At 58.8% G+C, this 56594-nt stretch carries 55 protein-coding genes, 1 tRNA gene and 1 riboswitch (2 of these 57 running past the window's edge); of the genes, 26 read left to right on the forward strand and 30 right to left on the reverse strand.

The window, feature by feature from the left end; translation table 11 throughout:
• The 10 genes from recO to rpoZ all read right to left on the reverse strand — a co-directional run.
• On the reverse strand, nucleotides 1-654 hold the 5' portion of the coding sequence (gene recO, locus H7H48_RS03450) for a DNA repair protein RecO (protein ID WP_229447397.1). Its footprint begins 87 nt before the window's first position; 654 of the gene's 741 nt are visible here — the first part of the coding sequence; its start codon is at nucleotides 652-654; the stop codon falls past the left edge of the window.
• Between the two features lie 18 nt (nucleotides 655-672).
• Nucleotides 673-1599 (reverse strand): GTPase Era, encoded by a 927-nt coding sequence (gene era, locus H7H48_RS03455; RefSeq protein ID WP_229447398.1) that lies wholly within the window; start codon nucleotides 1597-1599, stop codon nucleotides 673-675.
• Entirely contained in the window at nucleotides 1599-2315 is a 717-nt protein-coding gene (gene rnc / locus H7H48_RS03460) for a ribonuclease III (protein WP_229447399.1), read from the reverse strand. The genes era and rnc overlap by 1 nt, the downstream gene beginning before the upstream one ends.
• 13 nt (nucleotides 2316-2328) lie before the next feature.
• Nucleotides 2329-3078 carry a signal peptidase I gene (lepB, locus tag H7H48_RS03465; protein WP_229447400.1) on the reverse strand — a complete coding sequence of 250 codons (750 nt, stop codon included), beginning with the start codon at nucleotides 3076-3078 and terminating at the stop codon, nucleotides 2329-2331.
• Nucleotides 3079-3169: 91 nt separating this feature from the next.
• A complete protein-coding gene (gene acpS, locus H7H48_RS03470) occupies nucleotides 3170-3577 on the reverse strand; it encodes a holo-ACP synthase (RefSeq protein WP_229447401.1) in 408 nt (135 codons plus the stop codon).
• Nucleotides 3574-4170, reverse strand: coding sequence for a DUF2062 domain-containing protein (locus tag H7H48_RS03475; protein ID WP_370633323.1), 597 nt, complete (start codon nucleotides 4168-4170; stop codon nucleotides 3574-3576). Before H7H48_RS03475 ends, acpS begins: the two co-directional genes overlap by 4 nt.
• Before the next feature lie 224 nt (nucleotides 4171-4394).
• Complete coding sequence (locus H7H48_RS03480) at nucleotides 4395-5252, reverse strand: methyltransferase, TIGR04325 family (protein WP_229447403.1); 858 nt, start codon at nucleotides 5250-5252, stop codon at nucleotides 4395-4397.
• Between the two features lie 107 nt (nucleotides 5253-5359).
• Nucleotides 5360-5773, reverse strand: a complete 414-nt coding sequence (locus H7H48_RS03485; RefSeq protein WP_229447404.1) for a hypothetical protein — start codon at nucleotides 5771-5773, stop codon at nucleotides 5360-5362.
• A gap of 130 nt (nucleotides 5774-5903) precedes the next feature.
• A complete protein-coding gene (locus H7H48_RS03490) occupies nucleotides 5904-8156 on the reverse strand; it encodes a bifunctional (p)ppGpp synthetase/guanosine-3',5'-bis(diphosphate) 3'-pyrophosphohydrolase (RefSeq protein WP_229447405.1) in 2253 nt (750 codons plus the stop codon).
• A gap of 133 nt (nucleotides 8157-8289) precedes the next feature.
• Nucleotides 8290-8688: a DNA-directed RNA polymerase subunit omega gene (gene rpoZ / locus H7H48_RS03495; protein WP_229447406.1), complete on the reverse strand. Its 399-nt coding sequence runs from the start codon at nucleotides 8686-8688 to the stop codon at nucleotides 8290-8292.
• Nucleotides 8689-8984: 296 nt separating this feature from the next.
• Here rpoZ and H7H48_RS03500 point away from each other — a divergent pair, with 296 nt between their 5' ends.
• Together H7H48_RS03500 and H7H48_RS03505 are read left to right on the forward strand one after the other, a co-directional pair.
• On the forward strand, nucleotides 8985-9575 hold the full coding sequence (locus tag H7H48_RS03500; protein WP_229447407.1) for an NYN domain-containing protein: 591 nt from the start codon (nucleotides 8985-8987) through the stop codon (nucleotides 9573-9575).
• Nucleotides 9572-10237: a uracil-DNA glycosylase gene (locus H7H48_RS03505; protein ID WP_229447408.1), complete on the forward strand. Its 666-nt coding sequence runs from the start codon at nucleotides 9572-9574 to the stop codon at nucleotides 10235-10237. The genes H7H48_RS03500 and H7H48_RS03505 overlap by 4 nt, the downstream gene beginning before the upstream one ends.
• Before the next feature lie 32 nt (nucleotides 10238-10269).
• Here the strand turns inward: H7H48_RS03505 and smpB are convergent, their stop codons facing one another.
• Nucleotides 10270-10743: an SsrA-binding protein SmpB gene (smpB, locus tag H7H48_RS03510; RefSeq protein ID WP_229447409.1), complete on the reverse strand. Its 474-nt coding sequence runs from the start codon at nucleotides 10741-10743 to the stop codon at nucleotides 10270-10272.
• 120 nt (nucleotides 10744-10863) lie between these two features.
• On the reverse strand, nucleotides 10864-11745 hold the full coding sequence (gene dapA, locus H7H48_RS03515) for a 4-hydroxy-tetrahydrodipicolinate synthase (RefSeq protein WP_229447410.1): 882 nt from the start codon (nucleotides 11743-11745) through the stop codon (nucleotides 10864-10866).
• A 233-nt stretch (nucleotides 11746-11978) separates the two neighbouring features.
• Here dapA and H7H48_RS03520 point away from each other — a divergent pair, with 233 nt between their 5' ends.
• On the forward strand, nucleotides 11979-14054 hold the full coding sequence (locus H7H48_RS03520; protein ID WP_229447411.1) for a lytic transglycosylase domain-containing protein: 2076 nt from the start codon (nucleotides 11979-11981) through the stop codon (nucleotides 14052-14054).
• Nucleotides 14055-14216: 162 nt separating this feature from the next.
• Complete coding sequence (locus tag H7H48_RS03525; RefSeq protein WP_370633324.1) at nucleotides 14217-15104, forward strand: alpha/beta fold hydrolase; 888 nt, start codon at nucleotides 14217-14219, stop codon at nucleotides 15102-15104.
• 72 nt (nucleotides 15105-15176) lie between these two features.
• On the opposite strand, the gene H7H48_RS03530 is transcribed toward H7H48_RS03525, so the two are convergent.
• The 3 genes from H7H48_RS03530 to H7H48_RS03540 all read right to left on the reverse strand — a co-directional run bounded on the left by H7H48_RS03530 (nucleotide 15177) and on the right by H7H48_RS03540 (nucleotide 17904).
• On the reverse strand, nucleotides 15177-16112 hold the full coding sequence (locus H7H48_RS03530) for a site-specific integrase (RefSeq protein WP_229447413.1): 936 nt from the start codon (nucleotides 16110-16112) through the stop codon (nucleotides 15177-15179).
• 400 nt (nucleotides 16113-16512) lie between these two features.
• Nucleotides 16513-17652, reverse strand: a complete 1140-nt coding sequence (locus tag H7H48_RS03535; RefSeq protein WP_229447414.1) for a porin — start codon at nucleotides 17650-17652, stop codon at nucleotides 16513-16515.
• 161 nt (nucleotides 17653-17813) lie between these two features.
• Nucleotides 17814-17904, reverse strand: a tRNA-Ser gene (locus tag H7H48_RS03540).
• 495 nt (nucleotides 17905-18399) lie between these two features.
• On the opposite strand from H7H48_RS03540, the gene H7H48_RS03545 reads away from it, so the two are divergent.
• The gene (locus H7H48_RS03545; protein WP_229447415.1) at nucleotides 18400-19548 is read left to right on the forward strand and encodes a porin; all 1149 of its coding nucleotides are present in this window, start codon (nucleotides 18400-18402) and stop codon (nucleotides 19546-19548) included.
• Between the two features lie 160 nt (nucleotides 19549-19708).
• Complete coding sequence (locus H7H48_RS03550; RefSeq protein WP_229447416.1) at nucleotides 19709-20821, forward strand: pyridoxal phosphate-dependent aminotransferase; 1113 nt, start codon at nucleotides 19709-19711, stop codon at nucleotides 20819-20821.
• Nucleotides 20822-20939: 118 nt separating this feature from the next.
• Here H7H48_RS03550 and H7H48_RS03555 read toward each other — a convergent pair whose 3' ends face one another.
• From H7H48_RS03555 to H7H48_RS03570, 4 genes are all read right to left on the reverse strand, one after another.
• Nucleotides 20940-21374: a 6,7-dimethyl-8-ribityllumazine synthase gene (locus H7H48_RS03555; protein ID WP_229447417.1), complete on the reverse strand. Its 435-nt coding sequence runs from the start codon at nucleotides 21372-21374 to the stop codon at nucleotides 20940-20942.
• Between the two features lie 83 nt (nucleotides 21375-21457).
• Nucleotides 21458-21610: riboswitch (FMN riboswitch) on the reverse strand.
• Nucleotides 21611-21670: 60 nt separating this feature from the next.
• Nucleotides 21671-22774, reverse strand: coding sequence for a DUF1513 domain-containing protein (locus tag H7H48_RS03560; protein WP_229447418.1), 1104 nt, complete (start codon nucleotides 22772-22774; stop codon nucleotides 21671-21673).
• The gene (locus H7H48_RS03565) at nucleotides 22755-23825 is read right to left on the reverse strand and encodes an imelysin family protein (RefSeq protein ID WP_229447419.1); all 1071 of its coding nucleotides are present in this window, start codon (nucleotides 23823-23825) and stop codon (nucleotides 22755-22757) included. Before H7H48_RS03565 ends, H7H48_RS03560 begins: the two co-directional genes overlap by 20 nt.
• Nucleotides 23826-23974: 149 nt before the next feature.
• Nucleotides 23975-25018, reverse strand: a complete 1044-nt coding sequence (locus H7H48_RS03570) for a P1 family peptidase (RefSeq protein WP_229447420.1) — start codon at nucleotides 25016-25018, stop codon at nucleotides 23975-23977.
• Nucleotides 25019-25207: 189 nt separating this feature from the next.
• Between H7H48_RS03570 and H7H48_RS03575 the strand changes: the two genes are divergently transcribed.
• From H7H48_RS03575 to H7H48_RS03600, 6 genes are all read left to right on the forward strand, one after another.
• Nucleotides 25208-26494: an MFS transporter gene (locus H7H48_RS03575; protein ID WP_229447421.1), complete on the forward strand. Its 1287-nt coding sequence runs from the start codon at nucleotides 25208-25210 to the stop codon at nucleotides 26492-26494.
• A 49-nt stretch (nucleotides 26495-26543) separates the two neighbouring features.
• Nucleotides 26544-27164, forward strand: a complete 621-nt coding sequence (locus tag H7H48_RS03580) for a LysE family translocator (protein WP_229447422.1) — start codon at nucleotides 26544-26546, stop codon at nucleotides 27162-27164.
• Nucleotides 27165-27182: 18 nt separating this feature from the next.
• Complete coding sequence (locus tag H7H48_RS03585; protein WP_229447423.1) at nucleotides 27183-27737, forward strand: cysteine hydrolase family protein; 555 nt, start codon at nucleotides 27183-27185, stop codon at nucleotides 27735-27737.
• A gap of 304 nt (nucleotides 27738-28041) precedes the next feature.
• Nucleotides 28042-28650 carry a TetR/AcrR family transcriptional regulator gene (locus H7H48_RS03590; protein WP_229447424.1) on the forward strand — a complete coding sequence of 203 codons (609 nt, stop codon included), beginning with the start codon at nucleotides 28042-28044 and terminating at the stop codon, nucleotides 28648-28650.
• A 13-nt stretch (nucleotides 28651-28663) separates the two neighbouring features.
• Nucleotides 28664-29824, forward strand: a complete 1161-nt coding sequence (locus H7H48_RS03595) for an isovaleryl-CoA dehydrogenase (protein ID WP_229447425.1) — start codon at nucleotides 28664-28666, stop codon at nucleotides 29822-29824.
• 157 nt (nucleotides 29825-29981) lie between these two features.
• A complete protein-coding gene (locus H7H48_RS03600) occupies nucleotides 29982-31589 on the forward strand; it encodes a carboxyl transferase domain-containing protein (protein ID WP_229447426.1) in 1608 nt (535 codons plus the stop codon).
• Between the two features lie 17 nt (nucleotides 31590-31606).
• On the opposite strand, the gene H7H48_RS03605 is transcribed toward H7H48_RS03600, so the two are convergent.
• Both H7H48_RS03605 and H7H48_RS03610 read right to left on the reverse strand, forming a co-directional pair.
• Nucleotides 31607-32218, reverse strand: coding sequence for a DUF922 domain-containing Zn-dependent protease (locus tag H7H48_RS03605; RefSeq protein WP_370633302.1), 612 nt, complete (start codon nucleotides 32216-32218; stop codon nucleotides 31607-31609).
• Nucleotides 32219-32424: 206 nt separating this feature from the next.
• Entirely contained in the window at nucleotides 32425-36114 is a 3690-nt protein-coding gene (locus H7H48_RS03610; protein ID WP_229447428.1) for a TonB-dependent receptor, read from the reverse strand.
• An 859-nt stretch (nucleotides 36115-36973) separates the two neighbouring features.
• On the opposite strand from H7H48_RS03610, the gene H7H48_RS03615 reads away from it, so the two are divergent.
• Nucleotides 36974-38929 (forward strand): acetyl/propionyl/methylcrotonyl-CoA carboxylase subunit alpha, encoded by a 1956-nt coding sequence (locus tag H7H48_RS03615; RefSeq protein WP_229447429.1) that lies wholly within the window; start codon nucleotides 36974-36976, stop codon nucleotides 38927-38929.
• Nucleotides 38930-39007: 78 nt separating this feature from the next.
• On the opposite strand, the gene H7H48_RS03620 is transcribed toward H7H48_RS03615, so the two are convergent.
• From H7H48_RS03620 to H7H48_RS03635, 4 genes are all read right to left on the reverse strand, one after another.
• A complete protein-coding gene (locus tag H7H48_RS03620) occupies nucleotides 39008-39274 on the reverse strand; it encodes a sel1 repeat family protein (protein ID WP_007008458.1) in 267 nt (88 codons plus the stop codon).
• A 288-nt stretch (nucleotides 39275-39562) separates the two neighbouring features.
• Nucleotides 39563-40390, reverse strand: a complete 828-nt coding sequence (locus H7H48_RS03625; RefSeq protein WP_229447430.1) for an ABC transporter ATP-binding protein — start codon at nucleotides 40388-40390, stop codon at nucleotides 39563-39565.
• A complete protein-coding gene (locus H7H48_RS03630) occupies nucleotides 40383-41357 on the reverse strand; it encodes an iron ABC transporter permease (protein WP_255663365.1) in 975 nt (324 codons plus the stop codon). The genes H7H48_RS03625 and H7H48_RS03630 overlap by 8 nt, the downstream gene beginning before the upstream one ends.
• Before the next feature lie 68 nt (nucleotides 41358-41425).
• Entirely contained in the window at nucleotides 41426-42427 is a 1002-nt protein-coding gene (locus H7H48_RS03635) for an iron ABC transporter permease (RefSeq protein WP_229447432.1), read from the reverse strand.
• A 120-nt stretch (nucleotides 42428-42547) separates the two neighbouring features.
• On the opposite strand from H7H48_RS03635, the gene H7H48_RS03640 reads away from it, so the two are divergent.
• Together H7H48_RS03640 and H7H48_RS03645 are read left to right on the forward strand one after the other, a co-directional pair.
• Entirely contained in the window at nucleotides 42548-43447 is a 900-nt protein-coding gene (locus H7H48_RS03640) for an ABC transporter substrate-binding protein (RefSeq protein ID WP_229447433.1), read from the forward strand.
• Between the two features lie 115 nt (nucleotides 43448-43562).
• Nucleotides 43563-43907 carry a DUF2147 domain-containing protein gene (locus H7H48_RS03645; RefSeq protein WP_229447434.1) on the forward strand — a complete coding sequence of 115 codons (345 nt, stop codon included), beginning with the start codon at nucleotides 43563-43565 and terminating at the stop codon, nucleotides 43905-43907.
• A gap of 91 nt (nucleotides 43908-43998) precedes the next feature.
• On the opposite strand, the gene H7H48_RS03650 is transcribed toward H7H48_RS03645, so the two are convergent.
• Entirely contained in the window at nucleotides 43999-44907 is a 909-nt protein-coding gene (locus tag H7H48_RS03650; protein WP_229447435.1) for a LysR family transcriptional regulator, read from the reverse strand.
• Nucleotides 44908-45006: 99 nt separating this feature from the next.
• Between H7H48_RS03650 and H7H48_RS03655 the strand changes: the two genes are divergently transcribed.
• Nucleotides 45007-45357, forward strand: a complete 351-nt coding sequence (locus H7H48_RS03655) for a multidrug efflux SMR transporter (protein ID WP_229447436.1) — start codon at nucleotides 45007-45009, stop codon at nucleotides 45355-45357.
• Nucleotides 45354-45599, forward strand: coding sequence for a multidrug transporter subunit MdtI (locus H7H48_RS03660; RefSeq protein WP_229447437.1), 246 nt, complete (start codon nucleotides 45354-45356; stop codon nucleotides 45597-45599). Before H7H48_RS03655 ends, H7H48_RS03660 begins: the two co-directional genes overlap by 4 nt.
• Nucleotides 45600-45660: 61 nt before the next feature.
• On the opposite strand, the gene H7H48_RS03665 is transcribed toward H7H48_RS03660, so the two are convergent.
• On the reverse strand, nucleotides 45661-46365 hold the full coding sequence (locus H7H48_RS03665) for a glutathione S-transferase family protein (RefSeq protein ID WP_229447438.1): 705 nt from the start codon (nucleotides 46363-46365) through the stop codon (nucleotides 45661-45663).
• A gap of 156 nt (nucleotides 46366-46521) precedes the next feature.
• On the opposite strand from H7H48_RS03665, the gene H7H48_RS03670 reads away from it, so the two are divergent.
• From H7H48_RS03670 to H7H48_RS03685, 4 genes are all read left to right on the forward strand, one after another.
• Complete coding sequence (locus H7H48_RS03670; protein ID WP_229448158.1) at nucleotides 46522-46761, forward strand: hypothetical protein; 240 nt, start codon at nucleotides 46522-46524, stop codon at nucleotides 46759-46761.
• A 25-nt stretch (nucleotides 46762-46786) separates the two neighbouring features.
• A complete protein-coding gene (locus H7H48_RS03675) occupies nucleotides 46787-46960 on the forward strand; it encodes a hypothetical protein (protein WP_157776520.1) in 174 nt (57 codons plus the stop codon).
• Nucleotides 46961-47002: 42 nt separating this feature from the next.
• Nucleotides 47003-48502 (forward strand): AMP nucleosidase, encoded by a 1500-nt coding sequence (locus H7H48_RS03680; RefSeq protein ID WP_229447439.1) that lies wholly within the window; start codon nucleotides 47003-47005, stop codon nucleotides 48500-48502.
• 80 nt (nucleotides 48503-48582) lie between these two features.
• Nucleotides 48583-49578: an endonuclease/exonuclease/phosphatase family protein gene (locus H7H48_RS03685; protein WP_229447440.1), complete on the forward strand. Its 996-nt coding sequence runs from the start codon at nucleotides 48583-48585 to the stop codon at nucleotides 49576-49578.
• Here the strand turns inward: H7H48_RS03685 and H7H48_RS03690 are convergent.
• Nucleotides 49575-50426: a methyltransferase domain-containing protein gene (locus tag H7H48_RS03690; RefSeq protein ID WP_229447441.1), complete on the reverse strand. Its 852-nt coding sequence runs from the start codon at nucleotides 50424-50426 to the stop codon at nucleotides 49575-49577. The genes H7H48_RS03685 and H7H48_RS03690 overlap by 4 nt on opposite strands.
• A gap of 5 nt (nucleotides 50427-50431) precedes the next feature.
• Nucleotides 50432-52114: an electron transfer flavoprotein-ubiquinone oxidoreductase gene (locus H7H48_RS03695; RefSeq protein WP_229447442.1), complete on the reverse strand. Its 1683-nt coding sequence runs from the start codon at nucleotides 52112-52114 to the stop codon at nucleotides 50432-50434.
• A 338-nt stretch (nucleotides 52115-52452) separates the two neighbouring features.
• Between H7H48_RS03695 and H7H48_RS03700 the strand changes: the two genes are divergently transcribed.
• From H7H48_RS03700 to H7H48_RS03715, 4 genes are all read left to right on the forward strand, one after another.
• Nucleotides 52453-52998: a DUF2585 family protein gene (locus tag H7H48_RS03700; RefSeq protein WP_229447443.1), complete on the forward strand. Its 546-nt coding sequence runs from the start codon at nucleotides 52453-52455 to the stop codon at nucleotides 52996-52998.
• A 78-nt stretch (nucleotides 52999-53076) separates the two neighbouring features.
• Nucleotides 53077-53655 carry a hypothetical protein gene (locus tag H7H48_RS03705; RefSeq protein ID WP_229447444.1) on the forward strand — a complete coding sequence of 193 codons (579 nt, stop codon included), beginning with the start codon at nucleotides 53077-53079 and terminating at the stop codon, nucleotides 53653-53655.
• A gap of 72 nt (nucleotides 53656-53727) precedes the next feature.
• The gene (locus tag H7H48_RS03710) at nucleotides 53728-54552 is read left to right on the forward strand and encodes a uracil-DNA glycosylase family protein (protein WP_229447445.1); all 825 of its coding nucleotides are present in this window, start codon (nucleotides 53728-53730) and stop codon (nucleotides 54550-54552) included.
• A gap of 172 nt (nucleotides 54553-54724) precedes the next feature.
• Nucleotides 54725-55519: a hypothetical protein gene (locus H7H48_RS03715; RefSeq protein ID WP_229447446.1), complete on the forward strand. Its 795-nt coding sequence runs from the start codon at nucleotides 54725-54727 to the stop codon at nucleotides 55517-55519.
• A 43-nt stretch (nucleotides 55520-55562) separates the two neighbouring features.
• On the opposite strand, the gene H7H48_RS03720 is transcribed toward H7H48_RS03715, so the two are convergent.
• Nucleotides 55563-55952: a hypothetical protein gene (locus tag H7H48_RS03720; RefSeq protein WP_229447447.1), complete on the reverse strand. Its 390-nt coding sequence runs from the start codon at nucleotides 55950-55952 to the stop codon at nucleotides 55563-55565.
• Nucleotides 55953-56108: 156 nt separating this feature from the next.
• Here H7H48_RS03720 and H7H48_RS03725 point away from each other — a divergent pair, with 156 nt between their 5' ends.
• Nucleotides 56109-56594, forward strand: the 5' portion of a protein-coding gene (locus H7H48_RS03725; protein WP_370633325.1) for a helix-turn-helix domain-containing protein. The gene runs 315 nt beyond the window's last position; 486 of the gene's 801 nt are visible here — the first part of the coding sequence; its start codon is at nucleotides 56109-56111; the stop codon falls past the right edge of the window.

Genomic DNA, 56594 nt, shown 5'->3' on the forward strand with positions numbered 1-56594 from the left:
GACATTCCGGTGAAGGAAAAAGCCCGTCAGGCGATAGGCATCCTTCAACGCATCCAGCGACGCCTCCGATCGCTTTTTTGCAGTAAGAAAGCCGGGCAAGGGTAAGAGCCTGTCACGCCAGGGAGCACCCGCTTCTTCAGTCACCGCACGACCGGACTTCGGTGAAACATAGGCGAGGCTATGTCGGTTCCCCGTCAGTGCGCATTTCGTAAGATCAAGCCCGAATCCCAATTCCTCAAGCATCGCCAGTTCGAAACGCACCATCAACGGGCCAGCGATCTCAGGTTCGTCCAAATGTTCGGTGATGACTTTCACCGCCTCATATAAACCCGCATGAGCGTCTCGCTCGGGCATGAGGCGCAGATGCGCGCCCAAAAGCTGAATTCCATGAACGGCCAGCGCCGAAGCAAGGAGACGTGCAGCGTTGAGTTCCAACGGTTCGACCTGAAACGCACCCAGATGCTCCTCAAGCCGGGCGCGCCATACAAGGTCAACACGATTTCCAGGCTGGAGAAGGGGCTGCATGCGCCGCGAACGGCCGCCTTTTACAAGGCCCAGATGACGGCCATGGGCAGCGGTCATCGTTTCCAGGACGACGCTCGTCTCGCCATGCTTTCTGGCGCCTAGAATGATCCCTTCATCGCGCCATTCCATGTGGTTGCAATCCTTCCCTCAACCGGGGAATTCAAGTCCCATTTCGCGGAAGCGCTCAGGATCGCTGCCCCAACCTTCCCGCACTTTTACGAACAGAAAGAGATGAACCTTCTGCTCGAGAATGCCTGCCAGTTCCTCGCGGGCCGCCTGCCCCACGGCACGTATGGCCGATCCCTTGTGGCCGAGCACGATTTTCTTCTGGCTGTCACGCTCCACATAAACCACCTGATCGATGCGCACGGAACCATCCTTGCGCTCTTCCCACTTCTCGGTTTCGACGTGGATCGCATAAGGCAATTCTTGGTGCAGACGCAGGAAGAGCTTCTCGCGTGTGATTTCCGCTGCGAGCTGACGCATGGGCAGATCGGATAGCTGGTCCTCGGGATAGTACCACGGGCCAACTGGAAGCGTTTCGGAGAGATAGGCGAGAAGATCGTCACAACCTGATCCTTGCAGCGCGGAGATCATGAAGGTGCGCTCGAAATCCACCGCTTCGTTGGCCCGGGCGGCGAGTTCCAAAAGGGTTTCGCGTTTTACCCGATCGATCTTGTTCAAAATCAGGATCTTCGGCTGGGCCACATCCTTTAGCTTCTCAAGAATCGCGGCGGCGTCGCCCTTGATCCCGCGCTCGGCATCGATAAGCAAGGCCACGATATCTGCATCCTTGGCGCCCCCCCAGGCGGTCGTCACCATCGCACGGTCGAGTGTGCGGCGAGGGTTGAAGATGCCGGGCGTATCGATGAACACAATCTGCGCGTTCTCGTGGGTGGCGATGCCGCGTACGATGGCGCGTGTCGTCTGCACCTTGTGCGTGACAATCGACACTTTGGCGCCCACCAGTTGATTGAGCAGTGTCGACTTGCCCGCATTGGGCGCGCCGATCAGTGCCACAAACCCGGACCGGGTCTCATTCGGTGCATCGGCTGTGGAAACGTCTTCACTCATCACGCACTCTCATTGCTCTGCCACACACCTTCACGTTCCAGCATGCCGATGGCGGCGGCTTGTTCGGCCTCGCGTTTGGAACGGCCCCTGCCATGCGCGGGCTCATATCCCTTGACCCTGACGGATACAGAGAAGACCGGGTCATGGTCTGGCCCCTGCCGGTCCTCCACCGTATAGGCTGGCGTAACCGCGGCAACCTGATGAGCCCATTCCTGCAGGGCTGTCTTGGGATCACGCCGATCAGCCCCTTCCGCCTGAGCACGGGCCTTCCAGTGATCGCGCACGAAGCCTCGGGCCGCCGCAATGCCACCCTCAAGATAAACCACCGCAATCAACGCTTCCATCACGTCCGCACGCAGGTTGATTTGTTTGCGGGTAGCGGCGCTGCGCAGATCACTGCCCATTCGAATGAGAGGACTAATCTTCAGATCATCCGCAACCTCGGCCAATGTCTCCGCGTTTACAAGCGCATTCAGCCGCACCGAAAGCTCACCTTCGGGTGCTGTGGGGAAGCTTTCGTATAGCAGTTCCGCAACGGCAAGACCCAAAACCCGATCGCCGAGAAACTCCAGTCGCTGGTAGTCGACACCCGAGCGACTGCGAGCGCTGGCATGGGTCATCGCTTCTTCGACCAGGGCAGCGTTCTTGAAATCAAATCCGGTGCACTCGGCTACCGCTTTGACAAGCTCAGGACCACGCGGGCGCTTGGCAGTCATGGTTTTCGCAACCCTAGTCGACCCAGTCGAGAATGCGCGATGGACGCACTTCTGCCGGCCAACGCCAGATTTCAAGGGGGCTTGCGCCACCCGCGATGGAGAAGAAGATGATGTTCGCGCGTCCGACAAGGTTTTCGGCAGGCACAAAACCGACCGAGAACCTGCTGTCGGCGGAGTTGTCGCGGTTGTCGCCCATCATGAAGTAATGGCCTTCAGGCACGATGAACTCGCGCGTGTTGTCGCCGATCCCGTTCGCGGTCAAATCCAACGTTTCATAGGATACGCCATTGGGAAGCGTTTCCCGATAAACGTCGACTGGACGATCCATCTCGGTAATGTCCGGATCATTGATTTCACCAATCTTCTCGCGCTCCACGGCCTTGTCATTGATGTAGAGAACACCTTCGCGCATCTGGATCTTATCGCCCGGCAGACCTACCACTCGCTTGATGTAGTCAATGGACGGATTGGGCGGGAACTTGAAGACGACGACATCTCCGCGTTCCGGCTCCGAGCCCCAGATGCGACCGGAAAAGAGCGGCGGCGAGAACGGAAGGGAATGGCGCGAATATCCGTAGGCCCACTTGGTGACGAACAGGTAATCGCCCTCAAGCAGCGTCGGACGCATAGATCCTGACGGGATAGAGAATGGCTGAAAAAGGAAGGTGCGGATGACCAGCGCGAGGATCAGCGCCTGAACGATCACATTGACGGTTTCACCCACGCCGCCCGATTTCTTCTTCGTCTTGTCAGCCACGCTCATCATGTCCTCGGTTCGAGTGTTTCGGGACGGTCTTATCGCGCCAGAAAGGCGGCGGCAATGCGACAGCACAGCCCTTACGCAGTTTTCGGCATCAGTTCCCGTTGTCGGGAACCGCTTCGATGATTACAAATGCCTGAGCCAGCGGGTAGTCGTCAGTGATGGTCAAATGAACCAGCGCTTTCATGCCCGAAGGCGTCATGCCTTCAAGCCGCGCTCTGGCTTTCCCGGACAATTCCATTGTCGGCTTCCCGCCAGGGAGGTTCACCACCCCCATTTCGCGCCAGAAAACGCCACGCGCTATGCCGGTGCCAAGCGCCTTTGAGCATGCCTCCTTGGCTGCGAAACGCTTCGCATAGGAAGCTGCACGCTCACGGCGCCTGTCCGACTTGGCCCGTTCGACCTCCGTAAAAACACGCTGAGTAAAACGGTCTCCATAGCGGTCAAGTGTTTTGGCGATCCGCCGAATGTCGATCAGATCGCTTCCAATACCGATAATCATGAACTCGTCGCTGTCCTCGCATCGAAGGCTTGCCGACCAGCCTTGCGGCGCGCCCGCTCGGCGAGGCGCTTACGGCGCTGCTCTCGGAAGGTGAATGTCGCCCAGCGTGTCACGAAATAGAACACCAAGGCGAAGGAAATGCCCAGAGGCAACGCGCCAACGGACATTGGCTTGATCAGCGGTTCCCAGAGCTGTGAAAACTCGAGATGTCGCAGCATCTTGCCCAGATGTATTGGAGCCCCATGCGACAGCTCTCTGCCGTACAAGATGAGACGGCCCGTTTCCAGCGTCGCTCCCCAGATAAAAGGGAAAGTCAGAGGATTGCCCACCGCCGTTCCGATGGCTGATGCCACGAGATTTCCCCCGATGCACCAGGCGAGCCCTGCGGCGATGAAGAAGTGAAAGCCCATAAACGGAGTGAACGACGCGAACACACCGGCAGCAATGCCTGCGGCGATGGCATGCGGTGTTGCCGTCAATCGCAGAGCGCGTTTGACGAAATATTGCGCGGAACGCCAGAAAGAGCGACGCGGCCAAACCATGGTCCGCGCCCTCTCCCAAAGATCCGCCGGTTTTCTACGTCGAAACAACATCGCGGCTACGCAGTACCCCCAACAGCAACAAAGCTCCTCCACCACACCAAATCCTAGAGCCCGTTCTATTAACGACGGGTTCCCTTGGAGGTGTCTTTGGTCGATATAGGCAAGCTCGGTCGGACGGGGCAAGGGAAACGGGTTAATAATCGTGTTTCCTGCCAAAACAGCAGGAAACACGAAAGAACTAGTCAAGCGAAACGGCGGAATTGGGGCGTGAAGGTTTACCCGGCTTTTGCCACCGCGCGTTCGGCCGGTTTGTGTAAGCTGCGTACCAGATCTTTACGCAGCAGCATGTACCCCCGGCTCTCGCTCCAGCCCAGCTCCGGGTGGCTCGCTACCCTGTGAGCCAGATATTGTATGCGCCAGCTATCGATGATGCGATAGCCAAGTGCATCCAGGCCCGCAAGAAACTGCTGCTTGTTGCGGATGTGGTAGGGCAAGAAGGTCGGGCCCCCACGCTGAAGCGTATAGATCGACGGGCCATCCCGCAGCGCCACCTTGTTGAGGAGAATCACCTGTGGCTGCACAGGCAACTTGCTCACGAAATCCGCAAATGGGATATCGAGATACTGCAGCAACCCGGAACACAATAATATCTCGGCTTCCCTGATTTCGGAGAAGGCGTCGCAGAACGAAAGTTGAGGCCCGAGGCCTTCGGCGCGCGCCATATCCCGGCCGGCCCTCACCATCGAGGGCAGTTCATAGACCTGCCACTCAACGCTCGAAAGATCGATCAGATCGCGGAAAGCGCGATATTTTGTTCCAACATGCCCTCCGGCATCAAGCAGCCGAATGGGATGCCCTTCCCGCGCTCGCAGCTCGCGCTCAAGCCAGAAAAGGACGGGATAATCCCAGTCAATGATCCGGCTCATCTTGTCCAGCGCCACGGGAACAACTTCTTCATGATCATAGTCGGTCAGCGCCCAGCGGGGCGCTGCCTCCACCGCGCTTTTCCGATCCGGATAAGCGCCGGTCAGTTCGGCCCGGCGGGCGACCAGGTGAAGCTTTGACAGGGTCGAGTGAACCGGTTGGGCAAAGCGCTTGATCCTGCCGCTGTCGAAATGCAGTAGGGCTTTCATGTCAACCTCTCTTGAACATGAGTTTCGGGCACTCGCCACGCGGCCAGCGCCACGCTTGTGCAGGAAGCATCGGGCACCGGCGTGCCGGCGCGCATAGTCGAGCGTGTTCAGGAGAGAGTTGAGCGGGGTGGTTTACGGGGCTTTTCAGACAGGCTGGAGCACAGGGCAATCATGGATTCCGCAGCAAAACATGCGACAAACCGCGACTCCGGGAAAGGTTCGTATTTCAGGCTGGCCAGCGGCATGCAATGGACCATGCAGCACTCCGCGCCCGCCACCTCGTTCAGCGCATCCTCGCCATCGCTGGTGTCGTGCTGGTGGCTATGTGCCCCGTCACGTTCATGGGCGTGATCCAATGTGTGAGAAAGTGCGTGTTCGGCAGAGAGCCCACCAGCAACGGCCGACGGTGCCCCATGCAGATGCACGCCGCCAAAAGGAAACAGTACCAGGGCAAGCAGAATGAGAGCGGTCAGTCCCCCTCTCAATTTCGGTAAAGACAATTGTTTCCGAACGCTGCGCATTCAGGATGTTTGCGCCGCGCCGCAAGCCGGTCAATTCACTCCGGATGGTTGCTGGCTACTCATTTCGGATGAAACAGCACTCCGATCAGACCAAGTCGCGAAGCAGATAGAACTTCCGTCTGAGGGTTTTCTAGCCATTCACCCGATGGGCGTCGCTTACGCAACTGATCTCCTTCAGCTGTGAGACGAGACGTGTCAGGTGTTTCAAATCCCACACCTCCAGGTCGAACAGCATTTCGGTAAAGTCAGGAGCCGTTCGCTCCATGGCCAATGTATGAATGTTGGCGTCATTCGATGCGATCACCTGCGCAATCTCAGCCAGAGACCCCGGCTCGTTGATCGCTGTCACGGACATGCGGACCGGAAAACGCTCCTTCATGTGCTCGTCAATATCCCAGCGCACATCGATCCAACGTTCGGGCTGGTCATCGAACGCGGTCAACGCAGGTGACTGTATGGGATAAATGGTGATGCCCGAACCGGGATGAAGAATGCCGACAATACGATCTCCCGGAACTGCACCTTCCGGGGCAAAACTGACCGGGAGATCTCCTGAAACGCCGCGAATAGGCAGGGCTCCGCCCGCTCCCTTTTCTACCGGGACTCCGCCGGCTTTGGTGCGCTTGGCTTTGCGTGAGGAGCGACCGGGGATCTGAAACAGCATGCCAGCCGCGTTGCGCAGATTGAACCAGCCCTCTTCGCGCTCCTTGGGAGCCTGAGTCACGCGTTCATCCTTGTAATCGGGGAACACGGCGCGCACCACATCCTGCGAGGAGAGTTCGCCGCGCCCGACCGCCGCCAGGACATCTTCCACATCCTGACGGCCGAGGCGATGAAGCACCGGTTTGAGGGCATCTCTGGAGAAGGCCTTCCCAGCGCGTTCAAAAGCGCGTTCCAGGATGCGCGCGCCAAGCCCGGAATACTGCTTGCGGATCGCGTTTCTGGTCGCCCGGCGGATGGCGGCACGCGCCTTGCCCGTCACCACGACCGATTCCCACGCCGCCGGCGGCACCTGCGCCTTGGACCGGATAATCTCCACCTCATCGCCGTTCTTCAACTCGGTCATGAGCGGCATGATGCGGCCATTGACCTTTGCTCCGACGCAGGTGTCGCCTACTTCGGTGTGAACCGCATAGGCAAAGTCAATGGGCGTTGCGCCACGCGGAAGGGCTATGAGCCGCCCCTTGGGCGTGAAGCAGAACACCTGATCCTGAAACAGTTCGAGCTTGGTGTTCTCAAGAAAATCTTCGGGCGTGTCACCTTCGGAAAGTGCCTCAATGGTGCGCCTCAGCCACGCATACGCATTGGTATCACGCGAGATGCGGTGGTCCGCACCGTTCACCTTGCCACCGAAGTCCTTGTAAATCGAATGAGCAGCCACACCGTATTCGGCAATGCGATGCATCTCATAGGTGCGAATCTGCAATTCGACGCGCTGGCGGGACGGCCCGACAATGGTGGTGTGGATCGAGCGATAATCGTTCTGTTTGGGTGTCGAAATGTAATCCTTGAAACGCCCTGGCACCATCGACCAGGTGGAGTGGATGACACCCAGCGCGCGATAGCAGTCCTCCACATCGTTCACGAGCACGCGGAAACCGAAAATATCGGATAGTTGCTCGAAGGAAAGCGCCTTGGTCTCCATCTTCCTGAAAACCGACCAGGGCTTCTTCTGGCGGCTTTTCACAGTCGATTCGATATGGTGCTCTGCGAAGAGGTGCGACAATGCTTCTTCGATCGCCTTGATGACACCGCGATTGCGCTCGAAAAACTCGGCAAGCCGCTCGGTCACCGCGCGGAAAGCCTCCGGGTTGATATGCCGGAAGGCCAGTTCCTCAAGTTCTTCGCGCATATCCTGCATGCCCATGCGCCCGGCAAGCGGCGCATAGATGTCCATTGTCTCCTCAGCGATACGCAGGCGCTTGTGCTCAGGCACATGATCGAGCGTGCGCATGTTGTGCAGGCGGTCAGCGAGCTTGACCAGAAGGACGCGGACATCTTCCGAGATGGCGAGCAGAAGTTTGCGCAGGTTTTCCGCCTGATGCGCCTTCTTGGACACAAGGTCGAGGCGCTTCAGCTTGGTCAGCCCTTCGACCAACTTACCGATATCGGGACCGAACAACTCGTCGATCTCTGCGCGTGTGGCACTGGTGTCCTCAATGGTGTCGTGCAACAGGGCGACAGCGATGGTCGCCTCGTCCAGATGCATGTCGGTAAGGATGGCTGCCACCTCGAGGGGGTGGGAGAAATACGGGTCGCCGGAGGCGCGGCGCTGGTGGCCGTGCTTCTGCATCGCGTAGACATAGGCTTTGTTGAGCAGCGCCTCATTGACGTCCGGCTTGTAGCGCTGGACACGCTCGACAAGCTCGTATTGACGCATCATGGGCGGCTTCCTCGTTTTTGTTGTTGTTATCTACGCAAAGCAAAACATGCGCCGCGAAATTCACGGCGCATGTTTAAGATAGGCAGGAATGTTTCGGCAAGGAAGAGAATGCCGCGCCGAACATCCGTATCGATCAGAAATCGTCGCTTTTTTCCGGCGGAACGAGGCCTTCGATACCGGCAAGCAGATCTTCCTCGCTCATGCGGTCGAAGGAGATCTCTTCCTCCGGCTGATCGGCACCACCTTCGACAGAAGCTGCCGCCGGTTCACTGATCTCGGGAAGATCGGCCTCAGGTTCGTCCACCTCGACATGCTTCTGAAGGGAGTGGATCAGATCTTCTTTGAGATCGCCAGGCGAGAGGGTTTCTTCGGCGATCTCGCGCAGCGCAACAACAGGGTTCTTGTCATTGTCGCGGTCGACGGTGATCGCCTCGCCCTGCGAGATCTGACGGGCCCGATGCCCAGCCAGAAGCACGAGTTCAAAGCGGTTATCGACTTTGTCGATACAATCTTCAACGGTCACACGGGCCATTCAGTGCCCCTTTCATGCGTAAATCTGCAAGGAAATCCAGCGCGTCAATAGCCTGCCGCACCCCAAAATTCAAGGCCAGCGCGCAACACTCACTTTCCGATCAACACGGAAATGCGGCGTGAGCGTGACCGTGCAGCATCTCTCTCGCACGCTTGTATTTATAACGAATTTATATATTCGTTGGAACAATCATATTCCAGCGCTATTTCCTCATAAGAGATGGCTTTCTCGGGCAGCTTCGCTCCCAAAGCCATTCATTTGAGCGCTGAACGTTTATTTGAAACAGGAAATTGTCGATGTTTGATCCGCGGGAAAAAATTGCTCTCTTCATTGATGGCGCCAACCTCTACGCCACGTCGAGAGCTTTAGGATTTGACATCGACTATCGAAAGCTCCTGAGCAGTTTTCAGGAGCGCGGGTATCTTCTGCGGGCCTACTATTACACGGCTCTTGTGGAAGATCAGGAATATTCCTCCATTCGCCCGTTAATCGACTGGCTCGACTATAACGGTTACAAGGTCGTCACCAAGCCAGCCAAGGAATTCACCGACTCAGCCGGGCGCCGCAAGATCAAGGGCAATATGGACATAGAGCTCGCGATCGACGCGCTGGAGCTCAGCGACGTGGTCGACCACTATGTGATCTTCTCCGGCGATGGCGATTTCCGCACGCTGGTGGAGGCCCTGCAGCGCAAGGGCCGCAAAGTGAGCGTCGTATCGACAATCCAGTCCCAGCCACCCATGATCGCCGACGATCTGCGCCGGCAGGCGGACAATTTCATCGATCTCTCGTCATTGCGCGACGAAGTCGGCCGTGCGACAAGCGAACGGCCTTCACGCAAGGTGGAACCCGAAGACGACGCAGACGAGACCTTCGACGATCTATGACACCTGTTTCGGCGCGTGAAACCGAGCCGCCGCGCGACTGTCCGCTTTGCCCGCGCCTTCACCAGTTCATTGCCGACTGGCGCGCCCGCGAACCCGGGTGGCACAACGCGCCCGTTCCCATCTTCCTGCCCGAAGGGGGCGATGATGCCGTCACGTTTCTCATCGTCGGACTGGCGCCCGGGCTTCGCGGCGCCAACAAGACGGGTCGCCCTTTCACCGGCGACTACGCCGGCGACCTTCTTTACGGTACGCTGAAGACGTTCGGCTTCGCCAAGGGCAACTACGAAGCCCGGCCGGATGACAGCCTGTCGCTCGTTGATACGGCCATCATCAATGCCGTGCGCTGCGTTCCACCCGAGAACAAGCCGGTCGGGTCGGAAATCAACACCTGCCGCCAGCACTTCTTTGCGCCGACGCTGAAGCGCTTCAAGAATCTCAGAGCGGTGCTCACGCTTGGCGTGATCGCCCATCAGTCAACCGTGCGGGCGCTCGGCGGGCGCGTTGCCGCCCATCCCTTCACACATGGCGGGCATCAGGAGCTTGCCGGACTTTCGATTTTTTCGAGCTATCACTGCTCACGCTACAACACGAACACCGGCCGTCTGACCGAAGAGATGTTCGTCAGTGTTTTCCGTGATATACGCGCGTTTCTGGACAAATAGAGTCCGATAGATGCGCGGCGCCCTGCGCCTCTTCAGCCGTGCTGCTTGAGGAGCCTTGCTTTTTCCCGGTTCCAGTCGCGTTTCTTGGCCGTCTCGCGTTTGTCGTGCAGCTTCTTGCCGCGCGCCACGGCGATCTGAAGTTTCGCCAGGCCACGCTGATTGAAATAGAGCCTAAGCGGCACGAGCGTCATGCCTTCGCGTTCGATCGACTGGGCCAGGCGCGACAGCTCGCGCTTCGACACAAGCAGCTTGCGCCTGCGGCGGGGCTCGTGGTTGAAGCGGTTTCCGGCGGAATACTCCTGAATATAGGAGTTGATCAGCCAGCACTCGCCATCCTCGATGGAAGCATAGGCCTCCTGAATGTTGGAGTGCCCGTCGCGCAGCGATTTCACTTCGGTTCCTGTCAGGACGATGCCGGCCTCCAGTGTGTCGAGCACCTCGTAGGAGAAGCGCGCCTTACGGTTTTCGGCAATCGTCTTGACGTTGGGATTCTTGTCTTTTGCCATCAGTTCCAAATGCGTCGGAAGCGCCGCAACGCTTCCGCTTTCCCTTGGACGCCAGAAAGCCGCCCGTTCGTTTCACCGCATTTGTGCGTCGCCAGGTGCCTTGCCCGGCGGCAAAATGCGTTAGTTCAAAAGCCCTGCATGCTGCATGGCGGCGTCGATGCGCTCTGCCGTCGAGGCCTCGATCGGCACAAGCGGCGAGCGCACGGTGTTTTCGACCCGGCCAAGCCGAGACAATGCATATTTTGCACCGCAAAGCCCGGGCTCGATGAAAATCGCCTTGTGGAGCGGCATCAGCCGATCCTGCAACTCAAGCGCCTTTTCCTTGTCATTGGCGAGCGTGGCCGCCTGGAACTCGGCACACAGGCGCGGTGCGACATTGGCTGTCACCGAGATGCAGCCCACCCCGCCATGCGCATTGAAGCCCAGGGCAGACGCGTCCTCGCCGGAAAGCTGGATGAAATCCTTGCCGCAGGTCATGCGCTGCTCGGAGACCCGATCCACCTTCGCCGTCGCATCCTTCACGCCGACAATGTTGGAGAAGTCCTTCGCCAGACGCCCCATTGTCTCCGGTGTCATGTCGATGACGGAACGCGGGGGGATATTGTAGATGATAATGGGCAAACTCGTGGCACGGGCGACAGCCGCAAAATGCTCATAAAGCCCTGCCTGCGTCGGCTTGTTGTAATAGGGTGTGACCACCAGTGCCGCGTCGGCCTTCACCTCTTCGGCAAACTTTGCCAGCGCGATTGCCTCACGGGTCGAATTGGAGCCTGCACCGGCGATGACCGGAACGCGCCCCTGAGCGGCCTCGACGCAAATCCGGACAACCTCGCGGTGTTCCTCATGCGTGAGTGTCGGGGATTCGCCGGTCGTTCCAACAGGCACCAGCCCGTTGCTGCCCTCTGCAATCTGCCATTCAACGAGTTCGCGAAACGCTTTTTTGTCCAGGCTGCCATCCTTGGCGAATGGCGTCACAAGCGCTGTGAGAGACCCCCTGAACATAATGTCGAACTCCTGAATGAAATTGATGGTGCGCTGCCAGCCAAAGCCGGTGCCGGATGCTTCTAACCGAAGATCAGGTGGCGCACCATAGTCTTGCCATCTCTTGCCCGCAAGAATCCTGCAAAGATGGTGTGTTACGCCAGCATCCGCGGGTTCTGCGCCATCTTGTAGAGACAAAGCAGGTCTCAACCAATTTTGAGGCCTGTCAGCTGCGATATTCAGGACGTTTGCGTATGACGATAAGGGTAGCGTTTGTTTCGCTCCTTCTTCTCTCGGCTCCTCCCCTTGCCGAGGCTCAATCCCTTCCGGATATGGGCCCGATCCCGTTCGCACGTCCAGATGCCGTGAATACGCCAGCTGCCGCTATCGATGCATTGACAAACGCAGCGGCCATCCGGCCCAACGTAATGAGTGCTCCTGACGTACAATCCGCCAATCAACGCGCGTTGAGTGCGGGGCTCGATGCGCTTTCTGCCGGCGATCCTGCAACCGCTCGCAGGCTGCGCGATCACATGAAGGAGAAGAGTCTCGAACGACGGATTCTGACCTGGTCACTTGCGCTTTCGGCGAGCGAAACGTTTTCGAGCGCTGAGATCGCTGCGACCGCCAAGGAGTTGAGGGACTGGCCCGGCATGCTCACACTGCGTGAGCATGCGGAGCGTGCATTGTACCGCGAAAATCAACGACCGCAGGTCGTGGTGAGCCTGCTCGGCGACGCGGTTCCTTTAACTTTCGAAGGCACCGTCGCGCTTGGCCAGTCCTATCTGTCTCTGGGGAACAAGGAGAAGGCACGGGCGCTGGTTGCCGGGTTCTGGCGCGAGGCAAAGCTTGATGCCACGAGCGAGACAGCTTTTCTGAGCACTTTTGCCGACCTGCTTTCCGAAACGGATCATAGGGTCCGCATGGAGCGAATGTTGTATGAGGCGCGGGTGCGCTCGGCCGAGCGCGTTGCCCCGCTGGCCGGGGGCAAAGCGCTGGCCAAGGCATGGGCTGCGGTTATTCGCGGCGATCGGAATGCTCAAGCCCTGCTCGACGCCGTACCAGAGACGGAGCGCAGTGCTGGATACATTTTTGCCAAAGCACGCTTTCTGCGTCGCGCCGGACAGTTCGATGAAGCTGCAAAGCTGATGCTGACAGCGCCACGGGACGCCGAAAGCCTGATCGATCCGGACGAATGGTGGGTGGAAAGGCGCGTGCTCTCACGTGAACTTCTGGATATCGGAGATGCCGAGACGGCCTACAAGCTTGCCGCTGCCCATTCTGCCGAGAGCCCTTCCCGTGCCGCCGATGCGGAATTTCATGCGGGTTGGTATGCTTTGCGAGCGCTGAAAGATCCAGCGAAGGCTGCATCTCATTTTGCGAAGATCGCTGCTATCGCGGAGGGGCCGATCTCGAATGCGCGCGCCAATTATTGGCTGGGGCGAGCAGTGGACGAGGGAGCGCCCGGTGATGCCACGGACCATTACGAAGAAGCGGCGCGCTTCGGCGCCACGTTTTATGGGCAGCTTGCGACAGCCAGACTTGGCCGAACCACGCTCGCCGCTGAGGCGCCGGAACCGACGGATGAGGATCGTCGCCATTTTTCCGCCCGAGAGATGGTGCGGGCGATCAAAAGCCTAGAGCAGACAAACCATGTGTGGCGCGCGGGCAGCCTCTATCGGAAACTCGCGGAAACTCTTGAAAACCCGGGAGAACTGACCTTGCTTGCCCGGATGGCCGAGGCACGTGGCGACTACACCACAGCACTGCGGGTCGGAAAGATCGCGGGCGGCAGGGGACTTGAGATCGGTGCACTGGCGCATCCCGTGGGTGCAATCCCGCAAACCGCTGCCATCCCCTCCGCCCGTCAGGCGCTCGCTTATGCAATTGCCCGGCAGGAAACCGAGTTCAATGCCGCTGCTGTTTCACCGGCCGGTGCGCGCGGCTTGCTTCAACTCATGCCTGCTACAGCTCGGGAGATGGCCCGCAAAAGCGGCCTCCCCTATTCTCGTGCGCGCCTGACCACGGATCCAAGCTACAATGCCACTTTGGGTGCTGCGTATCTGGAAGAGCAGCTCTTACGGTTCAACGGTTCGTATATCCTAACCTTTGCGGGCTACAATGCTGGCCCAAGCCGGGCGAGTGAGTGGATGGAGCGCTATGGGGACCCTCGTGGAATGCCGGTGGAGGACGTGGTCGACTGGATCGAACGCATCCCCTACTCGGAGACGCGGAACTATGTTCAAAGGGTGATGGAGAACCTGCAGGTCTATAAAATGCGGCTTACCGGTCGGTTCGACGTCCTCACCGACCTCTCAGCCGGGGGATAAGGCGCATCAACCCCAACCACGTGTGCCCGCCCGTTGATTGCGGCAGCGCAGGTCATCTCGCATCCTCGATCCACGCCTATTGAAGATAAATTCGGTCGATCTGCCCCAATACGATATGTACACACAGGTTGAGAGTGGCAGTGCTGGCCGGCGAAGGGGGATATCGTGGCTGACAACGGTTTTCGCGATGTGTTTTATTCAGCACAGGATGGCCTGAAGCTGCATGCGCGGGTCTATGGCGAAGGCAATTCGGGTCTGCCCGTGGTGTGCCTGCCCGGCCTGACACGCAATGCCCGGGATTTTCACGCACTCGCAGAAAAACTTTCTGCTGAAGGAGGCGCGGCGCGCAAAGTTATTGCCTTCGACTATCGCGGGCGTGGCCTTTCCGATTACGACAAGGATTGGCGGCGCTATGACGTGGCGGTGGAGGCCACCGATATCGTTTCAGGGCTTGTGGCACTGGGGGTGGAGCACGCGGCATTCGTGGGCACCTCGCGTGGCGGGCTCATCACCATGGCTCTGGCAGGCACGCGCCCCACTCTCATCAAAGCGGCAATTCTCAATGATATCGGGCCCGTCGTGGAAGGAGACGGACTTGCCCAGATCCGCGCTTATCTTCAGCGTGCTCCCGCCCCTGCCACACTGGCGGAAGCGATCGAAATCCAGAAATCCGTGCACGGTGAGGCTTTTCCGGCGTTAAACGACAGCGACTGGGAGCGCTTCACCGCTGCGCTTTACAAGGAAGAAGAGGGGCGATTGCGCGCCGACTTCGATCCCAATCTGTTGAAGCCGCTAAAGGCCATCGATCTGGACAAGCCCTTGCCAACACTCTGGCCACTTTTCGACGGGCTGACAGCCATACCACTCCTGACAATTCGCGGAGAAAACTCCCGCCTCCTGTCGAGCCGCACTCTCGGGGAAATGGCCTCCCGGCACCCGGCAATGCAGCAAATCGTGGTGCCCGGACAAGGCCATGCGCCGCTTCTGGAAACCGGGAATCTGCCGAAGGAAATCTCAGCCTTTATCAAACGTGCGGAGAGGTCGCGCTAAACTGAGAGGAGACGAAGGCATTCTTCTGCCTTCGTCTTTTCTTGATGAACGTCGCAGACTCCTGAATCAGGACTAAGCCCGCTTCGTGGTCCCGGATTTCGCACAACGCTCCAGAACCCCGACACAGGGGTCCAGATCACCAGTCGCCAGGTGGGCATAACGCATGGTCATCGTCAGGGTCTGGTGGCCGAGCCACATCTGGACACGGCGCAGATCAATGCCACCTTGTACGAGACGTGACGCGCAGGTATGGCGCAACACATGCGGCACTACCTGGGTATCCTGAGACAGCCCCACCTCCGCCTTAGCCTCATTCCAGATAACGCGGTATTGCGCCTGCCGCAGCATTGCGAAAGGTCCCTTGTGACCATCTTTGGGGATGTCTGTCACTTGCTGCGCACGTTTGGTCAATGGAACGGAGCGCGCACGCGCGGATTTGGTGATCCAAAAGCTCGCCCGCCCCTCGCTGACGTCGTTCCAGGTCAGACCAATGGCTTCCCCAAGACGACAGCCGGTGTCGACCAGAAACACCGAGAGCCGCCAGGCGTCCTCGCTGCGCCTGCGAATCGCGGCAAAAAGCATCTCTTCTTCATTGCAGGAGAGGAAACGGATACGCCCAGAGCGCTCCTTCTGACGCCGAAATTCCGGCAGGCTATGAATGTCACCCATCTTATGCGCTTTCCGCAGAAGCTTGCTAAGCGCGGCCATCTTTCTGTTGATGGTCGCGTTGCTGTTTCCGCGGGCGCGCAATTTTCCGATCAGTTCATCGAGCAGGCTTTGCTCGAACGCGCTGAATCGTTTCCCCAACAAGAGCTCGTCCAGCTCTCCGATGAAGAAGGTGACATTATATTTATGCGTGCCAGGTTCCCAAAGTATGTCTCCATACTTTGCGAAGAGTTCTTTTAAACTATACTCAGAAACGAGACGTAAATGCTCGTTACCGAACGTGACGGAGTAGCGAGACCTGGAAAGGCCCCACTCGCTGTCAGGACTGTTGACCGCCCCCATGTCAGGTCACGTCCTGGGCGTTTTTGTCAAATGCGTGTTCGGTAAAATTCTGAGTTGTGAACCACCCCTCCGAGATAGAAATTCTCGAGTTCCCCAAGCTATTATTGTCCCCAACGAAGGGGACTAGCACTCGCAACTTAGGCCAGTCCAGAAAAAAAAGCATTTTTTTACACTTACTTATGGCCCCGCCCTAATGAGCCCCTGACGGCGGGTAATGGTTTCTCCTTCCATGGAGTGTTCAAAAAAAAGAAAAACTCGCTCTCGAAAGAGCCTGGCTGAAGGTCTCGTTAAACCCTGTCACCCGAAGCATTCGCGCTTGACGCGCCCGCTACCAACGAGCCCTCCAAAGCCAAAACCCGGCAGATTGCTCTGCCGGGTTTCGTAGTCTTAGCCGGACTTCTTAGAAGTCACGCTGGAAGCGGATGAAGCCGCTCCAGTTGTCTTCGTTGCCAACCGGCGTGTCGAGCTTGCCGTAGTTGACAGCGAGCTTGGTGTTGAAGTTCTCAACGATCTCGTAGTCAACCGTGAGACCTGCGCTGAGGAAGTTCACGTCGCCACCAGCAAACGCCGAGACGAAGTCGTTACCGACATTGTCATAGTACTGAGCGCCGATAGACGCTTTCAGCTTCGGCGTGAACTTGTAACCGATCAAACCACCGATCGACCACTCCGAGCCGAAACGGATCGTGGACGGAATGCCCGATCCAGTCACGTTGAACGGATCGGTCGAGTAGAAGTTGATGCCGCTTTCGTAGGTGGCAATTGCTTCTGCCCACAGGCGGTCGGTCAGGTTGGCCTTCACGATAGCCTTAAGAGCGAACTCTTCTGCGGTGGCATCGTAAGCTGCCCACAAGTCAGCAGAGCCCCAGCCCTGAGCGATACCGACCTTACCGACGACGTTCGGGGTGTAGTCGTAGTTCGTGTCAGCTTCTTCGAGAGCGAGCGTGGCGGTTACGCCATTGCCTGCTGCGAAGGTGTAGCTGATGAAGTGAACGCGATCACCACCACCGCTATCGAACTCGCCGGACAGACCCGCATCATAGAGCGTGTCAGACAGACCCATGGAGAGGCCGCCGAGCGAAATGATTGCCTGCTGCAGACCAATGCTGGAGCCAACGCCGAGCGACAGAGCGTCACCGTCGTTTACACCGGCAGCCGGAAGCGGACCAGCTTCGGTTTCCCAAGGGAAGTCGGAATCCGGAGCATAGCCGGTATGGTTGCTGTCGCCACGAAGCTTGATGAATGCGCCAAGCGTGCCGTACTCGGTCTCCGAACGAGCGTCGAAGTTCACTTCTGCGCGTGCAAACTTCTTCCAGCCGTCGTCGTTCTCATCCCAGTTGATCTGGTAACGGACCATACCGCTGATGCGGAGGCAGGTCTCGGTGCCGGGGATGTAGAAGAAGCCTGCGCCGTAGACGTCGCAAACGCGGACATATTCCATCGGCTCCGGCTCGGGGACGACGATCGGGTCGGCCGCCTTGGCGCCGGTCGCAGCAGCTGCGAGAGCTGCGGAGCCAATCAGAAGGCTCTTGAGTTTCATGTTCTGACCTCCAGTCAGAATCATGAAAAATCAGCGAAGTGAACCTCTGAATTGCCGCCGAAATTCGACTAAAACATTGAAAAGTATGGATAATATAGTGCGTACAGCGCGCGGGGCCGGGTCGCCGCCATTCGGTTCTGCAAAACTCTGAAGGAAATGAATGGCGGAGAGGATGGGATTCGAACCCACGAGACCCTTTTGGGGTCTACTCCCTTAGCAGGGGAGCGCCTTCGACCACTCGGCCACCTCTCCGGCGAGACGCTGGATAAAGAAAAGCGACGGCACAATCAATACGGCATTCGAAATTCGATGCTTTATTATAAGGAAAATGTGCCGCGCCAGGCGCAGGCGCCAAAGAAGCCGATAGCTCGGTGGGAATCACCCTGGAGGCGAGCCATGCGTTCAGGCGATGATTCCCACCTGAAAAAGCTCGATTCGCCGCAAAGCTACGGTAAAAGTGGCGCTCACAACGTGTTGGTTATGCCCTTATCCGGCTCCCAAATGTTAAGAAAGACTTACCCGGCGGCTCAGATCGTGTCATTTGTGCAACAGCCATTCCGGATAGACGACCGCAAGGGGTGCTGCCCGCGTAATCGCGGTTGAACCTGGCGTCCCCATGAGTAATGTCAGGCTCGGAAAGGGGGCGCGAAAGCGCGAACTTTTCTTTTCTTGGGGATGGGGCAGGGAACGCTGTCCTTCAGCAAAATACCCAGACCCGCATTTAGAACTTTGACTGGAGGTCAGAACATGAAACTCAAGAGCCTTCTGATTGGCTCCGCAGCTCTCGCAGCTGCTGCGACCGGCGCCAAGGCGGCCGACCCGATCGTCGTCCCCGAGCCGGAGCCGATGGAATATGTCCGCGTTTGCGACGTCTACGGCGCAGGCTTCTTCTACATCCCCGGCACCGAGACCTGCCTCCGCATCAGCGGTATGGTCCGTTACCAGATCGGTTATTCCGATGGTGACTTCGGTGACACCGAGGGCTGGGACAAGTATGCTCGTGGTGAGCTGAACATCGACGCTCGTTCCGAGACCGAGTACGGCACGCTTGGCGCATGGATCAAGCTGCGCGGCACCTCCGGCAGCACCAGCCCGAGCGGCTCGACCGTTGCTTATGAGAGCGACAGCTTCCCGTTCGAGCTCGCCGGCATCAATGATGGTGGCGCATATTCGCAGGGCGTGACCAGCTCGGGTGTGAACCTGCAGCAGGCAGTGATCTCGCTCGGCGGCCTCTCCATGGGTATGTCCGACTCGATCTGGGATACGGGTCTCCATGGCGAGCAGGACCGCGGTTTCTTCCCGTACTCGCGCGTTCACTTCATCGGCTACAACTTCGCAGCAGGCAATGGCGTCACCTTCGCCGTCATGCTCGAAGAAGCTGATGACAACTACGACTGGACGCCGAACGTCGTCGGCAAGGTCGGCATCGCTCAGGGCTGGGGCTCCGCAGACCTCTATGCCGCTTACGATGCAACGGCTGAAGAATTCGCGATCAAGGGTATCGTCAAGGCGAACCTCACCGACCGCTTCTTCATCCAGGCTCTTGCTCAGTACGAAAGCGGCATCAGCTTCTACTCGGTCAATCCGTTTGACGGCATCGTGTCGCTGCCGCTCAACCCGGGTGCTGAATGGTCGCTCGCTGGCGTTGTTGGCTTCAAGGCCACTCCGAAGCTGACCGCTTCTATCGGCGGTGCCTACTACAGCAACGTCGGTCATGACCCGATGTCCGTTGCTCTCGGTGGTGACATCGATGCATGGAACCTCGGCACGACCATCGACTACGAGATCGTTGAGAACTTCAACGCCAAGCTCGCAGTCAACTACACCCAGTTCGACACGCCTGTTGGCGATGCCGACCAGTGGCACGGCTTCCTGCGCTTCCAGCGCGACTTCTAATCAGAAGAGCCGTACAGCTTGAAGCGGGGCCTGGCATCAGCCGGGCCCCGTTTTTGTGCGCGCTGTTTTCGCTCACCGCTGCAAAGGCGATTTCACACTTGCCGGGCTTGATGTAGGGTCGCCGCGTTCAATCAGAGAAAGCGCAGACCAGATACGGCCTATGACACAACGCCCACCGCTTACCCCACTTGCCCACTCCCTCCCCTCCACCGTGCCCTTTGTGGGGCCGGAAACCCAGGAGCGTGCCGCCGGCCGCCCTTTTCGCGCCCGGCTCGGTGCAAACGAGAACGGTTTCGGCCCCTCTCCCCGCGTTCTGGAAGCCATCGGGAGCGCGGCACACCATGTCTGGAAATATGGAGACCCGGAGAGCGCCGATCTGCGCGCTGCCCTGGCCAAAGAGCATGGCGTCAAGCCGGAGAATATCGTCGTGGGAGAAGGCATTGATGGGCTCCTGGGCCTTGTGGCTCGCCTCTTCATCGAGCCAGGGACACCGGTCGTCACATCGCTCGGCGGCTACCCGACCTTCAATTATCATGTGGCCGGCTTCGGTGGGCGGCTGGTAACCGTTCCCTACGCAGGTGATTACGAAAACCTCGAGGGTCTGCGCGATGCCGCGATCACTGAAAAAGCGCCACTGGTTTATCTCTCCAACCCCGACAATCCGATGGGCACATGGTGGAGCGCGGACGATATTCAGCAATTCATCGAATCGTTGCCCGAAACCAGCATGCTGATCCTCGACGAAGCCTATGGAGAAACGGCACCGGCAGATGCTCTGCCCCGTTTCGAGCCCGACCGGCCCAATGTCCTGCGCATGCGCACCTTCTCCAAGGCCTACGCGCTGGCCGGCATGCGCTGTGGCTACGCGATCGGAGAGCCTGAGACCATCCGGGCATTCGATAAGATCCGCAATCATTTCGGCATGCCGGGCATCACTCAGGCGGCGAGCCTCGCCGCACTGAAGGACAAGGCTTATCTGCACGAAACGCTTGATCGCATCAACGCATGCAGGAACCGGATCGCCGCGATCGCCACGGCGAATGGACTGGTGGCAATCCCATCAGCCACCAACTTCGTTGCCATCGACTGCGGCGGCAAGACAGTCGCAGAGGCTGTGATGCAGGGACTGCTTGAACGCGACGTGTTTGTGCGCAAGCCGGCGACACCGGGGCTCGACCGCTGCATACGCGTCAGCGTCGGCCCGGATCATGAAATCGACGTGTTCGAAGAAGCTTTCGCCGAAGCGCTGAAGGCGGCGCACAACCGGCTCTGAGAACGCCGAAGTCCATGGACCGGCAACTTCTCAGTCCTGCGGGAAAAGGGTGAAAGTGGGGGCAATCCGTCCTTTGACTTTTCGTTTTGGTTCGGTGCCCCTCACCCCGCAAGGTTTATCACGCAGCCAGCGCAGCGCGCGTCTTGCCAATCATGAGGGCGGCTTTGGCAGCCTCTCGTCCCTTCTCGACAAAATGTTCGCGATAGATCGCGGTATGGTGGTCGGTGGGTTGAAAGTGATGGGGCGTGAGCGAGACCGAGAGAACAGGCACACCCGTGTCGAGCCCGGCCCGCATCAGGCCGTCGACAACAGCCTGCGCGACGAAGTCATGACGGTAGATCCCGCCATCCACGACGAGAGCCGCGGCAGCAACGGCGGCATAGCGCCCGGAGGCCGCAAGATCGCGCGCGACGAGCGGCAGTTCGAAGGCTCCCGGCACATCAAACACGTCCACCTGGCTGGCCGGAATGAGTTCGCAAAAGCCTTCAAGCGCGCGATCGACAATATCGGCGTGCCAGTTGGCCTTGATGAATGCATAGCGGGTGTGTGTCATCGTGATCTCCTTTCGCAACGGACACGTCACCCAAGGCGATCACGGGCGATGACCGGTTGCCGGAATACCGGCACACGGAGATCGCGCGTTCTCTTCCATCCGGACTGTCACCGTCGGCTCAGGAGTTTCACCTGATCTGCTGACCCTTCCCGCAGTCTTGCGAAAAGGCGCTCGCGGGCTTACGGCCAGTGCCGCTTACCGCCGGTGGGGAGTTTCACCCCGCCCTGAGAACAGCGCGAAGATAAGCACACGGCCTGCCGACGGCAAGCCGCAAAATGCGCGTTGACGGTGTGTCTTTAAACGCGGCGGAGATGATTGTCCCATGCAGGCGCACCCGGATCGTTGACGCGAACAGTCTCAAGTGGCGCGTCCGGACCCGTGCGAACGATCGCGCCCCGTCCGCTGGTGCCCAGAAGACGATGATCAGCGAGTGGAGCGATCCCGCATCCGTCTTTGAGGGTCCGCTCGCCGAGACAGCGGCCTGTTTGAGCATCCCAAAAAACAGCCAATCCGCCGCGCGGCGACGAGGTGGCGACGATCTCGCCGGTCGAATCGGTTGCCACGGAGCCGATATAATTATCGAGCGCCTTCAAAGTTGCCTCTGGGCCAGGGAAAAGCTCAATCGCCTCCCCTCGGCGATGGCGGCCCACCAATGGCGGTCGCGCATCGTCTTCGCCCTGGTACTGGGCGCCGAACCAGACCGCGCCGAAGCGATCGAGTGTCATGTGACGGAGCGAGAGCTTGTGTAGCTCAGGCGCGAGTTCGGCCTGCTCGGTAATCTCCCCCGTCTCGAGATCGATGTAGGAAAGGCTCGGCTTCATGGTCGCAAGATTGAGCTTCACACGCTCGTAGTCAGGATGGGTGAGAATGCCCCCATTGGCGACACAGAGCGTTTTCCCATCTCCCAAGAGGATCACCTCGTGCGGGCCGATGCCGCCGGTCCCAAACTCACCGATGCGGCGGAACCCGGCGGTGGCATCGTAAAGGCCAGTGATCCCACGCTCGCCTTCAAAGTCATTTTCAGTCGCAAGCAGCAACTTCCCATCCGGAGTGAAGGTCCCGTGACCGTAAAAATGCCTATCGGACGGTGGTGCGAAGGCGAGCGGCTCCCCTTTGCCATCAATCGAAAAGGCGATGGCGAAACGCCCCGGCGATCGCGCAAAGGCGACAGCGCGCCGCCGTGGCGCATCAATGGCGAAGGAGTGGCCGCGTGCCTGCAGCGGCAGAACGAGACGGTCGCGCCCGGTCGCATCGATCACGGCAGCTTCGAACCCGCCTGCGTTGAGCCGGGCTCCAAGGAACAGCGCCTCTTGCTCCGCCATTGCGCGGTCGGGGCGGAACGCTGTTGCGGCGGCGGCCAGGGCGAGAAATGTCCGTCGATCAATCTCCATCGAGCGCATTGAACCCCATCACCAGTCCGAGTGCTCCCGAGAGCTCTCCATTGAGCGTGTGCTTCGCTCCCTCCATGGCAATCGTCGCATAGGAGATTCGCCCTCGGTCCTCCTTAGCCGAAAACGCCATCTCCGGAGCCGTTTCGACCGCAAGCAAAGCCTCGCGAGCGTGCGACAGATCGAAATTCATGCCGCGGCCATAGCCATTGACGAGATCAGAGTGGCCGTCGACGAAGCCAGCGGCTTCGATGAGTTTCTGAACACCGTCGATTTGGGCGGCGGCGAAAGCGAAGGTTTGGCCGCTGCGCCAAAAGGGCGCGCGCTTTCCGCGCGCTTTCTCCGCGGTTTTGCCAAGAGCCGGGAGAAGCTCGGCATTGCGAGCGAATTCCAGAGCCGTGCCGGCGGCCTTGACGATTTCTCCGGCCACTTCGGCCTTTGAACGGTAAGGATCTCGGTCGGCCGCAGGCGAGATGAAAGAGACGCGGAACGATGTTCCTTCGGCCCAAGCCGCTTCCAGCTGCGCGGCGATCTCTGCAACGTTGTTGGCGATCGCCACGGCATAGTTGCAACGCCGAGCGTCGTCAGCCAATGCGTCTCCGCCTATTCCAAAGAGCACGTAATCGAGTGCCGGCAGGCCCTGCAGGGCGACGCTTTGATCAGCAAGATCGCTCGGTAACGGCTCCTCTGCGGCAAGCAATCCCTGCACCTGCCGTAGTGTTACACCGCGCGGGTCCGGCCAAAAGAATACGCGCTCGAACCGGTTTTCCGCCACCAATGGCCCAAACCGCAGCACGGAGACATGTGCAAAAGCCGACAGCGTATCGGAAAAGCCTGATCGCGCTGCGTCGAGGTCACCTGCAGAGCCGCTTTCACAGGCCGCGCTCAGGGAGGTCGCAAGCGAGCTGCTCGTTTCGTCGAACCGCGCGAGCGCGGGCGTGACGTAGTTTTCCAAAACCCTGCTTCCGATCTCCGGAGCGATCGTATCTGGTTCATCCTGCGCGAGGGCCGGCAATGTCAGCAGACACATGGCGAAAACGGATTGGAAAAGGCGGGCACACATCAAAGGTCTCCGTAACCAGATTCTTTATGCTGGCTGTTCTTTGTGCTGGCTGTCGCACCGAAGGGAGAGGAGATGTGCGAGGGCTGGCGGGAAGCCGGACACTGGCTCCCCTTTCGGCTTACTCTTCCAGAAAGCGTGGAGCAAGGGCATCACGTCACGCGCGATGAAAGTTGATCACGCAGGACAGGAAGCCGAAGGCCATCATAACCGGTGAGCGCATCTGCATGCCACAGCCCATTCAGCACCGCCTCCTCCGCCACCTCGACTGCGGCACATAGAAACGGTTCAAGCCGAGCCTCGCCAAGGCGGTCGACCGTATCGATCTCACTGTCGATGGACAAACGGTTGGCGGTGGAAAATGCAATGGCTATATCGCCGCTCTGATCGCCCCAGTAACTGCCAAGCCGCCCCAGTGCGGCCCCTGCTCGCCGCGAAAGCCTCGAGAGCTGGCGCGAATCAAGCGGTGCATCCGTCGCGTAGATAACGATCACCGAGCCTTTGTCGGATGGGTCACGACGCCCGGCTTCGGGCGTAGCGATGCGCTTTCCCAGAACGCGTAAGTCGCCAGGCCGCCCAAAATTGGACAGGACCAGCGCGCCGATGATGTGTTCCCTACCGGACGGCAGAGCCACGCGTCGCGAGGCGCTGCCGATGGCTCCTGCAAAGCCGAACGTCCGCATTCCTGTACCGGCCCCCACAGTGCCTTGTGCAAACTCTGGCCTGGCCGCAGAAATGGCCTCGACGGCCATGGCTTCCGTTACAGCCAGAGCCTGAATGTCACTGACGCGTCCGTCATTGCATTCCAGAACAAGCGGGTTGACCGTGGCGCGACTGCGACCGATGTCCGGGTTTTGTTCAATCGCCCCGCGGATCAGCGCCGTGGTGCAGGCGGCGACACCGAATGTGTTGGTCAGAAGGATCGGCGTTTCGATACGCCCAAGCTCAGCGAGTTGCAGGAGTCCCGCGCTCTTTCCAAAGCCATTCAGCACGGCAAGTCCGGCCGGAACGGGATAGCGGAAGAGGTCCGCATCGTGGGGCACGACGGCTGTGACCCCTGTCCGCGCCGTGCCCTCCAGACAGGTTACATGGCCAACGCTCACGCCCGGCACGTCAGCGATGGTGTTGGCGGTGCCCGCAGGCAGGTCCCACCAGCTATCCGTGTCTTGAGCCACGGACCGGATCGAGAAGTTCATATGAATGCCCCTGTCATGAATCGCCAGCATTCGATTAGATTAGCCGTCTGATTTCCAGTCCTGTGAACCCTCGCCTGCAAAGCACGGCGCTTGCAAGCCCATCGCGTGCGTGCGATGTTAAGGAGGCGTCCGGGCGACCCGCCCAAGCGGCCATGCCGCCAGACGACCAACCACCTCTCCCAACTCCGAATGACTGAAGCAGAGCCTTCGCGCCTGCAGGTGGTTTTCTTCTCCATTTCCAGACGTTCGACCATCCTTATCAACGCACTTCTGGGGTTATCCATGCCTTCAAGGCTTTTTCTGCCAGTGCTTGCACTGGTCGTCTTCTTCGTCGGTGCGACGGAATTCATGATCGCGCCTATCCTGACACCCATAGCGTCGGCTTTTGATGTGTCACCCGCTGCAGCTTCCTGGCTGATCTCCGGCTACGCCCTTTCCTATGCGATTGGAGCGCCGATTATCGGCCTTCTCGCCCACAAGATCGACAGGAAGCAACTCCTGCTCTGTGCGCTGGCGCTCCTCGCAGCTGACGGGCTTGCGGTTGCCTGTGCGCCGACGCTTGGTTCTGCCATTCTCCTTCGCGTGCTTGGCGGAGCGGCAGCGGCGGCGCTCATCCCCGCCACTTTCGCTCTGATTGCCGACCGATTGCCTGATGCGGACCACGCCCGGGCCATGGGGCTCGTCATGCTGGGCATGACGGCCGGGATTGCACTTGGTCCGCCACTTGCCGGTGTTCTCACACAAATGATCGGCTGGCGTGCCCCCTTTCTGGCGAGCGCCGCCGGCTGTGTGGCGCTGATGCTGCCAGTCAATCTCATTCTGAAAACCGAAAGCCCCCCTCCGTTCAGGCAGGACCGGCCCTGTTTCAAAGATCTCAAGAGAACTGTTCTCATGTTGATTGCGGCCAAGGCACTTGGGAACGGATCCGCTGTTGCCGCTTTCGGTCTCAGCGGTGAATTTTTGCGTGAACGATTTACGATCGACACATTTCAGACTGGTCTTTCGGTTGCCGCCTTCGGTATCGGATTGGCATTTGGGAACCTCTCAATCGGCAATGCCAAACGACTGTTAAGAGACGATCAGACATTGCTCCTCGGAGCCCTGCTTTTGCTTGCTTTCACCTTGAACCTGTTTCTCTTCGCACCGCTCCCGCTTTATGGGGCGATTCTATGCCTTGGAGGATGGGGTGTGGCGCTGGGATTTGCCGCACCGGCGAGCACGGCCATGATTGCTCAGCGCGCGGGTCGGGAAAAAGGGTTCCTCCTCGCGCTCTCCGAAAGCGCCAACAACCTCGCATTGCTTTCAATGCTCTCTGTCGCAGCGCTCTTGCTGGAAGCATTCGGGGCTAAGGTCGCGGGCGCCACGCTCGGCTTCGGCCTGTCCTTTGGTGCTGGCCTTCTTCTTCTCTATATTTTGGTCCAGAGTCGGGTTCGAAGATGTGCCGCTGGCTCTTGTGGGACATGCCAGCGGGATTAGGTTCAAACTCTGCCCACCTTGCCGAAGTGGAGGAGATATGGGGCCGTTTGTGATCCTGGCCGGCGTGTTTGCTGTTTTTATCCCGGCGCTGATGCTGCCGGGACCGGATTTTATTGCCGTCGTGCGTTCCTCAATGACCTGCGGAACAGTGGCCGGACTGTGGACGACACTCGGCGTCTCGCTTTGCCTTGGTATTTATGCAGCCCTCAGTCTTGCTGGTCTTTCCGCGATCCTGATCGAATATCAATTGCTTGCGTGGGCGGTGCGCATCCTGGGCGGCTGCTATCTCATTTATCTGGGACTTAAACTGCTTTTTGCCCAGCCCATACGACTGGAAATGAGGGATCACGGAGACAAGCCCAAGGGCAATCCGCTGGTGTTTGGTTTTCTGGTGACATCGACCAATCCCAAAGCGATTGTCCTCTTCACAAGCGTTTTTGCCACCGCGGTCACGGAGAGCACACCATTCTGGTTGATGTTGCTGATGGTCGTTCTTGTGATTGGAAGCGCGTTGGTTTGGTATACCCTTGTTACGCTTTTCATGTCTTCAGCGCCGATCATTCGACGCTTTCAACACCTTCAGCATTGGATAGAGCGCGCCGCCGGCGTGTGTTTCGTGGCCATCGGAGGCCGGATCCTTTCGGATGCGCGCAATCCGGTAGCAACTTGATTTTTGCAAGGTTCATAGATGGATATGGATGGCGCTGTTCTTCTCCTGGTCGATTTCCAACAGGCCTTCGACGGCCCTCCGTGGCCGCAACGCTGGAACAGGGACGTCGACCAGAACGCGCTTGCCGTACTTGAAGCCTGGCGGAAGGCGGACCGGCCCATAATCCACGTAAGACATGATTCCGTCGAAACCGGCTCTACGCTTCGCGCCGGCGAACCTGGCCATGCTATGCGCCCGGGGTTTACTCCACTGCCTGGCGAGCAACTCGTGACAAAGAGCGTCAACTCGGCATTCATCGGTACCGATCTTGACCTCAGGCTACGCCGGCTTGGCGCGAAAACAGTGGTAACGTGTGGCATTTCCACCGACATGTGCGTTTCGACCACGATCCGCACAGGCGCCAATATGGGGTGGTCCATGGTTCTGGTGGAGGACGCCTGCGACTGTTTCGACCTTCCCGACGGACAAGGTGGAACAATCCCTGCAAAAGACCTGCATCGCGCCCATGTCGCTACACTCGGCTTTGAATTCTGCGAGGTCACGACAACCAAAGCGCTCCTGCAAACTCTTTGAGACGGCGTAAAAAAACTCTGGAACCTATTTCGGCCACTCCCGTTTTCTTCGCAACGGAGCCACCTGTGTCAACCGGGCACGACGGTATGGAGAACAGGGACGATTTTCCCGGTTTCCCGCCCTGGCATCAACGCATTGGCATACGTGCTTCTGTCCCGTCCGGGTGGCTCCGTTTTTCACCTCATCCCAAGCCGTGCTTTTTTGAGCGTGCAAGCAAACGCCCCACGTCTGCCTGGGTCTTGGATTTCTATTTGGGCCTTGAATTAATTGAACGTTCGTTTTATTAATTTCCCAAGGAGATCCCATGGCACGCACGACCGGTTCTGATGGAGAAAAAACCGAAGCGGCGATCCGCGACGCCGCGCTTGACCTGATCTCGCGCCTCGGCTTCGAGGCCATGTCCATGCGCCAGCTCGCGAGCCAGGTGGGCGTTCAGCCTGCCGCGCTCTACCGCTATTTTCCGACCAAGGAAGAACTGCTTTTCGCGCTCATGCGCGAGCACATGGAGAACCTGATCGTTTCCTGGGGGGAAGCGCGTCCTGTAGAAGGCACGATTGAAGAAAAGCCCGCAGGACGCCTCGCTGCTTTCGTTGAAAACCACATCCGCTTTCACCTGGCCCGTCGCAACTCCACTCACGTGAGCAACCTGGAACTGCGCAGCCTTTCCGAGAAACGCCTCAAGCGCATTCTCGATCTCCGCAGCCAGTATGAAGGCGAGCTCAGGAGCATTCTGACAGACGGCCAGCGCGACAGGGTGTTTCAGATTGACGATGTTTCACTGACCGCCATGGCGATCATCCAGATGATCACGGGCGTGATCGTTTGGTTTCGCCCTGAACTGCGGCTTTCGGAGGACGAAGTCGCTGCCAATTACCACACCATGACCATGCGCCTTGTAGGCGCTGTGATGTGATCGGAGGAGACCGATGTATACGGGATCGATGAATTTCGGACTTGGCGAGGACATCGACGCGCTGCGGGAGATGACCCACCGCTTTGCGCAGGAAAAGGTCGCGCCCCTCGCTGCAGGCATCGACGAAAGCAACGAGTTTCCCGCCCATCTCTGGCAGGAGATGGGGGCTCTTGGCCTGCTCGGCATGACCGTCGATCCCGATTATGGCGGCTCGGGCCTCGGCTATCTGGCGCATGTGGTGGCCATGGAAGAAATCTCGCGGGCATCCGCCTCGGTCGGCCTCTCGTATGGCGCGCACTCCAATCTGTGCGTGAACCAGATACGCCGCTGGGGAAATGACGCACAGAAGGAGAGGTATCTGCCCGCCCTGTGCTCTGGCGAGACAGTGGGCGCGCTCGCCATGTCGGAGACGGGTGCCGGTTCGGATGTGGTGTCGATGAAACTGCGGGCGGAAAAGCGAAACGACCGCTTTGTCCTCAACGGCTCCAAGATGTGGATCACCAACGGGCCCGACGCCGGCACACTGGTGGTCTATGCAAAGACCGATCCAAACGCTGGACCGCGCGGCATCACGGCCTTCATCATTGAGCGCGACATGAAGGGGTTTTCGGTTGCCCAGAAGCTCGACAAGCTCGGCATGCGTGGATCCAACACGGGTGAGCTGGTCTTCGAAGACGTCGAGGTGCCGTTCGAAAATATGCTGGGTGAGGAAGGCAAGGGCGTCAATGTCTTGATGTCGGGTCTCGATTTTGAGCGCGTGGTGCTGGCAGGCGGGCCAGTGGGGATCATGGCTGCCTGTCTTGACGTCGCGGCCCCCTATGTGCGGGAGCGGGAGCAATTCGGCCAGGCCGTTGGCTCTTTCCAACTCGTACAGGGCAAGCTGGCCGACATGTACACAACGATGAACGCCTGCCGTGCCTATGTGTATGCGGTGGCTGCCGCATGCGATCGCGGCGAGACGACCCGCAAAGACGCGGCGGGCTGCATCCTTTATGCGGCTGAGAAAGCGACACAGACCGCACTGGACGCGATCCAGCTTCTGGGTGGCAATGGCTATGTGAACGAGTTTCCAGCAGGGCGACTATTGCGGGATGCGAAGCTCTATGAGATCGGCGCCGGCACGAGCGAAATCAGGCGTTGGCTGATCGGACGCGAGATGATGTCGGAGGCGTGAGAACCATTGATGCGGTTGGCCAGCTGCCGGAAAATCGCTTTTATGGTCCTCCAATCCATTGATGCACTGCCAATGATGCACTTTGCCGACAGCGCCGTTATATGAACAATATCCCCCACCACCGGGATAAAGACCCGCAAGGATCGCAGGAGATTGCATGACCGTCCTTCAATCGCAACTTTCCCCCTCCTCCGACGCATACAGGGCCAATTTCGACCGGATGCAGTCGCTGGTGGGCGAAATGGCCGAGAAGGCTGCCTTGATCGAGCGCGGCGGATCAGATGAAGCGCGGGAACGCCATCTCAAGCGTGGCAAGCTCCTGCCGCGCGAACGTCTTGCGCAATTGCTCGATGTGGGTGCCCCCTTTCTCGAGATCGGCCAGTTTGCCGCCTTCGACATGTATGGCGGAGACATTGCTTCCGCAGGTCTGATTGCAGGGGTCGGGCGGATCGAAGGGCGCGAATGCGTCATCGTGGTCAACGATGCGACCGTGAAAGGCGGCACGTATTATCCTCTTACGGTGAAAAAGCATCTGCGTGCCCAGGAAATTGCGCTGGAGAACAATCTTCCCTGCATCTACCTGGTGGATTCGGGCGGCGCCAACCTGCCCAACCAGGACGAGGTTTTTCCCGATCGGGATCATTTCGGCCGCATCTTCTACAATCAGGCGAACATGTCTGCGAAAGGCATTCCCCAAATTGCCTGCGTGATGGGGTCATGCACCGCCGGCGGCGCCTATGTGCCGGCGATGAGCGACGAAACAGTAATGGTGAAGGGCAATGCCACCATTTTTCTCGGCGGCCCGCCGCTGGTGAAGGCCGCGACCGGCGAAGTGGTTACTGCGGAAGAGCTGGGTGGCGCGGAGGTACACACACGCGAATCCGGCGTGGCCGATCACTACGCGCTCGACGATGAACATGCGCTCGCCATCGTGAGGCGCATCGTCAAAAACCTGAATCGAAAGAAGACCATATCGCTCGATCTTCGCAAACCGATTCCACCTGTCTACGATCCGCGTGAGATCTACGGCATCATTCCCGCCGATACCCGCCAGCCCTACGATGTGCGCGAGGTGATCGCACGCGTGGTGGACGGCTCGGAGTTCGATGAATTCAAGGCCAATTACGGCACCACGCTGATCACCGGTTTTGCCCATATTTACGGAATTCCGGTGGGCATTCTGGCAAATAACGGTGTTCTTTTCTCCGAAAGCGCATTGAAAGGTGCCCATTTCATCGAATTGTGCTGCCAGCGAAAGATCCCTCTTGTGTTCCTGCAGAACATCACCGGGTTCATGGTCGGGCGCAAATACGAGGCCGGCGGCATTGCACGCGACGGCGCCAAACTGGTGACGGCGGTGGCGACAGCTCAGGTGCCGAAAGTCACGGCCATCATCGGCGGTTCATTCGGCGCCGGCAATTACGGCATGTGTGGCCGCGCCTATTCCCCCCGATTCCTCTGGATGTGGCCGAATGCGCGCATTTCGGTGATGGGCGGAGAACAGGCAGCCACTGTCCTTTCCATCGTCAAGCGAGAAGGCATCGAAAGGAAGGGGGGAAGCTGGAGCGCGGAGGAAGAGGCCGAGTTTCGCAAACCCATTCTCGAAAAATACGAGCGCGAAGGCCATCCGCTATACTCGAGCGCCCGCCTTTGGGATGACGGGATCGTCGATCCTGCAAAAACTCGGGAAGTTCTCGCTCTCTCCCTGGGTGCTGCGCTGAACGCGCCGATCCCCGACACAAAATTCGGCGTGTTCAGAATGTAGGAAACGGACAGGCAGCGTCAGTTGCTGCGCTGCCGGTCGCCATTGATAAACTCCATAACGAGGCGGTGGACATTGCCGCCATCGCCCATTTCGACGCGATCGAACTCGCGGCTGCGCTGTCGCTGTTCCTGAGAGAGTCTTCCCAAGTGTTCCTGCAGTGTCGCGCGCACTTTCTGACACCCAGGATCATTCTCGGCCCGCAATCCGACCGACACGGCTTCGATCTGCTTCACCATGTCGGTAATGATCTCTCCATGGACGCGCTCGTGCGCCCTCACCCCCTCAATGAAGCGCTCCCAGGCCAAACGTGTCTGCGATGACAGAGACCCGGATATCTGTGGCAGACGGTAGGTGATGATCAGTTTCGGCGTTGCTGAAGCCAGAACGCAGGCTCCATCCTTGCGTGGCTGATAATCGCGACGCCAGGTCAGTTTGAAATCCGTGTAGGCGATCACCCGACGCACGCCCAGTTTGGGGCCGTTCTCACCGATGGACTTGTAGAGATCTAGCGCCGTTGATCCAGAGATGGCGTAGGGTTCCACCCGTTCAATGGGCTTCCACTCGGCAAGTGCGGAAGCGGGAAGCAAAGCCGTGGCCGCGGCCAGGACGATCCAAGATATTTTGGCCAATTCCAATGCCCCCGTTTGTTGCCAACGGCCTCTGCTGCAGTGCCGACATTCACGTAGCAGATCGCCAGGGCGTCTGGAAAGACGCCCTGGCGATCTGAATGTCCGAGATCTTACAAGACACAACCTTGTCGAAATGAGGACATGTCTTCTTGCTTTCGAAAGCGGGTGCGGGCGCCTCCCCCCACGAGCGGCGCCCGCTTCGGGCGTCAGAACTTCCCAACCACGTTGAGGAAGGCTCCACGGTCATCCAGCGTAAGGTCGCGGAGATCGTCCGAGAAGCGCCCGAAATTGTAACCGGCACCGACCTTGAAGTTGTTGCCGACATGCCTGTAGAGGGCAGCGAGAGCGCCATAGTCCATCGATTGAATCTCCGGAAGGTAGAAGGCCCGCCCCTCGAGCATCGCATCCCAATTTTTCACGACATGGAGATCGGCTCGCAGGACACCCAGATGGGCTGAGGATTTTTCCCAATCGCCCATGGTCCCGCTACCGTCACTGCTTCTCGTCCGGATTTCGCCCAGCCGCATGCCGTATTTGCCACCGACGGACAGCCAGGGAAGGAGATCATAGGTCAGATCGGCGGAGACGATATGGCTACGTTGAAGCGGGCCGTTCGTCGAGCGTGACATGCTGCTGATCTGATCGTTGCCCGGGAGGTTGTAGAGATAGGTGTATCTGAACAACGCGTTCAGGAGATCGTTGTCCACGGGGCGATACGCGTAACCCAGTGAACCCTCGATATAGTCTCCGTTGTAGTATGTGCCGGCCGGTGTTTGAGAAATGACGGCGTCCACACTTCCCAGGACCCGGCCATATCCGTCGTGATCCATACTGGCGCCGGCGCTCATGACGTATGTGTTGCGGTTGCGTGTTTCGTCCTCGGACCGTTCGAACCTGGCTTCGCCGCGAAGCCTTGCACTGAGACCCAATTCCTCGTCCTTGAACCCCACACCAAGCGATCCGGCGTATCGTTCGAAGTCGGAATATTCCTTGCCGGTGGCCGTGTTGACGCGATCATCCTCAATATTGCCAGCCTCCACGCCGCCATCAAAAGTCCAGGCTACGTCGGGTGTGTAGATCACGCCGTAGCGCTGAGCCAGAGAATTCCGCCGTCCAAAGAGATCGAAATCTGCTTCTGAATAAGCAGAAACGACATCGCTCATCCGCTTCTTCACGCCTGCGACGACCGCGCCGTGATCGCGCCCCTGCAGATCATAGCCATAGCTGCCGTCGGTGGCGCGATCCGGATCAAGGCGATAACCGATGTAGTAGTGATCTTCAGGCGTTGGATCGTAGGTCAAAGCCGCCAACCCACCAATTCCTGACTCTCCCCAGGAGACTTCGCCTTCAACACCAAGCTTCTCGCTCAGGCGCACTTCTGCACCCACGCCGTAGCGATCATTCTTGGAGATATTGCCTTTCCTGTCGACTGTTCCCTGAACGAAACCGTAGTAGAGATAGTCGTCATTCTGCCGATAATCGACACGCAGGCCCGCGTCTAGCCTGGTACCGTCATAACCGGATTTTCCAGAGGCTATCGCTCCTGGCGAATAAAGTTTGGAATAGGCAACGCCGAAAGCTGCCTTCCAATAAGCATCGAAGGCATAGCTGACCTCCAGTTCCGCATCACTTTGATCCCTCCCCTCTTCGGTCTGATAGTCGTCATATGACAGTTTCAGGTTCATGCTGGCGCTCAAGGGGACTTCAAGCTCTGCGCCCCAACTGCGTTCGTCTGCGTCGACCTGCTCGGTCACGCTCGAGAAACCAGCTTCCTTCTGTTCATAATAGCCACCGATTCTGCCAGCGGTTCCCAGAAAGCGGAAATCACTCAAGGCCATCTGACCGCGCAAACTCCAGGCTTTCGCCGAAAGTCCTTCGCGCCCAGCGGTATCCTGATCCGACAATGACAGACCGCCATCCGTTGACCGCGAGATGCCAAAGCCCGGACCTTTCGAATACGCGATTTCGCCGTCGATAAAGGTCTCCGCGGAGCGTTGAAGCCTGACATCAGCCCCATAGGCCTTCTGATCCGACAGGCCGGTGGAGTCCTTTATGCCGGTGGCTCCCAAGCGGACATGCTTCCCGAGCCACGTCTGGGCACGTCCGCCGTAAACGTAGTCATCCATTTCGCCTGAGCGCGACCGATATTCATATTGGGCGACCATATAGGCCTTGTATCCGCCCAGCGCACCATTTCGGATTGCGCCATCGTCGATTGATCCGGAAGAGAGAGGCGCGTCAAGGATGACAACACCCTGCAGATAGTCGATGGTGTAATCCTCCCCATACACCAATGCGCGTCTCTCGATGACCCGGCCTGTGACCTTGTCACGGTACTCGATATGCAAGGTCTCCGAACCTTGAATGATGCGCTGGCGTTTCAGGAAATAGGCGGAACCACCAGTCCCCAAAAACTCATCCCGCTGGGGTAAGGTTTCCGGTTTTGCCGCAAAGGCCGTAGCTGAGAATTTGGGCTCTCCGTTCTCATTGTTGCCCGGTGAACGCAGAACCATCTCAGCACCGTAAAGACCGCGATCCACCTGGAGGAAGCGTGTCCCCGAAATCTTGGTCTTGTAGTTGCCCCACATCACATGACTTTCGCCCCGGGCAAGGCGCACATAGAATTTTCCGTTGGTCGGCGCGTCCTCGACCGAGGTGGAATCGTCACCATAGACAGGGTAATATTTGTCCGGGTCAATGCGGCGGAGCAATTCTCTTGGATCTCTCGCATCGAGGTCCCGGAAGAGATTTTTGACCTCGTTCTCGCCCGTGTCCGCAGCCGCTGTCAGCAGGAATTTTCCCTTGATCTTTCCGCGGAGGTAGAACGCCAGACGGCCCGAGTTCCAAACTTTGTCGAATTCACCGGTTCGCACTTCCTCGATACCACTGTCGCCAGTTCGTTTCCCCAAGGTGAAATCTGCAAGAGCGACATAGAACCAGTCGTTGGTGGGGATATTCACGTCCCGGCTGAAATAAAGGCCACCTGCTTTCGACCCGCCATCAACGGCCACATCGACGATGTGCTGGCCCGGAGGCAGGATACGTTGAGTGACAAAAGCCCCATTTGGGTCCAGCGGGACCATTTCATCAAAGGCGACGATGCCGTATCCCTCCGGCACGTTCTTTCCGTAGACCGTTATGGCCCCACCGTAGACAGGGATGTTGCGGAACGCCGTGCGGTCTTCCGCATTTCCTGGAGCGAAGCCGTTGCCAGAATCTGAGAGGAATTCGCCACGTGTGCTGCCAATGCTCATCGGCACCGTTTCGTCGAAGCGACCCTTGGCGTCGTAGACACGCAACACATAGTGAAACTCGCGGCCGCTGCGTGCCGGCATGACCCAGCTTGCCTCGTCATTCACATTAATGGGGACAACCGCCACGGGCTTGTTGTTCCAGGCAACGTTGCTCTCGAATATGCGAACCTCCGCTCGACTGATGAATGCGGGGTAGTTTGATGTGGCGTAGAACCGAACCGGTTCTCCTTCACGGAAAATGCGTTGGACGGGCACGGTTGACACATTGAGCAAGGGAGCCGTGTCCAACCCGTCGAACTTGATCTGAATATCCACCGAACTGAGATCGAGATCGGTTTTGCGCTGTTTGTCGACAGGGCGCGCATTGGCTGAGACACCAAACATGCCCTCATTGGTTATGTGGCCACTTTCGTCGACGATCTGCCCATCAACGGATATGACGAAGGGGACGGCGGGCCGGTCATCGGGTCCAGCGCGTTCCGTGTTCTCACCGATACGCAGTCTCCCGACGGAACTGTTGTCCAGCATTTTCCCGCGCATGGCAGCAGGACAAGCAACGCCGCCACAGTCGCCTTCGAGATCGACCAGGGGAGGCATATCGTCACCCTTGTACACAGGAGTTGCGTCTCCAGGTACAATCATGGGCGCTCCGCCAACTGTGCCCCCCATGGGCGCGCCGCCCACAATGCGGCCGTTTTGTCGTAGGGGCGAAGATTCGTATATTGGCGGTTCAGGAACAGGCTCCCTCCCCTGCATGTCCGCTGCAAAGAGCGGTCCGATTTGCAAAGTAGCCGAGATTGATACAAGACTACTGGCGAACAGAAAGCGGGATGGTGAATATTTCATCATGGAATTTCCATCTTTTATCTGCTGACAGATTCAGCGAATTGCTCCGCTTCACGCCTCCAAACGTCCCCCACTCGCTGACATACGCGCGGCCTTAACGGCTCACGGCGGGCACAACCCACCGCTCCGCTTTGCTAGCTTTTGATTTTTGCTACTCGCGTTCCGAGAACTCACGCTTTCCCGGCGTTACAACGCTTTGCCACTCGAGCGACACAAACGCGCTTACTGAGTTTCAAGGTCAAACTACGTTGAACGCGAACCGGCTGTTCAAGGAAGGCTCCTGTCAGCCAAACCGAACATCCTGCGCACAGCATGTTCCACGTGCCTAGAAGCCGACCGTCTCCACCAACACAGCACATGCCGGCCATATGGGCGCTTCGACACTCCAGCACTTTCACAAAGCATATTGGATCCGGGCCGCTGTGGCGCAGTTGTTTTGGGTATTCTTACCGAATTCGATAGTTCCCAATACTGTATAGCTTACGCTTTCTCCTGCGGCTTTCTCTCAAAAGCTCGATGGTGGACCACAGAAGGCGCTGGGATGCTCAAGCGAGACGGGATTGGTAGAGACTGCGCGCAGTCTGCCATAATTTTCCTGCTACAAACCGATCCTGACGCTTTATGGTATCTCTGCTTCGTAGGAGGAACGTTCTGCATGTTCGACAAGATTCTCATTGCCAATCGCGGAGAAATTGCCGTCCGGGTTATCAGGACTGCGCGACGTCTCGGGATCGCTACCGTGGCTGTTTATTCGGATGCGGACAGGAACGCGCTTCATACGCGTCTCGCTGACCAGGCCGTCCATATCGGTCCGGCCCCGGCTGCCGAAAGCTATCTGAATGGCGGGAAAATCATTGCCGCTGCTCGTGAAACCGGCGCTCAGGCCATCCATCCAGGCTATGGCTTTCTATCGGAAAATCCGGACTTCGTTGGACAGGTGGAGGCAGCAGGTCTCATCTTTGTTGGCCCGTCTTCGCAAGCCATTCGCGCAATGGGGCTCAAAGACGCCGCAAAAAGGCTCATGGAGAAAGCCGGGGTGCCGGTGGTTCCCGGCTATCATGGTGACACGCAGGCACTTGTCGCCCTTGCCTCCAAGGCGAATGAGATTGGCTATCCGGTTCTCATCAAAGCGCGCGCGGGCGGCGGGGGCAAAGGCATGCGTCTGGTGTCCGACCCGGACGCGTTTCCTGAAGCGCTGGCGGCTGCTCAACGAGAAGCAAAGGCGGCGTTTGGCGACGAGCGGGTTCTGGTCGAAAAGTATATTCAGTCCCCGAGGCACATCGAGGTGCAGGTTTTCGGGGACAAGCACGGCCATGCCGTCCATCTCTTCGAACGCGATTGCTCAGCCCAGCGCCGGCATCAAAAGGTGATTGAAGAGGCCCCTGCGCCCGGAATGAACGAGGAAACGCGGATCGCCATGACGGAGGCGGCCGTGAAGGCGGCCAAGGCCATTTCCTATAGCGGCGCCGGCACGATCGAGTTCATCGTCGATGCTTCAGAAGGGCTCCGACCGGATCGCTTCTGGTTCATGGAGATGAACACACGATTGCAGGTCGAACACCCGGTGACCGAGATGGTGACGGGGATTGATCTGGTCGAGTGGCAATTGCGGGTGGCTTCAGGCGAGCCCCTGCCCTGCACACAGGACGAGATCACCCTGACCGGCCATGCGGTCGAAGCGCGTCTTTACGCAGAGGATGCGACACGGAACTTTCTGCCGGCCACGGGAACGCTGCACCATTTGCGTTTTCCAGACAGGCTCGACACCGCAACGCTGCGCGTGGACGCCGGTGTTGCGGAGAAAGATGCCATAACTCCCTTCTACGATCCGATGATCGCGAAGCTGATCGTTCATGCCCCGACCCGGGCGGGAGCGGTTGATGGACTGGCGACCGCGCTCGAGAAAACCGAAATTGCCGGCTCCACCGTCAATCTCGGATTTCTGACACGACTGTTGCGCGACGATGATTTTTATGCCGGACGGCTGGAAACGGGATTGATCGGACGCAAGCAAGATGTGCTGACCAAAACCGCACCGTTGCAGGAAAGACATCTGGCGGCAGCCATTGCTGCGACGTCCATGGCCGAGCCCTCTGATCGCCCGAACGATCCATACTCGGCAATTCCGGGATATGGCCATTTCAGCTCGCTCGTTCACAAGCGGACTGTTGTGCATGATGAACAACTTGTGGAAGCGCGCGTCTCGGCCCAGGCCGATGGGGCCCTGGCCATTCGTCTTGGCGATGATCCATCAGACCAGCCCATCATCGTGCGCCGTGACGACCCCACCCGCATCGCGGCGTGGCCAGGGCATGTAACGGTGTTTGAAGGTGCCGATGCACTGACATTGAAAGTGCCGGACCGTCTTCAGTCCGCGGAGGATAGCGGTGCTGGTGATCGGCTAAGAGCGCCGATGCCCGGTCTGGTGAAGCTGGTCCGTGCCACGGTCAATGATATGGTCAAGAAGGGTCAGCCACTTCTGGTGCTCGAAGCGATGAAGATGGAGCATACCATTGCTGCGCCGCACGACGGTGTTATTGCCGAAATCGCCGCGGAGGGTGCCCAGGTCAACGATGGAGCCATGCTGGTCCGCTTTCATGAAGCGGAATAGGCGATTTGTGATGGTGCCTTGCGTTCAGGACCCGGCTGATTTCAGGCCGGGCCCTGGACGGTCCGCCCCCCCACCGCATCAGTGCATCGTCATCCATTCGCGGGCATCGCGCAGCGCTCTGGCGAGCTCCGGCTTGGACATGCCCGCCGCCAACTCCGAACGTAGCTCAGCTGCGCGTTCAGAGCCCTTGATGGCTGCAATGTTGAACCATTTGTGTGCGGCTACCAGGTCGACATCGCAATCGCGACCGGTCGCATACATCATTCCAAGTTGAAACAGCACGTCGGCCTGGGTGGACGAACCAGCCGTACCGAAGCCTGCTTCCTGAACATCGTAACGTGCCATAATTCAAGATCCCTGTTTTTACTCCCGAGAGCCTTTTGTTTTGTCCCTTCCGGGCCAGCCCTTCGATGCTTTCGAGAATGCAGGGTACGGTTGAAATCGCCGTTAAATCTTGTGCTTAATTTGAAGAAAACAAAGTTCAAATTTTCAGTAAATGCCTGTTTTTGTTAAGCATCGCAAAGCCCTGCCGGGCTTGGGTTTCGGACAGACGGGCAGCCTCAAACCGTTAACGGCCGCAGCAAGGTTTTGATAACCATGCGAAACGCTTTGACGAGGGATTTCCTGAAAATTCTAGTCCTGAACCAGGCGATCGCGGCGTCCCGGGCAGGCAGCGATGGGCACACAGAAGGGCCGTTGGGACACCTCTTCGTGCCGCACGATACATTCGATTCCGAACACATCTTCGATCAGATCCTGACGGAAGACCTCTTCCACCGGGCCTGAGCCGGCCACTTCGCCCCCGCGAAAGAAGACGATATCGTCGGCAAAACGTGCAGCCAGGTTCAGATCATGAAGGACGACCACCACCGTCTTTCCTTCCTGCGCGCCAAGGCGGCGCACCAGAGCCAGCACTTCCAGAGCGTGCGCGATATCAAGATGGTTGGTGGGTTCGTCCAGCAGAATGACCGGAGACGCCTGCGCCAGAACCATGGCAATCCAGACCCTCTGGAGCTGCCCGCCCGATAGGCTGCCGATCGAGCGGTTGGCCATATCCGTGAGATTTGTTTCCCGCAGCGCATTTGTGACGGCTCTACGGTCGCTGTCGGTATTGGAGGTGAAAGCTCTGCGGTGCGCATAGCGCCCAAGCCGGACCAACTGTTCGACAGTCAGTTCCTCGGGGGCGGTCGGACTTTGCGTCAGCATGGCGATTTCACGGGCGAGCGTCTTCACCGGCAGGTCGGCGATGGGCCTGTCGCGCAACAGCACAGACCCGGCATCTGCCGGCAGGAGCGCGCGCATAGCACGGAGCGCCGTCGATTTGCCACAGCCATTGGGTCCACAGAAGGCCGTCAGCCTACCGGGTCGGATCGAGAGGTTGAGGTCTCTGAAAACACGTTTGCCCGGATAGCCTAGCGCAACGGAGCGCAATTCAATCTCATTCCGATGATCGCTATGCATGAATACGTCCCGCACGTATGAGAATGAAAAGGAAATAGGGTGCGCCGATCACGGCTGTCACCGCACCCGCAGGCACCTCAAGCGGAGCGAAAAGCGTTCGCACCATCATGTCGGCCGCCATGACCATCGCCGCGCCCACCAATGCCGCTGCCAGCATCTGCGTACCGGCACGCCCCGGCAAGATGAGACGCGCAATATGGGGAGCAATTAGACCGACAAAGCCAATCGCTCCAGCAAATGAAACGGCCGCGGCCGTGAGGAGAGCCGCCAGTCCGAACAGCATCAGCTGTGTTGAGCGCACTGACAGACCGCTTGCCTGAGCGCTGATCTCGTCGAGCATAAGTTGATCCATGCGGCGTGAAAGCAGAAAGGCGAGCGGCACAAAAACGGTAAGCACGATTGCCAAGACATCAACATCCGCCCAGCGCGCCTGATAAACGGAGCCTGCTAGCCACATGGCCGCCTGGCTGGCGCGATGCACCGGCCCATCGACCAGAAAGAGTGTCACTCCAGCCTTCGCCAGTGCCCCGAGTGCAACGCCATAGAGGATGGTGCGCAACGGCGGCGCATCAGTGCGCAGCGCAAGGAGGATGACGACACCCGCAAAGAGCAGCGCCCCCAGCGCTGCCGCCAATGGCTGCCACATGATGCTGACGACAAGAGCGTTCGATTCATTGCTGAACATGAGAAGGAAGCACATCACACCCAGCGCCGCACCATCGACAATGCCAAGCACAGATGGGGAAGCAAGCTCATTGCGCGTTGCGCGTTGCAGGATGAAGCCGGCCAGCGCCAGGGCCACGCCGCTCAATCCGGCCATCAGCAGCCGTGGCATCCGCAGCGACCAGATGATGATGGTATCGCTGCGTTCTCCTGTCCCAAGAATGGCCAGAACCACGCGGTTCAGTGGCATACCCGAACTACCCAGCGCAATACTGGCAAATCCCAGCAGGCAGAGGACTGCCATGCAAAGGGCAAGAACAATTGGCCGCCGCGACGCGGAAGCGGTGGTGGCGTGGATAGGACCGGCACTCTTCACGCCGCGCCTCCAACCCGCTTCCTCTGCAAAAGGTAAAGAAGCACAGGTACCCCAACTGCCGCCAGGAGCACACCGACGGGCGCTTCAGATGGATAGATGACGAACCGGGCAGCAATATCTGCCGCCAGCGCAAGGGTGGATCCTGTCAGCAGGGACAGAGGGATCAGATCGCGATGGCTTTGCCGACCGGAGAGTCTTGCAAGATGCGGTGCGACAAGTCCGATGAAGGCCACTGGCCCTGCAACAGAGACGCCAACCCCGGCCAGAAGCGCTGCAAGGACAAGCGCCGCCAGCCGCGTTTTAAGAACCGGAACACCAAGGGTCTGGGCGGTCGTGTCATCGGTAAGCAATGCATCCAGCATTGGATGGAGCAGCATGCTGAACAGCCCACATAACGCTATGGCTGGTGCGGCCAGATAGAGGAGATCGACATCCCGGTCGGCAAACCCGCCGGATAACCAGAAAATCAGCTCCTCCATGGTTCGTTCATCGGCAACCATTACGATCTGGATGCCGGATGACAGAAGCGCTGCGACCGTAACGCCAGCCAGCAGCAGGTAGGACGGAGAGGCTATTCCGCCTGCCGAAAAGGCCAGTGAGAAAACCAGGAGAGCGCACAACAACGCGCCTAGGCAGGCCGCCCCCGCGATCAGTGAAAGCGAGCTGTTTCCCGCGAAGACGACAAGCAACACCACCGCCAGTCCGGCCCCGGCATTGATGCCGAGCAGACCGGGCTCGGCCAGCGGGTTGCGGCTTGCAGTCTGCAACAGAAGCCCCGAAAGCCCGAGGCCGCCGCCCACCACAATGGCGATCAAAGTACGCGGCACACGGAGCGTATTGACGATCAAGGCCGTCTGATCCGCTCCCCCTTCCATCAGAGCGCGCCAGACTTCGGACGGCGGTGTGAATCGAATGCCTACATGAACACTGACGACCGCCAGGGCAGCGATCAGTCCGAGCAAGAGGACATGGGGTAAGTGGCGCGGCATCGATCTCATCTTCAGCCTGCTGCATTTCAGAAATGGGAAAGGCATGTCAACTTAAAACTTGACATTCTTACGCAGCATTTGTTTGGACGAAGCCTTCGAGAGAACGTCGCGCCACGACAGGAGACGTAAATGCGCTTTCTTCCATTCTTATCGGCCGCATTGATTGCGGGTTTCGCCATGGCGGCAAATGCTGCCGAGATCAAGCATGCCATGGGAGTGGCAACGGTTCCGGATGAACCGCAGCGCGTTGTCGTGCTCACCAATGAGGGGACTGAAGCGCTGCTGGCGCTGGGCGTTAAGCCTGTAGGTGCCGCCAATTCATGGAATGGTGACCCGTGGTACCATCACATCTCCGACCAAATGGGCGATGTTGAACCGGTCGGCAAGGAGAGCGCAGTCAATCTGGAACTGATCGCGGCTCTGGAACCTGATCTCATTCTTGGAACCAAGCTCCGCCATGAAGCTATCTTCGAGCAGCTTTCGGCAATCGCACCCACCGTCATATCGGAGCGGCTGCGGGGCGACTGGCGAGAAAATTTCCAGCTCTGGGCGAAGGCCGTGAACAGAGAGGACGCGGGCGAGAAAGTGCTTTCGGACTTCGACGCGCGTGCGCGGAAGCTAACTGACGCTCTCGGTGAGAAAGTGAACGAAAAGGTCTCTGTCATCCGCTTCATGCCGGGCCACATACGTATTTATCAGAAAGACAGTTTTTCCGGGTTCATTCTCGAAAAGATCGGTTTCAAACGACCCGAGAATCAGGATGTCGACAGCTTCGTGTTGAAGGTCGGCAAAGAAAGCATCCCGGACATGGATGGCGACCGCATTTTTTATTTCACCTATGAACCGGGCGATGGCGAGGCGACAAAACTTTCTGAAGACGTGCTTCAGGATCCCCTCTGGCAAACGCTTTCGGCCGTAAAGTCCGGCAATGTCCACGAGGTTGACGACACGATCTGGAATACAGCGGGCGGTGTCCTGGCTGCGCGGCTGATGCTCGACGATATCGCCCGGCTCTACGGTCTCGAGTGATCCGGCCCCCGCCGGCCGAGCAAAACGGTCCCTTGACGTTGCACGTGCAGAAAGCGGTTGTATTACGTTTACGTTTGCGTAAGCTGCACTTGCAACATCATTGGGAGGAAAAGTGATGATTGGCAGACTTGTTCTCAGCAGCGCAGCTCTGCTTTTGGCCGGCGGTATCGCCATGGCCGATCCTATTGAAGGGAACTGGCGGACGGAGTCCGGAGCGACGGCACAAATCGCATCCTGCGGCGGTTCTTATTGCATCACGTTGAAAAGCGGGAAGCACGCAGGCAAGAAGATCGGCACGTTCCAGGCAGCCGGCGGCAGCAAATATACCGGCAAGATCACGGACCCTGCCAACGACAAGACCTATTCCGGCAAGGGCACACTCTCCGGCAACAGTCTCAAAATGGGCGGTTGTGTTCTCGGCGGACTGATCTGCCGCAACCAGACCTGGTCGCGCCTTTGAAACAGGCGCTGCAGCGATTGCCATTCGCACAATGAATACCGTCTCCAGTCGGCGCGCCCCATGCCTTTCCTCCCTGCGGAAGGCGTGGGGTTCAGTCTTCGATGAGGCCTTCACTGCGCATTTGAGAGAGAATGATATCGTGTGCGCATGGTAGCAGTGCTGCCCCCGCCCTCACCCCGGTGGCGAGCGGCTCGCGACTGCACACGAAGTATGGATACCAGGCAGTGCCGAGCCCGTGTCTGATCTGGCCGAGCTGCGCATCGTCTTCTTCCGACAAAAGAGATTCCGGCACATACCCCCATCCCAAACCGTCACAGATCGCGTCTTTTCCCAGTTCGAAACTGCTGAGGGCGATGCGTTCGCTTCCCATAGCCTCAAGGTGGAACCGCTCGTGCTGTGTGCTGTCGAGGTAAGTGATCTGCGGCAGTACCGCGAGATCATCGTCGGCGACGTAGCTCATGGAGTGGAGCGGATGACTTCTTGCCACCATCATTCGCATTCCGATGCGTGCGACAACGCGGCTGTAAAGTCCCGGAGCGGGGCCGGCACGTCCTGAAGAAACGAAATAAGCAATATCAAGCTGCCCTTCCCGAACCAGCTCGGGAAGCACGTCACTCTCGGCATAGCGCATGCTGAGACGCACATTGGGCCGCACCTTTCGGATGGCCCGGATCACGTGTCGCCAGAAATTTTCCGGCAGAACATCATCACGGCCGATCCGCAATTCCTGACCGGAAGTCTCCTTGCCACGCGCACAACGCTCGATGATGCTGTTTGAAAGCGCAACAATGCGGGCGCAGTCATCGAGAATGTGCTCGCCGACCGGCGACAGGCTCAGGCTGTTGCCGCGCCTGATAAAAAGTTGCGTTCCAAGCTCATCCTCGAGAGCAGCGATCGCCATACTGATCGTAGAGCGGTTGCGACCGAGCTGAAGCGCAGCGCCGGAAATTGACCCCGCGCGCGCCGCTGCCTCGAAGTATTCCAGATAATCCAGTCTCACGGCAAAGCTTCTTCGTCAAAAATCCTGTCGCTCAGCGATTTTCCATACGTGAAACGGGCAGATATCTCAATCAAGCGACATAAAACTTGATCTGACGCTATGAGGTCGAAATTGCACTGGTTCTATCTGATCGCTGCGGTCTTTGCAGAAGTGGTCGGGACCACACTCATGAAGCTCCTGGTGTCCGGCGGCGCGCTTCTTCAGGGAACGCTGGCGGCGATTGCCATGATCGGCATCGCCTATCTCTTTCTGGGGCGCGCGACGCTGCGCATCCCGGTCGCGCTTGCCAATGCGTTCTGGGAAGGGTTCGGCATGATCCTGATCGCCCTCACCTCCCTCTACCTTCTCGACGAGGCAATCTCGTTGGTTCAGGGCATCGGCATCGGTGTGGCCCTGCTCGGGATCGCGGTGATCAACTATGGTCACCACCAGCGGGGCGAGACACGATGAGCATCTATATGGGTTATGTCCTGGGATCGGTGGCGCTAGACATCCTCGCCAATCTGGCACTCGAGAAATCGAACGGTTTCGCACGCAGAGGCTGGGGAAGCGCTGCCGTCCTGCTCATCATGGCGGCCTTCGCGCTACTGGCGCTGGCCGTCTGGCTCGTCTTCGGCCAGCGCCTCAACCTGACGAGTTGGCTGGGTGTGGGCATTCTCATCCTTGCCATCCTGCTGATACGGCTCGGATAGACAAAAAACAGGGCGGGCGCCCCGAGGACGCCCGCCCTGCCTCAAACGCACAAAACTGTCGTCAGCTGGCGCGCTGACCAAAGAGCACCTTCTGTGCTTCCTTGTCTTCAGCGATGTTGCGACGGTGTTCCTGACCAACCTCCAGAGCGCGCACGACCGCCGGCCGCGCCATGATGGTTTCGAACCAGCGCTTCAGGTTCGGGAAATCGTTGAGGTCCTGGCCCTGCTGTTCATAGGGTTTCACCCAACCCACGCTTGCCATGTCGGCAATCGTGTATTCATCGCCGGCGAGGAATGGCCGGTCTGCGAGACGTTTGTTCATGACACCGTAAAGTCGGTTCACCTCATTGGTGTAGCGATCGATGCCGTAGGCAATTTTTTCCGGGGCGTATTTGCGGAAGTGATGGGCCTGGCCGGCCATCGGACCGAGACCTCCCATCTGCCAAAAGAGCCATTGATCCACCTCGACACGCGCTCGCTCATCGGTGGGATAGAACTTGCCCGTCTTGCGGCCAAGATACTGCAGAATCGCACCCGATTCGAAAACGGAGATCGGCTCGCCACCCGGTCCTTCAGGGTCCACAATCGCCGGCATGCGGTTGTTCGGCGCGATCTTGAGGAAGGAGGGTTCGAACTGCTCGCCCTTGCCGATATTCACATAGTGCACATCGTAGGGAAGCCCGGTCTCTTCAAGATAAATGGTGATTTTCCAGCCATTGGGCGTGGGCCAATAATAGAGTTCGATCGGCTTGGTCTGGGTGGTCATGCTTTGTTGCCTCCAGCTGTTGGGCGCCGCGCAGTCGGGGGAGGATTGCGGCAATACCCGGGGAGGTAAGCACCGGGTGCCGACTTTGCAACGCGCCTGCTCTTCAACGATCCGTTATTTATCCATAATCGGGGCGTTAACACTGCTGAACCCTGGATGAATATCCCTCTCAGTATCGGTTCAGTCCGCGTCTGCCACAGTGATGGCGACAATGAGGACAAACCGATGTTGATGCGCCGCTTTTCAATTGTCTGCCTGATCACCGCCATCTTCGGCATGGGGCTTGCCATACTGGTCGCAGAAGCGAGCAGGCCTTCCGATCCCTGGCAGAACAATCGGCCGTTCTCCTGCTCCGGTGAGCAGACCGCGCTTTGCGGCAGAACAATTCTGCGCTGAACGAGATGAGTTGAGGTAAGAGACGATGCGGACGATCACACACATGGCTCGGGGATTGATGTTTGCCGCTCTGATCGGCTCACCGCTTCTTGCGGTCCAGAACGTCCGTGCCGGTAATGAAAACATCATCGAAGGGGATTATGAACGCTCGAGCGGTGCGGGCCTCGTCCTGATGGTCAGTCTGAAGCGTTCGAGGTAGGCTCAGGTCTTGAGAAGAAGAAGAATATCCATATAAAAGGCCATGGAACACAGAATATACCCCCAGCCCATTCAGACGATTTCAAGCCCCGAGCCATTTGCCCGGAAAAGCTTTACCGATGCTCGCGAAGCCGTTGCGGCATTGAAAGCGCTCTATGAGCGCAACACAGCATTCCTGCGCGATGCCTTCGCGCAAGTCGCCCAGGACGGCGAGAGCGACCGCCGCTTTCGCGCCTTTTATCCCGAAATCAGCCTTGCCACGGGCTCCTACGCCCAGATCGATACGCGGCTGGCTTATGGCCATGTGGCTGCGCCCGGTGTTTACGCCACCACGATCACCCGGCCTGATCTCTTTGAAGACTACCTGATCGACCAGCTAGGGTTGGTGATCCGGAACCACGGTGTGCCCATCACGATATCCGAATCGGAAACGCCGATCCCGCTGCATTTCGCATTTCTCCAGGACACATATGTGGAAGGCTCCATCGCTGATAGGCTGAAGCGGCCGCTGCGCGATCTTTTCGATGTGCCGGACCTCAACGCCACGGACGACCATATCGTCAACGGCACGCATGAGGCCCTGCCCGGCGAGCCCCTGCCGCTCGCCCCCTTTACCGCACAGCGGGTCGACTATTCGCTGCACCGGCTTTCACACTATACCGCCACGGCGCCGGCGCACTTCCAGAACTTCGTGCTCTTTACGAACTACCAGTTCTATATCGACGAGTTCTGCGCGCTTGCCCGCGAGATGATGGCCGAGGGCGGAAATGGCTACACCTCCTTCGTGGAGCCGGGCAATATCATCACAATGGCCGGCGAGACGAGCCCGTCCGCCAGCGCCCTTGCCCGCCTGCCACAGATGCCGGCCTACCACCTGACGCGCGATGGCCATGCGGGCATCACAATGGTGAATATCGGCGTTGGCCCCTCCAACGCCAAGACGATCACCGATCATGTGGCTGTGCTGCGTCCGCACGCCTGGCTCATGCTCGGCCACTGCGCCGGCCTGAGGAACACACAGGCGCTCGGCGACTACGTTCTGGCGCATGCCTATGTACGCGAAGACCATGTCCTTGACGACGACCTGCCCGTCTGGGTGCCGCTGCCGGCGCTGGCGGAGGTTCAGGTGGCGCTTCAGGAAGCGGTCGCTGAGATCACCGGACTTTCCGGTTATGAATTAAAGCGCATCATGCGCACCGGCACGGTCGCGACGATCGACAACCGCAACTGGGAACTGCGCGAGCAGCGCGGTCCGGTCCAGCGCCTCTCACAATCCCGCGCAATCGCGCTCGACATGGAATCGGCAACGATAGCCGCCAACGGCTTCCGCTTCCGCGTCCCCTACGGAACTTTACTGTGCGTTTCCGACAAGCCACTCCACGGCGAGCTGAAGCTCCCGGGCATGGCCACCGATTTCTACAAGAGGCAGGTTTCGCAACATCTCAAGATCGGGATGAGAGCCGTGGAAAAGCTTGCAGCCATGCCGCCCGAGCGGCTCCATTCACGCAAATTGCGGAGCTTTTTCGAGACCGCCTTCCAATAGCCCAAAAATGCGATTAGGCGCTGCTGAATCGAGACGGAAACAATGGGCGCGAGGCAATGAAGAGACCGAGGATTGCATCAATGCTGCCGGCCTTTCTGGCAATCGGCGTGGTTCTGGTGTCTTTTCCGCTGGTCGCTGGCTTCTGGGGCAGGCTTCACCCTGCCCTCGATTCCATGGCACATTTCCGTCTTCATCTCGCAGTGCTCATCGCTCTCATGGCGGCTCCGCTGCTTTTTGTGAAAGGCTGGCGTCAGATCGGTGCAGCGGGAGCCGTGCTTGGCATCGCCACTCTGAGCGCAACACTGCTTCCCGTTCAGGCCACTGCCGGTTCGGCAAGGGCCGGAGAGGCAGACGCGCCGGCGGCACGGTATAGGCTTCTGCAACTCAACCTGCGATATGACAATGCAACCCCCAAGCAGGTCTTCTCACTGATCGGCCGCACCAAGCCCGACATCGTCACGCTGAACGAGGTCTCGGGCATGTGGGTGAAGGAACTCAAGTTTCTCGAAGCTACCTATCCCTACCGGGTGGTTTGTCCACCGCCTGCGCGCATTGGCGGCGTAGCCATTCTCTCGCGCCGGCCATTCGCTGATCCGCAGGCCTTTGCCTGCTATGACCGCGGCTCCATGGCGGTGGCAACCGTTCGGCTGGGTGCGGACGCAGTGGAAATCGGCGCATTGCATCTCGGCTGGCCGTGGCCATTCGAACAGCATCACCAGGTAAGCCGGGTTGCGCCCGTGCTGGAACGTTTCCCTCAAACAGCCATCCTTGCCGGAGATTTAAACGCCACCCCCTGGAGTGTGACGGCGCACCGTGTGGCTGCAGCCGGGGAGATGGATCTCATGCCTGGCATCGGCCCCACATGGATGAAGCCCGTCGTGCCAGAAGCGCTCCGCCGGCTGGTGGGTCTGCCCATCGACAATGTGTTTACCAAGGGCCGCATCGTGCCGCTGACGGTTGAACGTCTTGAGGATGTGGGGTCCGATCATCTGCCGGTTTTGCTCGAATTCGGCATCCAACCGACCAGCCAACCGGATGAGGTGATCGAAGTGAAGCTCGCCAGAAACGGACGTTAATCGGCCGGCTTCCTGCGTGCGACGACCAGGTGACCGGGAACCGGTTTTCCCATTTCGTGCCGCACCACGATGTAGGCAATGGCCAGACCTGTAAAGCCATGCCCGGCAAGCATTTCGGCAAGATAGCTCTCGGAATGGGCGAAGCGCTGATGCGGCCCGACCATGAAGGCGCGCCCGGCGAGCACCTCATCCGGCAGGGTTTCGCTTGAAAAGGCCAGAACTGCACCGTCCGTGGCAAGTTCTGCCGCACCGGCAAAGAAGGCTTCCAGATCACCTAGATAGGGCAAAACGTCGGTTGCGGTGATCAGGTCGAAGGGTTCGACATCCGCGTGATGAAGAAAATCCACAGCGTCGCCCACATAAAGCGCGTCGTAGAGCTCTTTTTCGTCGGTGACCTCGATCATGGTTTCCGACAGGTCGACGCCGGTGATGTGGTCCGCAATGTCGCGCAAGACCTCGCCGGCGAGCCCCGTTCCACAACCCAGATCCAGCATGCGCCGGAAAGGCCCAGGCGCCACCTCATCAAGCGCCCTGCGGGTCAGTGCCGGCACGTCGTAGCCGAGTTGATCGACCAGAATGCTCTCAAACGCGCCGGCGTGCTGATCGAACAGCGTCGCCACATAGGCTTCCGATGCCCGAGACGGCGTCTCGCCCCGCCCCATCGAGGCAAGCCGTACTGCTGCACCGCCGTGGTCGGCAGGGTCAAGAGCCAGCACCTCGCGATAGGCTTCGGCAGCTGCGTCGAAATCGCCGGCCTTTTCAAGCGCCAGAGCACGATTATAGGCCTCGGCCAGCGCCTCTTCATCAACGGCGTTGGCTGCTGCATTTTCGGATGCGGGGTCGGACAATCTCTCTACATCCCGGTATAGACGGGGCCCTCGCCGCCCTGTGGCGGCACCCAGTTGATGTTCTGGTTCGGGTCCTTGATGTCGCAGGTCTTGCAATGGACGCAGTTCTGCGCGTTGATGACGAAGCGGGCGTCAGCCACATCGCTGCCATCGGTGAGCGCGTTGCCGTCAGCATCCACCCACTCGTAGACACCGGCAGGACAATAGCGCGAGGACGGGCCGGCATAGACGGCGTATTCCGACGTCTTCTGCAGTTCCATGTCCTTCACCTGAAGATGAACCGGCTGATCCTCTTCATGATTGGTGTTGGACAGGAATACGGAGGAAAGACGGTCGAAGGTGAGCACACCGTCGGGTTTCGGATAGTCGATGGGCCTGTGTTTTGCGGCCGGCTCCAGCGAAGCCGCGTCGGTCTTGCCATGTTTCAGGGTGCCGAACAGCGAGAAGCCGAACAGCGAATTCACCCACATGTCGAAGCCGCCAATGCCGACGCCCAGAAGCGTGCCGAAGCGCGACCAGAGCGGCTTGACGTTGCGCACCTTCTTCAGGTCCTTGCCGATGTCCGAGGCGCGCCAGGCAGCCTCGTAGCCTTCCAGCGTGTCGTTGACACGTCCCGCTCCCAGCGCTTCCGCAACATGCTCGGCGGCGAGCATTCCCGAGAGCACCGCATTGTGGGAGCCCTTGATGCGCGGAACATTGACGAAACCGGCCGAGCACCCGATGAGCGCACCGCCAGGAAAGACGAGTTTTGGCACAGACTGGTAGCCGCCTTCAGTGATGGCGCGGGCGCCATAGGAGATGCGCTTGCCACCTTCAAACGTCTTGCTGATCGCAGGATGCGTCTTGAAACGCTGGAATTCCTGAAAAGGTGAGAGGAACGGGTTTTTGTAGTTCAAGTGAACCACGAAACCGACCGCCACCTGATTGTTTTCCAGATGATAGAGGAAGGAGCCACCGCCGGTTTTCATGTCGAGCGGCCAGCCGAAGGAATGCTGGACGAGACCCGGCCTGTGGTTCTCCGGCTTGACCTCCCAGAGTTCTTTCAGGCCGATGCCGAATTTCTGGGGTTCGCGATCCTCAGCAAGGCCGAATTTCTCTATCAGCTGCTTGGCGAGCGAACCGCGCACGCCCTCGCCGATCAGGACATATTTGCCCAGAAGCGCCATGCCAGGCTGATAGTTGGGACCGTGCGAGCCATCCCGCTCGACACCCATATCGCCGGTGGCGACGCCAATCACGGCGCCATCGTCGTTGTAGAGCACTTCGGCGGCAGCAAAGCCCGGATAGATTTCAACGCCCAGTCCCTCCGCATAGCCTGCAAGCCAGCGGCAGACATTGCCGAGCGAGACGGCGTAGTTGCCGTGGTTGTTCATCAGCGGCGGCATCAGAAAATTGGGAATGCGCATGGAGCCCGCCGGCCCGAGAACCAGAAACTGATCGTCGGTGACGGGTGTCTTGAACGGGTGATCGGGATCGTCGCGCCACTCCGGCAGAAGCCGGTCGATACCGATGGTATCGACGACAGCACCAGACAGGATGTGTGCGCCGACTTCACCGCCCTTTTCGAGAACGACGACGGAAAGCTCCGGGTTCAGCTGCTTGAGCCGGATGGACGCGGCCAGCCCCGCCGGACCTGCGCCGACGATGACCACATCGAATTCCATGCTTTCGCGTTCCACTTCGCTCATTCCACCCTCCGCAGTCTTTTTCTCTCGCGCGCCCCTGCTCTCGTTTCGTGCCGGCGCGATCCGGATACCCATCAGTCCCGCATAACGGTTTCAACGCCGGGCTATAGCGCATCCGCGCGCCTGTCGAAACCAGAGAAGTTGCATCAACCCATTCCTGATTGCTGCAAACCAATATTACTTTAACGTAAACGTAAATAATTGAGAAATCGGGCGCAGGCAATTCCTGTTTGCCTCGCGGCTCGAATCCAAGCAGTTTCAGCCTGTTTCAAGATTGGGGGCAGGACGTGGACATCCGGGAAAACCCGTTGCTGAGGGCCTACAGGCAAAGTCCGGTCTTGGTGACCGCTTTCTGTGTTCTCGCCATCCTTGCCATTCAGGCGCTGTTCCTGAAACTCATGGGGCAGACAACATTCTGCGACTGCGGTGCGGTAAAACTCTGGTACCCAGACCCATCTGGCCCCGAGACCTCCCAGCATATCGGCGACTGGTACACCTACTCGCATTTTCTCCACGGTTTGCTCTTCTACGGCCTCCTTTGGCTCGTCGCCCCGCGTATGCCGTTCGGATATCGTCTCGCGCTTGCCGTAGGGCTGGAGGCTGCGTGGGAGATGGCAGAAAACACGCCCATGGTGATCAATCGCTACCGCGAATCCGCGCTCGCCCAAGGCTATTACGGGGATAGTGTCATCAATTCGCTCTCCGACACGCTTGCGACTATCGCCGGCTTCTTCGTCGCACGAATATCTCCGCTCTGGCTCAGCATTCTTCTGGTGGTGACGACGGAGATTTTCATGGCGGTCATGATCCGCGACAATCTCACGCTCAATATTCTCCAGCTTGTCTATCCCTCACAGGCAGTCTCCGATTGGCAGACGGGCGGCTGAGGCATGCTTTTTCGTTCTCCGGAACGTGAAATGGCGATATAATGCGGAAGGAAGGGAGGTACTGCCCTGCCCCAAACCGTGTCCATAGTCTTTCTCCCTCTGCTCGCTGTCCTTCTGGGCGCCGGGCCGGGAGATGACGGTCGTTGGCAGGCTGGCCCCTATTCCTTTTCCGATGAGCTCGGCGGATTTCGCATTCTGGCTGTTTCAGGCACAGGTTCGCGCAGCGACCCCGTGCTTCTCCAACAGGAGCTTTATACGGCGTCTGCCGTCGTGCTCGTCATCCGCACCACCGGGGAGGTTCCGCGATATGCCTATGACGAAAGGGCGGGAGCGGGCTATCTCTTCATGAAGATCGACACACTCAATGCAAGCAACCTGCCTTGGGTCGAGTTTGAATTCGAGCTGCAAGAGTTGCGCGGCGTCTCGAGCGTCTACGGGGACGGCCTCTCCTTCGATCAGAGAAATGTGGGATCCGAGCACGTCGGCTCCAATGCGTTCGCAGTGCACGATCGCAAACTCGAACCCTATGACCGGCTTCTGTTCAAGTCAGGCACGGTCAATGCCGGTCATTCCGTGACTTTTCAGCTTCTAATCACCGACCTAACCCCGAAACCAGTGTTTTATCTGGTGCAGGACCCACGCATTCCGGCTTCCTGAGCTTGCAACCAGCGGCAAAGAAAGAGAAACTGCCGCCTTTCACCCTCGCTGACGCTCAGGATACTGGACGCAATGGACTCCGCTGGACTAAGGGAGCTTCTGACTTTCTATGCTGATGCCGGTGTGGACGAGCCCCTTTTGGATGAAGCGCCCGACCGTTTTCAGGAAACGCGTGCGGAGGCGGAAAAAAGGGCCGCGCAACGACAGCAGCCAACGCCGCAGAAACCGGTGGCGACCACGCAGCCCCGCTCCACGGCTGCGGCCGCAGTCAGAGCAGCGGTCCCTGACGATGCGCAGGCCGCGCGGGCGCGCGAGATCGCCAGAAGCGCTGAGAGCCTGGATGCGCTGCGCGATATGCTTTCGAACTTCGACGGCTGCAATCTCAAGACCACGGCGAAAAACACCGTCTTCGCAGACGGCAATCCGCAGGCCAGCGTTATGTTCGTTGGCGAGGCGCCGGGCCGCGACGAGGATATCCAGGGACTTCCCTTCGTTGGTCGCTCCGGCAAGTTGCTGGATCGGATGTTGGCAGCCATCGGTCTTGATCGTACCTCCGTTTATATTTCCAACGTGATCCCGTGGCGACCGCCCGGCAACCGGGACCCCTCCCCGCTCGAAACGGAAATCTGCCGCCCGTTCATCGAACGGCATATCGAACTTGTGGCACCCAAAGTTCTGGTAACGCTGGGGAATCCCTCAACCAAGCTGCTTTTGAACACGCAGACCGGTATCATGCGGATGCGCGGCAACTGGGCGATGCACAACACGCCGTCTGGCCTAGACATCCCCACCATGCCGACCCTCCACCCCGCATACCTCCTTCGAAATCCGGCGCACAAAAAGCTCGCCTGGCAGGATTTCCTGCAGATCAAACTGAAGCTGGAAAGCGCTGGTTGAGGCGAAAGAAGAACTGAAGTTAAGCCTGCGTTAACCCTGTTGGCGCACGATTGCGTTTCGTAACAACGTCCCGGAGTCGAGCATGTGTGTTCGTGTCACTTCCGGGGGGCGCCTGTTTTTACTTTTTTCTTTCATCGTCTACGGATCATATCCGGCGTCTGGCGCGGATCTGGTGAGCTCAGATGTTCCTGTTCCGCCGAACGTCGAGAAAGCGCCGTTGCTGCTGGAGTTCAGCCCGCACTTTTCCGGCTTCGTCGAGGTAAATTCGGCACTGGGCAAAGCCCATTTTGACGATGATCCTGCCAAAACCAGCGGATGGGGCCTGCGCGGCGTGGCGAACTTGCCGATCGGGGAGCGCTTCAATGTCCAGCTCGATGGCCGGTTTGAAAATCTGAAACTCGAGGATCTTGCCGACCAGACCATCGCATTCGGTGCGCACACCTACTATCGCAAGCCTGACCGCTTTGCTCTTGGCCTCTATGGACAGTATGAGCGGATCACCAGCGAAACCCTGGCATTGGGGCCGAAGGAAATCGCTGTGGGACTGGAAGGTGCCGTCTTTCTCAGCCAGTCAACCGTTCTGGGCCAAATTGGCGTGGAAGCGGCACAATTGGAAGGGGAAGATGCATCCAAGCTCAATGGGCTGATTGGTGCACGATACTATCAGACCGACAATCTGCGTTTCGATCTCGATGCGGGCTTCGAGCGATTGATGAACGAAGATACGGTGCGAAAAACCTACTCTGTTTCCATGGCCGCCAACTACAGGCTTTCCAGTCAACCGATAACCGCGTTTGGTGGATACCGGTTCCGATCAAGCTCGCCGGCCACCGACGATCTGCCTGCCGGGGACACAACCTCTCACGGCATCATGGCAGGTTTTCGCTATCATTTCGGCTCAACCAGCCTGAAAGATGAAGAGCGCAATGGTCCGCTCTGGACTGCTGCGCCCTATCTCAACTATTGAATGCAAAAAGGCGGGGCCGCACTCGTGTGCGGTCTTGTGCCTTTCAGCTGTGCGTCTCACGCATTGCAGCAAATTGAAGCAATGCGAATAGGGCAACCGCACATGCCTGAGCAATCACGAAGACCATGCCGAGCAGATTTGGAGAGACCCATCCAGTCGCGAGCATTGCGAAGCTCGACACGGCCCAACCGGCGTTGAGCAAGACCACATCGATAAGCAGAAGACGGGGTGTTGCTTCCCGGGAGGCAATCATCCACAGCACGATCACGAAAGGCACCAGCGCCACGCCGGCCCAGAACAGGAGCCCTTCGGGCAAGGCGAGAAGTCGTGACAGCGGTGCTGCCGTAACCAGCAGCAGAATTGCTGCAGCACCACTTGTGACGGCATCGAGCTGAAGTGTTTTTCTGAGTGCGGGTGTGAGCGTGAGCGGCATGGCGGTTTCCCTTCTTCACAGCGTATCTGGATGATCGGATGTCGAACCCGATGCCGGGCAAACTGACCGAAGAAACTCCTCCCGGCGATTACCCGGGAGGTAATGGAAATGGGCGCCGGTCGGCTCTACAGTCACCCCATGAAACCAGACATCACCATGGTCGCCCAAACCAGCGCCGGCGCCCTCATCCGGGAGTGGCGTCAACGCCGGCGCATGAGCCAACTTCATCTGGCACTGGAGGCGGGTATTTCCCAGCGCCATCTCAGTTTCCTTGAAAGTGGCCGCTCCAACCCCTCGCGGGACATGGTTTTGCTTTTGTCGGAAAGCCTTTCCATCCCGCTTCGTCAGCGCAACCGAATCCTCATAGCCTCAGGGTTTGCTCCAGGCTTCTCGGAGCGGGATCTCCATGATCCCGAATTGAAACCCGCCATGGACGCGGTGCAGATTGTTCTTGATGGCCACGCGCCCAACCCGGCCATCGCGATTGACCGGCATTGGACCATGGTCGCAGCGAACCAAGCCATCGCACCGCTGCTTGAGGGTGTCAGCAATAAAGACCTGCTGAAACCGCCTGTGAATGTACTGCGTCTGAGCCTGCACCCCGAAGGTCTCGCTCCCAACATTGTGAACCTGTCTGGATGG

Source organism: Nitratireductor sp. B36 (assembly GCF_020833685.1).
Taxonomy (GTDB): Bacteria; Pseudomonadota; Alphaproteobacteria; order Rhizobiales; family Rhizobiaceae; genus Nitratireductor.

What these genes read in the sequence shown, in the direction of transcription:
- era (WP_229447398.1), bottom strand. Translation starts at nt 1,599, where the DNA reads ATGAGTGAAGACGTTTCCACAGCCGATGCACCGAATGAGACCCGGTCC.
- rnc (WP_229447399.1), bottom strand. Translation starts at nt 2,315, where the DNA reads ATGACTGCCAAGCGCCCGCGTGGTCCTGAGCTTGTCAAAGCGGTAGCC.
- lepB (WP_229447400.1), bottom strand. Translation starts at nt 3,078, where the DNA reads ATGAGCGTGGCTGACAAGACGAAGAAGAAATCGGGCGGCGTGGGTGAA.
- acpS (WP_229447401.1), bottom strand. Translation starts at nt 3,577, where the DNA reads ATGATTATCGGTATTGGAAGCGATCTGATCGACATTCGGCGGATCGCC.
- H7H48_RS03475 (WP_370633323.1), bottom strand. Translation starts at nt 4,170, where the DNA reads ATGTTGTTTCGACGTAGAAAACCGGCGGATCTTTGGGAGAGGGCGCGG.
- H7H48_RS03480 (WP_229447403.1), bottom strand. Translation starts at nt 5,252, where the DNA reads ATGAAAGCCCTACTGCATTTCGACAGCGGCAGGATCAAGCGCTTTGCC.
- H7H48_RS03485 (WP_229447404.1), bottom strand. Translation starts at nt 5,773, where the DNA reads ATGCGCAGCGTTCGGAAACAATTGTCTTTACCGAAATTGAGAGGGGGA.
- H7H48_RS03490 (WP_229447405.1), bottom strand. Translation starts at nt 8,156, where the DNA reads ATGATGCGTCAATACGAGCTTGTCGAGCGTGTCCAGCGCTACAAGCCG.
- rpoZ (WP_229447406.1), bottom strand. Translation starts at nt 8,688, where the DNA reads ATGGCCCGTGTGACCGTTGAAGATTGTATCGACAAAGTCGATAACCGC.
- H7H48_RS03500 (WP_229447407.1), top strand. Translation starts at nt 8,985, where the DNA reads ATGTTTGATCCGCGGGAAAAAATTGCTCTCTTCATTGATGGCGCCAAC.
- H7H48_RS03505 (WP_229447408.1), top strand. Translation starts at nt 9,572, where the DNA reads ATGACACCTGTTTCGGCGCGTGAAACCGAGCCGCCGCGCGACTGTCCG.
- smpB (WP_229447409.1), bottom strand. Translation starts at nt 10,743, where the DNA reads ATGGCAAAAGACAAGAATCCCAACGTCAAGACGATTGCCGAAAACCGT.
- dapA (WP_229447410.1), bottom strand. Translation starts at nt 11,745, where the DNA reads ATGTTCAGGGGGTCTCTCACAGCGCTTGTGACGCCATTCGCCAAGGAT.
- H7H48_RS03520 (WP_229447411.1), top strand. Translation starts at nt 11,979, where the DNA reads ATGACGATAAGGGTAGCGTTTGTTTCGCTCCTTCTTCTCTCGGCTCCT.
- H7H48_RS03530 (WP_229447413.1), bottom strand. Translation starts at nt 16,112, where the DNA reads ATGGGGGCGGTCAACAGTCCTGACAGCGAGTGGGGCCTTTCCAGGTCT.
- H7H48_RS03535 (WP_229447414.1), bottom strand. Translation starts at nt 17,652, where the DNA reads ATGAAACTCAAGAGCCTTCTGATTGGCTCCGCAGCTCTCGCAGCTGCT.
- H7H48_RS03545 (WP_229447415.1), top strand. Translation starts at nt 18,400, where the DNA reads ATGAAACTCAAGAGCCTTCTGATTGGCTCCGCAGCTCTCGCAGCTGCT.
- H7H48_RS03550 (WP_229447416.1), top strand. Translation starts at nt 19,709, where the DNA reads ATGACACAACGCCCACCGCTTACCCCACTTGCCCACTCCCTCCCCTCC.
- H7H48_RS03555 (WP_229447417.1), bottom strand. Translation starts at nt 21,374, where the DNA reads ATGACACACACCCGCTATGCATTCATCAAGGCCAACTGGCACGCCGAT.
- H7H48_RS03560 (WP_229447418.1), bottom strand. Translation starts at nt 22,774, where the DNA reads ATGCGCTCGATGGAGATTGATCGACGGACATTTCTCGCCCTGGCCGCC.
- H7H48_RS03565 (WP_229447419.1), bottom strand. Translation starts at nt 23,825, where the DNA reads ATGTGTGCCCGCCTTTTCCAATCCGTTTTCGCCATGTGTCTGCTGACA.
- H7H48_RS03570 (WP_229447420.1), bottom strand. Translation starts at nt 25,018, where the DNA reads ATGAACTTCTCGATCCGGTCCGTGGCTCAAGACACGGATAGCTGGTGG.
- H7H48_RS03575 (WP_229447421.1), top strand. Translation starts at nt 25,208, where the DNA reads ATGACTGAAGCAGAGCCTTCGCGCCTGCAGGTGGTTTTCTTCTCCATT.
- H7H48_RS03585 (WP_229447423.1), top strand. Translation starts at nt 27,183, where the DNA reads ATGGATATGGATGGCGCTGTTCTTCTCCTGGTCGATTTCCAACAGGCC.
- H7H48_RS03590 (WP_229447424.1), top strand. Translation starts at nt 28,042, where the DNA reads ATGGCACGCACGACCGGTTCTGATGGAGAAAAAACCGAAGCGGCGATC.
- H7H48_RS03595 (WP_229447425.1), top strand. Translation starts at nt 28,664, where the DNA reads ATGTATACGGGATCGATGAATTTCGGACTTGGCGAGGACATCGACGCG.
- H7H48_RS03600 (WP_229447426.1), top strand. Translation starts at nt 29,982, where the DNA reads ATGACCGTCCTTCAATCGCAACTTTCCCCCTCCTCCGACGCATACAGG.
- H7H48_RS03610 (WP_229447428.1), bottom strand. Translation starts at nt 36,114, where the DNA reads ATGATTGTACCTGGAGACGCAACTCCTGTGTACAAGGGTGACGATATG.
- H7H48_RS03615 (WP_229447429.1), top strand. Translation starts at nt 36,974, where the DNA reads ATGTTCGACAAGATTCTCATTGCCAATCGCGGAGAAATTGCCGTCCGG.
- H7H48_RS03620 (WP_007008458.1), bottom strand. Translation starts at nt 39,274, where the DNA reads ATGGCACGTTACGATGTTCAGGAAGCAGGCTTCGGTACGGCTGGTTCG.
- H7H48_RS03625 (WP_229447430.1), bottom strand. Translation starts at nt 40,390, where the DNA reads ATGCATAGCGATCATCGGAATGAGATTGAATTGCGCTCCGTTGCGCTA.
- H7H48_RS03630 (WP_255663365.1), bottom strand. Translation starts at nt 41,357, where the DNA reads ATGGCAGTCCTCTGCCTGCTGGGATTTGCCAGTATTGCGCTGGGTAGT.
- H7H48_RS03635 (WP_229447432.1), bottom strand. Translation starts at nt 42,427, where the DNA reads ATGAGATCGATGCCGCGCCACTTACCCCATGTCCTCTTGCTCGGACTG.
- H7H48_RS03640 (WP_229447433.1), top strand. Translation starts at nt 42,548, where the DNA reads ATGCGCTTTCTTCCATTCTTATCGGCCGCATTGATTGCGGGTTTCGCC.
- H7H48_RS03645 (WP_229447434.1), top strand. Translation starts at nt 43,563, where the DNA reads ATGATTGGCAGACTTGTTCTCAGCAGCGCAGCTCTGCTTTTGGCCGGC.
- H7H48_RS03655 (WP_229447436.1), top strand. Translation starts at nt 45,007, where the DNA reads ATGAGGTCGAAATTGCACTGGTTCTATCTGATCGCTGCGGTCTTTGCA.
- H7H48_RS03660 (WP_229447437.1), top strand. Translation starts at nt 45,354, where the DNA reads ATGAGCATCTATATGGGTTATGTCCTGGGATCGGTGGCGCTAGACATC.
- H7H48_RS03665 (WP_229447438.1), bottom strand. Translation starts at nt 46,365, where the DNA reads ATGACCACCCAGACCAAGCCGATCGAACTCTATTATTGGCCCACGCCC.
- H7H48_RS03670 (WP_229448158.1), top strand. Translation starts at nt 46,522, where the DNA reads ATGAATATCCCTCTCAGTATCGGTTCAGTCCGCGTCTGCCACAGTGAT.
- H7H48_RS03675 (WP_157776520.1), top strand. Translation starts at nt 46,787, where the DNA reads ATGCGGACGATCACACACATGGCTCGGGGATTGATGTTTGCCGCTCTG.
- H7H48_RS03680 (WP_229447439.1), top strand. Translation starts at nt 47,003, where the DNA reads ATGGAACACAGAATATACCCCCAGCCCATTCAGACGATTTCAAGCCCC.
- H7H48_RS03685 (WP_229447440.1), top strand. Translation starts at nt 48,583, where the DNA reads ATGCTGCCGGCCTTTCTGGCAATCGGCGTGGTTCTGGTGTCTTTTCCG.
- H7H48_RS03695 (WP_229447442.1), bottom strand. Translation starts at nt 52,114, where the DNA reads ATGAGCGAAGTGGAACGCGAAAGCATGGAATTCGATGTGGTCATCGTC.
- H7H48_RS03710 (WP_229447445.1), top strand. Translation starts at nt 53,728, where the DNA reads ATGGACTCCGCTGGACTAAGGGAGCTTCTGACTTTCTATGCTGATGCC.
- H7H48_RS03720 (WP_229447447.1), bottom strand. Translation starts at nt 55,952, where the DNA reads ATGCCGCTCACGCTCACACCCGCACTCAGAAAAACACTTCAGCTCGAT.